Raw genomic sequence first — 47,821 nt, 5'->3', positions numbered from 1 at the left:
TCAGCAGTTCAGCCAACCCAAGCCCAAGGGTTCGCTGATAGCTAAACTTTTGAAAGGTAGCTCTGATCGATATTGCGGTACCGACCAGGCCTTTAAACTGGCTTTCAAAGTGCCGGGTGTTGTAGATCCAGTGCTCAGTGTAGATGCCGAGACGTTCGAGAATGGGCGGGATGTTGTGATCAATGCTGCCGCGTTTGTCACTTCGAATCTGGCGGCCGGTCCAGTCTACCAGTTCCAGATAGTCTTGCAGTCGAAAGGGTAGGCCAGCGGGCATGTCTTTCCTTGGGTATCCGACAAACGGAAAGAGTAGCTTTGGCTGGTTTGGTTCCGGTGACGTCAGATCTTCTTTGGCAGTCTCTACTCGTTCTTTAACGGATGTAAAATCGGAAGTCTCGGGTGTATCGGCCATCTGTGCACGGATGGGGTTCAAGTCCACGTAGGCCAGGCAGGTTACCAGGGCTTTTTCATCCAGTAATGCCTGTGATTTGAACCTGGCTTCCCAGAACCTGCCGGTGCAATTGTCTTCTGCGTTTGCTTGCCGTGCGATGTCTTCATTCAAGGCCCGCATGAACCAACTGATCGACATCAGACGTTCGCGCCATTCGGTGGCCGTTTCGGAGATGACTTTGAGTTGTTCTTCGTACAGGTCTTTCCCGGCCAAGTAGGCTTGGGTTAGGAAGTTGCCGGAATACAGCTTGTGCCATCGTTCAATGACTTCGGCTTCTGTCCAGGCGTTGGCTTTGCCAGCGTTGATGTGCAGCACGATGTGGTAATGGTTCGACATCACTGCGTAGCCACACACATCCAGCGCGTAGACCTCAGCTAACTGGAGAATACGCTGCTCTATCCACCCGCGCCGGTGTTCGTAGTCGTTGCCGGAATGCTCGTCACGGCCGCACAGGAAGGCACGGCGCACGCACCGGGAGGTGCAGTGGTAGTATGGTGTCGCCTCCAGGGCGAGCTGGCTTTTTCTTGAACGTGGCATAGTGTCTAACCCTGACGGCCCGTTTATGATGCTGTATAAACTACTGGATGGCTATTTTGGGGTCAAGTGTTAATGTGGATGTCCAGATTGCCCCTCTCGATAGCCGTTACTAATGAAATGTGGCCCTGAGCCCTTTATAAATTTCGGTTTGCTCCGGGTTCTGCCTGCTTCCAGCGCAAAGTATGCAGCTTCGATACCAGAGGTTTCACGAATTCAAGCTGGTGGTGTGCTGTAGGATGGAAGGCTACACCAACTTCTCGATTTAGATCGGCTAGTATGGGCGGGCGTCGCACAAGGACATCCTGCCTGCTGGCAGCGACACTTTCCGGTACGATGGCAACCCCCATGCCGCAGGCCACCAGTGTTAGCGCCCAGTCATCGTTGTCAGTGCTCGCGCGCAGATCAGCATTCAGCTGGTACTCTTGCTCCAGACGCTGCTGCACTCTGTCTTTGAGTTCGCAGTGCACCCGGCCAATTAGAGGCATGCCTGACAGATCATCAGCCGTCAGCTCATCATGCAGTGCCAGATGTGAGCTTTCAGGCAATGCCAGTACGTAATCCTCGCGCCATAACGACTGGAACTGCCAATCGACGGGTACATACTCCCGTATGGTAAAACACAAATCACACTCTTCTTGCGAATTGACCAGATAGATTGCTGCACCCGGTGCGGTGCAACGTATCTCGTGCACGATCTGTTCTACGCGCCGCACGGGCAAGGTAGGTAGGATGCCCAGGCGTATAGCCGGTGTCGTCGAACGTCGAAAATGCTCGCCTATCGCGTCGGCTTCTGCCAGCAGCCGCCTGACCAGCGGATACAGGTCATGTCCTTCCTGCGTGGCCCGCACGCCTTTTTTATGACGAATGAAAAGACGGGTACCCAGGCTCTCCTCAAGTTGCAGGATGGCATTAGAGATCGATGGTTGAGCGATAAAGCAGCGCTTTGCAGCGGCGGTAATTGAGCCTTCTTCGTAGGTGGCAACGAAGTATCGCATATTTCGCATATCAAGCATGGATAATCCATAGTCTAATTATTGCATAAGGAGAGTTATAACATATTTTAACTAATCTATGATCTGCTTTACATTGAGCACTCCCTACATATGAATGGAGCAGCATCATGCAGCAAGAGTCCTCAATTGAAACCATCGAAAACCTCCTGCAGGCGTTTGCAGGCGGAGATGGCGAAGCGTTACTTTCCCGCGTTGATGACACAATCGATTTCCGCATTGATCACTATCAGGACGAGACCGATGTCGGTTGGCAATGCGCGCACAACAAAACTGAATTGATGTCTGTCTTGCAACGTCTTGAGCACGAGGTCTTTCCCCGTGGCACACAAATTGAAACGATACAGAGTCACGATCTTGGCGATGGTTGGGTGCTGACTGAATTCAGTCAGAAATTTTATTATGCGGTGCGCCAACAAATGGTTCGAACTCGTAACATGCTTCTTTCTCACAGCAACGCAGGTCGAATGGACTATTTTCGGGAGACGGTCGCATCAATAGACAACCAGTGAAGGCAAGTTGCTTTGAAGCCGAAGATGTCGCTGGTGTTCAACGTGGGCTATCGAGACACTCATACTAGGCGGCTTAGAGCGTTTGCCAGCGTTGAGTGACTTCGGTATCCGACCAGGCATTGGCTTTCTCGGCTTTGATATGCAGCACTTTGTGATAGTGGTTAGACATGACGGCGTAGGCGCAGAGTTTTAGCGCATACACCTTTGGGTAAGTTTGCTTGCCAATCAATTACAAGCGAGGCTGTGCAATTCTCAGAAGGGTGATTGACAGCGGGAGGTCATAAGTTGACCGGTTAGGGGGTGTTCAAACGTCAGAGAGGTCGCGTGGAGCATTAGCCGGGTTGCCAGCGAATAGGCTGCATCACTGGCGTACAGGTCACACCCCAATATGGGGTGACCCAGCTCGCGGCTGTGAATGCGCAGCTGGTGGGTGCGGCCGGTTCTGGGCTTGAACAACACTCGGCTACAGGTAACCTGATGCCCCGTTTCACTGGTTATCTGCACGTGCCCGATCAGCTCGTAATCAGTAGTCGCTGACTTCCCTGTATCCTCACAAATCTTTTGCAATGGAAACTCACCCCTGGCAATCGGGGCGCTGATGGTGCCGTGTTCGGGCGTCACATGCCCCAGCAACAGTGCGGTGTAAGTCTTTGCAATGGTTTTCGCCTGAAACTGCCGGGTGAGTATTCCATTAATGTGTTTGTTAAGCGCGACCAGCATGATACCCGAGGTGCCGAAATCCAGCCGGTGCAGCAGGCGGGCATCGGGAAAGTCCTGAACCAGGCGAAAGTGCACCGAGTCTTTATTCAGGGGATGCTTGCCCGACAAACTGAGCAAACCGGAGGGTTTGTTAATCAGCAGGATCGACTCGTCCTGATACAGAATCTCGATCGATTCTTTACACCTAGGGGCAATGAATGGATCAACCTGGGGTTGCATGATGTGAGCATCGCATACTTTGAATGGAGAAATGGAGTCTATCAATGCCAGAGTAATTAGGACAGATCGCATGCTAATCGGACATGCACATTAAGCGGCTATTGTGGACGCTATCATTATTGGCTTGGTTCTATCGCAGTGGTGGGTGTCTCAACAATCGGCCTTAAGAGCATAGGGCACCTATGACCACCTGGATAAAAGTGTCAATTATCTGTCATTTAGTGAAACTCACCTTACAAACCTCACACACTAAAGTGCGGATATAAATTCCATTAATTTGTGGATTGTTTAGAATACCCCGTCCTGACCAGTGCTAGGTCCCTCTAGTATTTCCCTACCTCTAACGAAGAGAACATATATGCAAATTGACAAGCTTAAGATGCTAACGGCTGCATCTCTGTCTGTTTTATTGCTGGCTGCTTGTATACCTGAAACCACCGATGATGAGGATGATGCTTCAACGGGTGGGGATACTGATACTAACACTGAAGAAAATTTCTGCAGAACAGAAACTGTTACGACCACCATCGTTCCAGAGGTGACGTTGACGGACGTTGATGATACCGAACCGAACGATACAAGTGCTCAAGCTCAGGTTATCTCAATTAATTCTACTATATCTGGCTACCTATCCGGGAACGCAGTTGGGGTACCCGGGACTGACTTTGATGATTATTACATACTGAGCGTAGTAGAAGGTCAGGTTATCGATATCCAGTTTGAGTTTAATCAGGGAACCACTAATCACATTTATTTGAAAAACGGTGATGACTTCGTGGTGGATGATACCAGCGGCGATAATGTCAAGAAGATCAATTTCACTGTTCCAGCAGGTATGACCGAATTAACTATCTTCTTGACGGCTGATTATGGCTCCGGTGACTATACGTTAACCGTTAAGACTCCCGCAGAACCAGTTGAAGTTACGAACACTCAGACGTTGGAGTGCTACGGCGACATGACTGGTCATGTGTCTGATGCCATTTCAGGTGCTCGCCTGGCGAATACCACGATTAATCTGCGCGCTGGCCTTGATGTAAAAGTGGGTGATATCGCAGAAACAGGTAGCACGAACGCCCAGGGAGAGTATGTATTCTCCAATGTCGAAGCCGGTGACTATACCGTCGAAGTCGTACTGGCAGGGTATTCAACCGCCTACAAGAATGTTTCAATTGAAGGTTTGAGTACACTGTCTCAATACCTTGCCATTGCGCCGGCGTTGCCAGAAGGCCAGATGAGACTGGTACTGACCTGGGGAGCATCGCCTCGGGACCTGGACTCTCATTTGCTGGTACCCAATGGTGCAAGCACTGAGCATCTTTACTATGCGAATAAATCCGTAGATGGCGCCTCGCTGGATCTCGATGACGCATCAGCGTACGGGCCTGAAACGATCACAATCACCAATGTAAAAACCGGTACCTACACTTATTACATTTACGCGTATTCTGGAGGCAGTAACTTCCGCTTCAGTAACTCTGATGTAGAAGTCTCGCTTTACGATGATACTGGACTGATAGCGCAAATGACTCCACCGGAAGGTGTGGGTTACCAGTGGAACGTATTGACCTATAACGGAACATTGACTGTTGTTAACACCATCGAGTAATTCAGTGGGTTAGTTTGATATAATCCCGTTGGATACTCAGAAAGGCAGCCTTTTAGTGGCTGCCTTTTTTTTGGAACCAGGGACAGGTTAGGCATGATAAGCAGGTGTTAGACTGAATCATGCACTCTAAGCTTGTGCGGAGATGGTCTTACATAGTCACTTAAGGGAATTTTTTCGGGTCTGTAGTTGGTATTTGGGCCAGTCAGTGGCTTAGATGTAGCTGGCGAGCACCCGCTTACCTGCTCAGCCGAAGACCATTTGATTTCGACCCTGGTTTTTGGCTGTGTAGAGCAACTCGTCGCCCCGCTTCCATGCGGACTCGATACTGTCACCATCGGTAACGAGCGTTGCACCTATGGATAGCGTAGTACTCACTTGCTCTCCGTTTGCCGATGTTACGGTGATTTCGGCAAAGCGTTCGAGTAACCGGGCTGTAAAGGCGTCCAGCTTGTCCAGAGGGCATCCTACCAAAAGCAGTCCAAACTCCTCTCCGCCCAGGCGCCCGACAATATCATCATTTCGGGAGCAGTCTTTCAACGTGGCACCAAACGCTCTGAGCAGTTTATCGCCGGATAGGTGGCCATGGGTATCATTGAATCGTTTGAAATGATCGATATCCATGCCCAGCCATATCAGTGACTCTGAAGGGTTATGAGCAAAGACTCGTTCCGCTGCCTCCAAAAAACCTCGTCGATTCAAAACCCCGGTCAGTTCATCGGTCAGGCTAAGCGTTTTGTAGCGGTTCTTGTCGGCACCTAGCAATTCCACCTTTCTCTTAAGGCTATTGAAGCGTAAACCCAACACCATCGACAGCAGGGCGACCTCGATCAAGGCTCCCGCAAAAAACAAAAAGATGAGCCACTCACCTGGCTGGACGAGCCCGAGCCACATCCACCCCCACAGCCCCGCAGAAATGATATAAAAGATCCAAGCCACGAAAAAATAGGTGGCTAGCGGGTGACCTTGACGTATTGAAAAGGCCACCACAGCCATAATCAGAAGCGGCCCTGCAATGCCTACGGATATTGCGAGCACATACCCATAGAGGTCAGACATAAAGGGAATCAATACCAGCAATACGGTAACAGCCGCTATTGACACACGCAGAAAGCGGTCGATTTGCGGTAAGTGCTTGCGAGTATTCAAAAGTTCACGCGCGAATACCCAGGACGCCATGACCGTCATCGTGCTGGTAAAGTTCGCCAAATAAGAACCACTACCAATAGCTGGGAAGACCAAGCGAATTAACCCGGACATGTCGAGCAGGTAAACGAGATTACCAAACACAAAGACGTTGTAGGTCAGGTAAAGGCGCTCGCGCGCTCGTAACCCAATGGCAAGGTTATAGCAGAACGCGAGAACAAACATGCCAATAACCGTACCGAAATAGAACTGGGTTTTAACGGCTTTCCATAGCAGTTCGTCCTGGGGTGTGACATTGATGCTGAATTGAAATACCTGGTCGGTCGTTAAACGAAGATACGCGGTTTTTTCTGCAACGGTGGTGTCGAAAACAAAGGTCAAATATCGGGCAGGTTGAGCGGCATCCTGGCTCGAAGAGCTGCCTGCAGCGTCAATCCACCGCCACTCATCTTGCTTGAGTTGAATTGCCTCGCCATTAAGACCGGTGTTGGGTAACAACTCCACCCACAATAGTTCGGACTTCGAGTCCACAGGAAGCTCCAGGCGCAACCACATTACACCACCCCGCAAACCACTCCAGTAATCCGGGTTCCAAACAGGAACGCCCACCCCTCTCTGTTGTACTTTTGCCCAGTTGCTTTCGGGTAGTGCTCTTAACTGGTCAAATGACAACTCACCCTGACGATCCAGGATAAACGCCGCGTCTAACTGAACGGGGTATTGTGCATAGGCTCCGGAACTGAGCAATAGAGTTGTCAGGACGAATGCCCTGATCAGGGCTAGGAGCCACGGGTATTGCATGTTGTTTGAAGCCTGTCTGGACATTGTCGAATTGCGGGCACTGCGTTTTATTTCCAAACCGGTATAGAGGCTGACCGTGGATGCAGCCAGTTCCTCTGCTCTGGATTGGTCCGCAGGTTCACCTGAGCGGTAGTCTAGCAAAGTCTGGGAAGAGTATAGGGGATTAACGTCAGTCGCGGTGAGCCAGGTCAAGTTCTGCGAGACCCTGCTGCATTTAGGGGGCTATAAGACCGTTCTGTCTCTGCTAGGGAGTGGAGTACACGACAGTGAGTGTTCGGACACAACGAGCAGCCTCTGAGTCCCGTATGCTTCGCTGTTGTTTTACGAGCAGTCGGGCGCTTGAACCCAGAGGCGGCAGCGGTGGATTAATAGCCTAAAACGGCTGACCAATTCGCTCAGTTCCCGTGAAATGCGGTTCAGGTCGTTCGCATTGACCGAGGTTGACTGCATGGCCTGGCTGGTTTCATCGACCATCATCGAAACCTGTTCAACTTTCTCGGCAATGGCCGTGCTGGCCAGGCTTTGCTCACGGGTGGCGTTGGCCACTTCCCGAACGCGCTCCAGCGCCTGGTCGGCGCCCTGCCTCAGTTGTTCAAGCAACTCGGCCGCTTCCTTCGTTGACTGTGACCCTGACTCAACCTGGGGCAGCGCCGCATCAATCGTCATGACAACGTCTTTGGTATCGGCTTGAATCCCGCTGATCATTTCATCGATTTCCGTCGTGGCTGTCTGGGTACGAGCAGCCAGGGTACGCACCTCAGATGCCACCACGGCAAATCCACGGCCCTGCCCGTCACGCAACTGAACCGCCGTGTTTAAAGTGTGGGTCACTTATTAAAATAACGCATCAGCCAGGGCATTAAATACCAGATTTACGCCCGGGTTAGTACGCAGTTCGCGGTGACACACCAGCCAGACCGGGATCTCCATCACTGGCTGGTCTTTGGGAAATAACGAGGTTAATTCCGGAATTCGACTGCCAATATCCGTCGGCAAAAAAATAAGGCCCTGGTCCAGTTTTGCCAGTTCAATGTGCAGCAATTGGAATTCAGTGATAATCGGGAAACGGTAGGTATCGCTGTCACCACCCAGGCTACGAAGATGGTCTCTTATGCTGTTGCTGAGGTCGTAACCAATAAAGTCTGCATGTCGGAGGTCATTAAGTTCCCTAACCCCGGGGAATCTCTCGGCGTATTGGGGTGAGCAGAATAAGCCTATGGGTTCATTGGCAATTTTACGAGCGATCAGATCACTCTGCTCAGGTCTGAAACTGCGAACAGCGATATCGGCTTCCCGTCTTTTTAGGTCGGCAACCTCGTTGGATACGTCGATCCGCAGTTCGATGTCGGGTGCAACCTGGCGGATCGTCCGAATAACCGGCGGTAGTCTATAAAGAGCGTCCAACTGACTGACAGAGACCGTGACCAGACCCGACAAATCAGTTCGTTGCCCGAGCGCCATTAGCGACAGTTGATTCGCCGCTTCCGCCATTTGCTTCACATAACCCACCAATTTCTGACCGCTTTGGGTCAGTACCTGGCGCTTGCCGACCTGCTCAAACAGGGTGACATTCAGTTCCTGTTCCAGGGCCGTAATCTGGCGGCCGAGAGTGGGTTGGGACATGTTCAGCGACCGGGCAGCAGCCGAAAGAGACCCTTCTTCGGCCACAATCAGAAACGCCCGTGTTCTGTTCCAGTCAAACTGTATCGAACTCCAATCCATACGTTAACGCATACCTCATAGTATTTTTTGGGTAATTTGACTGCCTTTATGTATGGGTATACTGGCTCTAAATCGTCCTTCGGTCAACGTTGTTAACCGACTACGACGTTTCCGACATTTGGACAATAGAGGCAGATGCTATGAAATTCTTTATCGCAGGAGCAACTGGAGCAACCGGACGGCATGTCGCAACGCTGTTGTTGCAGCAGGGGCATCATGTTGTCACTGTGGCGCGCAACCCCGCAGCTCTCCAGAGCGAAGTGAGCCTTTACCCGAACTTGGAAGTGACCGCCGGCAGTCTGCTGGACATGGCGGAAAGCGAGCTGGATACCCTGATTTCTGGCTGCGACGGTGCGATTTCCTGCCTGGGCCATAACCTGACGCTCAAAGGGTTGTATGGCGCGCCCAGGCTGTTGTGCCGTGAAGCCGTCGAACGGATGGTGCAGTCGATCATTCGCACCCGTCGTGAGCGGGCCGAACAACGGCCTCCAACCAGGTTCATATTGATGAACACCAATGGCAACGCCAACCGTGATCTGGATGAGAAGCTGAGTATTGGGGATCGACTGGTGATAAGTATTGTTCGTCTACTGTTGCCTCCTCACCGGGATAATGAATTGGCCGCAGAGTTGCTGAGAAAGGATATTGGTCAGAATCATCCGGACATCCATTGGGTCACGGTGAGGCCCGACGGCCTGGTGAACCAAGACCTGGTAAGCAGTTATGAGTGTTTTCCTTCGCCGGTTAGAGGGGTGGTGTTCAACTCCGGCCAGGTTAGCCGCATCAATGTGGCCCATTTTATGACTAGACTGGCCTGTGAAGCGAACGAGTGGCAGAAGTGGGTGGGCCAGATGCCCGTCGTGTATAACGCCGAATGAACTTGGCTGTTAACCCATTTCCGATAAGGAGACTTTGTGTGAAATATGCTCCGTACTCATTATTATTGCTGATGAGCGTACCTATCGGCTTGCTGGTTATGCTGCTTGTGTGGCCACCAAAAGAAACGCCATCAGTAGAGACGCCCCGTAAGTTTTACAGTCACCATGCCAGTATCGCCGATACCGTTGATGATGACATTCACGATAGTAGTTCAATGACCGTAAAGGGCGAGCCTGGCGCCAGTGGTTTGTCGCTGCCTTATCGGCTGAGCTGAAGGTTACCTGCGTCCCGGCGTTGGCACTTGTTCACGGCCAACTGACTGATCATCTTCAATATCATCCGCGAACTCTTTGTCTTCTTTGTCTGCGTCGATGCCTTCCTGATCGCCATTGTGTTGTGGTGTAAACAGCAGGCGCGTATACAGCGGGAAATGATCAGACCCTATAGTCGGAAGCCGTTCAATATGAACGATTGAGAAATGCTCACTGTGAAAAATGTGATCCAGTGGCCAGCGGAGAAAGGGCCATTTCGCATGAAAGGTGTTGAACATGCCACGGCCTATTCTAGGGTCCAGCAAGTGACTCAGTTTTCTGAAAAGGCGGGTTGTTCGGGACCACGCCACATCATTCAAGTCGCCAGTTACTATGACCGGCTGTCTGCGTTTGGCCACACTGCGTGCGACAATCACCAGTTCGGCATCACGTTCCGCGGATTCTTCATTTTCTGTGGGACTTGGTGGCGAAGGGTGTAAAAAATGCACGCGGATTCCTTCTCCAGATCGGAGCCGAACCAGCCCATGCATGGAAGGGATACTGTCTTCAACCAGATAAGATATTTCGGTATCTTCGAGTGGCAGTCTGGAGTAGACGTGCATGCCGTACAAATTATCGAGGGGACATTTAAGGGTATGAGGCATCTCTGACTCAAGGATGTCGAGCTGGTCCTGCCACCATTGATCAGATTCCAGGGTCACCAGAATGTCGGGCTTCCGTTCTTTTACCAGGTGTATAAGGCGCTCTGCTTTTCTATTGGGAGTAAGAACGTTCGACGTAATGATGCTTAAACAGCGGTCTTCCTGAATATCGCGTGCTGCTCTGACTTCAATTTTCCAGAGTCTCGTATAGGGTGCAATCCAACGGGCCTGCCATACCAGGCAAAATAGACTGCTAGCGATAAGCAGGGTACTGAATGGTGTGATGGGCAACCAGTAGAGCTCTGCTAATCCCAGCAACAAAGCCAGTATCGCGAGTTGCAGTCGTGGGAAGTCCAGTACCCGCACAACCCAGTGCGGGTGTTTCCATAATGGCAGAAGCGTCAGAGCCAAAAGGATGGCGCTGAGTACGGCAAACAAAGCAATCATACTGTTCCCGGGTTGAATGCGATTAACGCCTCATGATGCCACAGGTTGTGGCTTTGGGTCTCGTATAGCCCCAGGGCCGCTCAATAGCCAGCAAGGAAGCCAGGAAATCATGGCTGGTTGTAACTGAACAATGACAGTGTTGAATAGCCATAACCACTTAACCAGGAGTGTTTACGGTTAGGCGAGGCTGCTCTATCGGGAGACGGAACAACATGGAATGCCGTTTTCTCGGGTTCGATGGATGCATGGGTCGCTTGGGTCATAATAGTCGCCCACTGAACATATGCCCGCTTTACCCAATGGCCGAAGCTATCGAATTCAAAGACATGCGTAGCGCCCAGATAGGTTTCCGGGAGAGTGGGCGAGTGATCGTCTTCAGCCAGGGTCAGTGTGCGACCGCCATGACTTAGATGAGCAATAAAGCCCAGGCTCTCGGCAGTACTGGACGGTCGACGCAGTACGCTGATGAGTTGGTCACCCACATGTACCGAGTTGGAATCGATGGAGCCGTCGTAGTGAGAGGCTCGCAGTATGTACCTCGCATTGAGGCGGCTGTGTAACGGGATTGTCCAGGTCAAGCCACGCGTTCCGGGTTTTTTGGGTCGACCAATGGGTTGATACCCTGAGAAGTCGTCTGTTTTTTCCAACAGTTGATATTGGTATGCGCCAACAACACCTGTCCACTCAAATTCCAGGTTTCGTGCAGAGCTGAATTTGAGCCGCAGTGTCGGTATTTTGGCCATTGGCTGACTTGCTTTGCGGCTTGAAAGCGCACGAGGCTTTCTGACCGTGAGCTTGAGCGTAACCAATAATACAATGAATAGCCCTGCGCATTTAGCGGACAGGACGATAAAGCTAAGGAAATCCATAAACATATCTCTCTACAAAAAAACATAAAAGGGTTTGGCGTTTATCGAAAGTAAGTGCCAGCCTAGTAAGCAGCACTCAGTTGGTTTCTCATGAAGTGTGTTGCCGATGGGTAGTCAGTCATTTTAACCACCGGCCAGCTTCGTTACCGCACGAGACGAACCAAACCTATGTTTTGGATGCAGAGATTACACGGTATTCTCGGTCCTGTTTTCTAGGTTCAGTCAACTTTTCGAACGGAACTGTATGGCGCTATCGTTTGTAAAATCGTTTGAAAGTGAAAAATGATTGCTGCGGTTTTGGAATGACTGTTGTTTTTGTTCGCTGCCGTGGAAGGCTCATGCTTCGGGTTGAGTGATTTTATTGCGTACAGACGATGGGATGCACCATCTCGGTGCGTGCGAACGGAAATGTAAGCCCTTGGCGTCAAGAAGAGTAGGGAACCACAAGCAATTGATGTTTGTGTGGGTGATCTGCCAGCACCACACAGGAAGCGGAAGAAACCTGTCAGATTTTTGTATTCAGTGTCAAATCGATGTCTGAGTATTGTAAATCGACCAGGTAAGTTAGTCCGTATTTTCTGAGTATCCGATATCAATCGCTTTACCTAGAAAATTCTGGTTATTTTCTTTGCCCACAGAAAGCCTTGTTTCACGGGCGTATAGCGTTCTATTCAATCAGTGGATGCATTCTGGAATGCATTTCGTAAGTATGTACGCGCCTGACAATCGCTGTTGACGGTTTTGACCTGTCGATGGGCTTCGACTAGGGTGGTTTTCATAGAAAATTACGTTGTCTGAATGCTTGTAAGAGTACGTAGCTTGCAAGCTAATGTTGTTAACGAAAAGGAGCGTATTATGCTGTCTTGGGCGGTTACATTTTTTGTCATTGCGATTGTAGCGGCTGTGCTGGGGTTTGGTGGTATTGCTGGCACGGCTGCTGGCATTGCAAAAATTCTGTTTATGGTCTTTTTAGTGTTCTTTGTTATCTCAATGATCATGCACGTGTCCAAAGGGCGGGGGCCATAACATCACTTGCGGAGTATTGTGCAATACCTGGCAGAGAGGTTGAATAGCTTAGTGGTGCCTCTCTGGTTTAAGGGGCTGTTTTCCTGTGTCCACTCGTGTGCAATAACCGACTCTGGGGTGGAAAGGGGCTCATGGCATGTGCAAGACGGAATATCTGTTGTTAAGCGAAGGTTATAGCTCAGGGTTATGGTAATATGCCGGTCTATTCCGGAACCCTACCTATGATCTTTGTGTTCCCAAACTCAGGAACTGTATTGTGACCAATAATGATATTCTAAGACGCGTACGTTATACCTTCGATCTGAAAGACCGAACAATGATCGATATCTTCGCCCTGGCCGACTTCGAGGTGACCGCGGAGCAGGTGGTTGGCTGGCTGAGAAAGGAAGAAGACAGTGAGTTTCTTAAAATGACGGACAGAGAACTGGCTGTGTTTCTTAATGGTTTCATCAATTTCAAGCGGGGCAAACGTGATGGTCAGCAGCCAGAGCCAGAAAGCCAGCTTAACAATAATAAGGTATTCCAGAAACTCCGAATTGCGTTGAACCTGAAAGCTGACGACATCCTGGACATTCTAAAGTTGGTCGATCTCGACCTTAGCCAGCATGAACTTAGCGCTTTTTTCCGTAAACCAGAAAGCTCGAATTACCGGGAATGCAAAGATCAGGTGCTGCGTAATTTTTTGCTCGGAGTACAGCTGCAGCTAAGGCCAGGGGATGCCAGTTCGGAACCGATTGCCAGGTGAGGTGTCTAGGTGCACAATTGATTATGGTTTCAGTAAGTGTAGGCGCAAGCGGCTGTTTGTTATCACAGGTGCAAGGCCTACTCTCATGAATTACTGAACGTTGCTGCGTTCCTGGCTGGCATCGGTTGGTACGAGGGCGCGTACCAGTCGTTTCATACTGAGCATGCCGACCGGCTCGCCACCCTGCATGACCCGATAGGTAAAAGAGGTGTCGCCTTCCGACCGTGCGATAACCGATTCAAGGTTGTCGTCAGCGTCTACCTCCCCGGCGCAGTCACCGGAAGCGGTTTGCGTGGTGTCCATGACCGAACGAACACGAAGCACTCGAGCCCGGTTGATGTCGCTGATGAAATCCATAATGTACGGGTCGTTCGGCTGCATCAGGATCTCCTGGGGTTCACCCTGCTGGACAACATAGCCTTCTTTCAGGATCACCAGGTGATCAGCAAGTTTCAGCGCTTCGTCCAGGTCGTGCGTAATGAACACGATGGTTTTCTTCAATTCGCGCTGCAGTTCAATAAGCAGATCTTGCATATCAGTCCGGATCAGCGGGTCAAGCGCTGAAAAGGCCTCGTCCATCAGCATAATGGGCGCATTGGAGGTCAGTGCCCGGGCGATTCCCACGCGCTGTTGCATACCGCCGGATAACTCGTGCGGGTATTGGTTTTCATTGCCCTCCAGCCCCACACGGGCGAGCCACTTCGTTGCTTCTTCTTCGTAATCACCGCGTTCGAAACCTCGGGTGGCGAGTGCCATACCGGCGTTGTCGAGTACGGTCCAGTGCGGTAACAGCGCAAAATTCTGAAAGACCATGGTCATGTGCTGGCGTCGCAATTCACGCAGTTGCTGGTCGCTATAGTGAAGCACGTCTTCGCCATCGACATCGATACGGCCGGCGGTCGGCTCAATCAACCGGTTAAGGTGCCTGATCAGGGTTGACTTGCCGGACCCCGAGAGTCCCATGATGACGGTTATCTCGCCTTCGCGCATGTCGACATTGATGTCTTGTAAGCCGAGCACATGACCATGCTCCTCCAACAGCTCGGCCTTACTCATCCCAGCTTTCACATGGTCCAACGCCTTCTGAGGGTCATCGCCGAATATCTTGTAGAGTTCGCGAATCGAAATTCTGATTGGATGATCATTCATGCGGTTACCCTCAGTCCTTTCTCGATGAATCGATGCGTGCCAGTGATGCCTTGGTGACCCGGTCGAGAATGACCGCAAGCACGACAATCCCCAATCCCGCCACGAGACCGACGCCGAGCTCCAGGTTACGAATGCCACGCAACACAAGCACGCCGAGCCCCGGCGCACTGACCAGTGAGGCGATCACCACCATGGCCAGGCTCATCATGATGGTCTGGTTCACCCCGGCCATGATGTTGGGCAGGGCGAGTGGAATCTGTACTTTGTAGAGCTTTTGCCGGTCTGTCATGCCAAACGCATTTGCCGCCTCGATGATGTCTTTGTCGACCAGGCGTATGCCTAGGTTGGTCAGACGAATCACTGGAACGATCGCATACAGGATAATCGCGATGCCGTAGAGCTTGGATTCTGTCACGCTGAACAGGAAGATCAGCGGTATCAGATACACAAAGGGAGGCAGTGTCTGCAGCATGTCGAGCACTGGGACGGTTAGGCGTTGCATGGTGTCGCTTCGGGACATGGCGATGCCAATGGGCACCCCAAGCAGGACGCAAATAAAGGCGCACACGAAGATGATAGACAAGGTTTGCATCGCGTATTCGTAGTGATCTATAAACGCCAGGCCGCCCAGGCAGACGCCAACAAAGGCGACCAGTTTCCAGGACTGAGTCACCAGTTTCACCACAAACAGGAGCAATGGAATTACAATCCACCAGGGTGTAGACAGCATCGTGTAAAGCGTCCCGTCGAGCATCCAGCTCAGCGGTTGCGTTAACGGGTCGAGCACTATGCTCATTGAATCTTTCGCGCCCAGAAAGCCCTCTTCGAGCCCCTGCGTCAAATCTCTGGATTGTGGAAAAGACCCACAGGCGTCGTTGAGTGCGTCCATTGAGGGGAAGGGGAAATCCCAGGCGGAGACAGGTGCATCGTCTTCTGCGCCCGCGTTCTGATTCATCAAATCAGCCATGGACATGGGGCCATCTTGCCCGCTGCTGTCGCACCAGTCTTTCAGGCCCAGGCTGGAAAATACAGAGTCGTATACTGCCATAGTGTTGATCGATCCATTGAGTGTCTGGCAGGCAGACCTGTCTGAAAACCGAAAAGGCAGGGTGCCTGCTATCGGTTTTCAGTCAGCCCCGCTTGCCATTGATAAGAAAAGGGGCGACGCCTGGTCGCCCCGTAAATAAGAGGCAGGTACCTGAACGATCAGTTGATCAGGTTAGCCAGATTCGACCGTGCATCGTCATTCAACCACTGTGACCAGTCGTCGGAGTAGTTTTGCAGGTAATAAACGGTCGCTTCCTCACCAGAGGCGTTGTTTTCATCCATCCAGGCGAGGATGGAGCTCATCACGCTGGTGTCGAAGCTCAGGTGGCTGAGCATGTCGGCCACTTCAGGTTCGCGTTCCTGAAAGTCTGTTGTGATGGCGGTTAGAATGGGTGCGGCCGGGAAGTCTGATACGCCTGGGTTGTCCGCATTCTGGTTCTGGTTACGAGCGTGAATGTCTTCGTCTATCTCACCGAGTTCAACGCGGGTCATGTCGTATTTGCCAAGCGGTACAGTCGGGCCCCAATAGTAGCCAAACCAGGGTTCACCGTCTTCTACGGCTGATGCCATAGATGAGGCCAGGGTTTGGCCAGAACCGTGGTTGAACACCTCAATACCGCTGCTTTCCAGTTCCAGTGCGCGTACGAGGTTGTCACTCACGACCCGGCAGCCCCAGCCGTCCGGGCAGTTATTGAACATGCCACCGACGAGTTCCGGGTTGTTCATTACCCCTTCAATGGTGGTCAGCTCAGGGTGTTCTTCGGCCAGATAGGTGGGAATCCACCAGCCTTCCACACCGCCGGGCTCCAGCACCCGCCCAAGACGTTGAATACGGCCTTCTTCTTCCAGGCGGTTGTAGACTTCGCCGGTCGAGTTAAGCCATAACTCGGTGACAATGTCGGGCTCGCCGTTTTCCGCGACCGACGTTACGGCGGGGACTGTGTCGGAAGGAACAACGGTGACGTCACATCCGTATCCATTTTCCATCAGGAATGTTGCGACACCGGTAACCACTTCGTTGGAAGCCCAGCCCATTTCAGTAATCGACACTTCGCCACAATCGGCAAATGCCGCAGATGACATTGACAGCGCGCTCGCCGCCATTACCAGGGTTGTTTTACGCATACAGAGTACTCCAGTGTTGCAGAAAAATTTGAATCAGCGTTTGAGTAACGCTGTTGCTCAGTGACCGCTCACCGGCGGCGCCAGGAATCGGGCGATACTGCGACCGTCGCGAATACCCGCGCGGATACTGGGGGCAGGGTGCCGCGTGCTGAGCGGAAAGAGAGAGGGGTGGCCGGTGGCCGATTGCAGTCGGATACTGAGGGGGCGTATGCGTGCCAAAGTGAGAGTACAGAGCGCTCCAGCAATCACAGGCGCAGTGGCAGCGAGTGACAGGGTGCTTCTGATTGTCGATTTCGTGGCAGCTCGCAAACGGTAAACCTCTTCAGCGTCGAGGCGGCGTACCCTAGTGCATTTGTGACGTGATTCCAAATTTCTAACGCACTTTTTGGTTTTCAGAATGTAATGACAACACTCAGCAAGCCTGTTGAAAAACCGCTTGTCGCGCAGCATCAGCGCCTAAGAGAGATGTGTAGAATTATTTTACGAAATGGAACCATATTTATGTCAACGCTAAGTGGGCACTGTTTAGTCCGGTGGTAATTGACTCGGGTGATAGCATTGTTCTGGGCATTGCGGCGATTCCGTCGATCCATGTTGTGGTGAGAACCGGATTATCCCCGGCACATCAAACGGTCAGTCGTCGTGTCGATATGCGCACGATGCGCACGGCCCTAATGCTCGACAGTGCATCCGAGACGGCCCTCTCTGGCCTTTCGATGATGAACCTCCCACGTCTGACGATCGTTTTCTAGACGGTTCGCAACCCAGTAGAGTGCGATTTTTCACCCCCTTTCAGCATCCAGTATCAGGTTTGAGGAGTACCCATGGGTTAGATCGTCAATCCGTTGCACAAGAGATACGCTATGAGACTTCAAGCCCCCAGAGCCATAATCGACTTTTCCACGAAAGATGTTTTCGGTGAGCCCATTCAGCTGAGCGCCTTTAAAGGCAAAAAGGTGATGCTGTGCTTCTTTCGGGACGCTGCCTGTCCGTTCTGTAATTTCCGGGTGTATGAATTGACCCATCGTTATAAAGAGTGGCAAAAGGACAATGTTGAGGTTATCGCGGTTTTCAGTTCTACGAACGATGAAGTTCGCAACTACGTAGCCCGGCACCCAAGGCCTTTCCGGCTGGTGGCAGACCCAGATCTTGAGATCTACAACCGTTACGGGGTTGAGCATTCCAGTTTTGCCTTGTTCAAGGCGCTGCTGTTTAAATTGCCGCGCATCTTCATGGGCATGAAAAAGGGCGGCTACCCCTCCAAGAACCCGAATGTGAAGCTGGTACCCGCCGACTTTCTGATCAACGAAAAGGGCCACATCGTAGACTGCTGGTATGGCCGCGATACCAGTGATCACATGCCCATGAAACAGGTTCAACGCTTTATTCAGGCTCCGGGGGCGAAAAACCATACCGTGAAACGCGTGGCTTGAGCCCGCTTTCACTACCCTCGCTCGGCGATTTTCAGAGCGACTAACGGTATACAGGCACTAGGCGGGTAAGGGTTCCCGCCACCGGATTCAGAGATGCCACCGGCAAACCGAGGCACATTCACCCAAAACAGGCAGCCAGGTCACATAGACTGCTGCAGAGCCCCTTCGACCGTCAGGTTGACATTGGTCACTCGGTCCTCCCAGTCATAATTCTCAACGTTCAGCAGGGTTGCTTCGCCATTGTCGGTGCTGCGCCGAATACGGTCGGATGGTTGATCCTGTTTCGAGATTGAATCGAGCGGCACCGCTGGCCCAGCGGTGATGTTGTATTGGCTGGCATCAATGGCTGTGAATTTTCCGTTCATCGGTGCACCGTACGCCCGCTTGGTGATGTTGCCCAGGGCCCATTGAATGGAGCCCGCCCCGTATTCATTGATCATCCAGTTCCAATCCCATTGGCTGTAACCGTTGATCTGCCGGTGCAGGTACTGATCGAGCACATCCTCGGCTGCGCTGTATCCGTTGCGATCACCAAAGGTATAAACCTCCCAGGGCCGGTTGGTCGGATGATCTGTCCGGGCGTTGCCACCCCAACGCAGGAAGTTCTCGTAGGTCAGGTCGTAGTCCATGTACATCTGCGAGGTGTACGGGATGTCTGCAGTTTGCTTGAAGAACGTAATGGTGATTTCGCGTTTGGTGCGCGGTGGCATCTCAGCCCGATACTGCGCACTTTGAGATACGGTGTTGGTTTCACCATTGGTTTCGCTCCACCCCTGAGTGGCGCTGAATTCAGCGCTGATCTCTGTTGAGTTACCCATTACACCCAAATCGAATTCATAGGTGTTGGTGATGCCGATGGTCTCGGAGAACGAGAAGTTTTCTTCTTTGGACCAGCTCTCTGTTTCATCGTAGGTCAGTGTCGCGACTTTGGTGTCTGTTGTATTGCCTTCGTTGCGTATTTCATAGGTGACGGTTTTGATCGGCACCCGGTTGTACACCTGTGGTTCACCCAATTCGAGGTCGGATGGGTTGGTGACGAAGCGGATGTTTTTAAGCTGCATCTTCAGGCGCTCACTGGCGCGATACCCTCCCGAGTAGGGGTCGTTGCTGTTGTAGCGGGCCTGCAGAGTGTACTGGCTGCTGTTATCCTGGTAGATGCTGAGGTCTTCGCCAACGTATTGTGAACCGGTACCGCCTGTCCAGGCATAACCCAGATAGTGGGCCAGGTAGGCAAGTGGCCTGTGGAACTCGGTATCGGAAATGATGGTGTATTTTAAGCTGGCGGCATCCTGCTGGCCATACAGCTTATCCGGGTAATTCGGTATGTCGTCGTTGATTTCAGCCTGTACAGCTAGAGGAAAAGACAGCGCGCCGGTCAGCGCGACGGCCAGGGTGGCCTTAGAGCTGGGTAGAGTCATGTTGTTATCCTTTGTTTTTGTGTTCGGCAGTCGTTCGCAGCGCTGCCTTCAAGTCAGTTTGGCGGCAACGCCCCATCGACCGGCTGCTGCCAGCCGGTCGACGTACTGCGGCAACTCCAGCTCCTTTTGGAATTGTCTTACAACGTAAACATTGTTACGGAAGATTCGTTCAGTGTGCAAAGACGAAGTCGTGTTTTGTGCGATGGTCGTCGTTTTGATGGGTGCGGTGCTAACGACAAACTCACACCGTGCATCTATCGGGGAAGCTCATCTAATAGGTATGGTCTATGACCTTCTGGTGGGTATTCTCGCAATTCCATAGCACCGCACTAGCTCGAATGGCTAGTGGACGCGCTGGCTAATAGAGCACGCATCATCGCTTAGACCTATCAGCTGGAGTGTCGGCTGATTAAAATGCAATTGTGGTGCATCGGCGACATGACACTATTAAAAGCTTATGCTCATCACACGCCTATCTAATCAAGGAGTTGCTTTTATGAGTCTGGCTATCGCGCTGCATGTTCTTTCTGCCGTGATCTGGGTTGGCGGCATGTTCTTCGCCTATATGGCCATGAGACCGGCCGTGGTCGAGGTGGTTAATGAGTCGCAGAGGGGTATGCTCTGGTGTCACACCCTGTCCCGCTTTTTCCGGTGGGTATGGGTAGCCGTGATTCTGTTGCTGGTAACAGGCTATTGGATGCTCTTTAGCGTGTTCGGTGGCATGGCTGGTGCCGGCTGGCATATCCATGTCATGCAGGGGCTGGGGATTGTCATGATGCTGCTTTATTTGCACGTCTATTTTGCCCCCTTCCGCAGGCTAAAGCTGGCCGTTGCCAATCAGGACCCAAAGGAGGCCGGACGGCAGGTCGGACAGATTCGCAAGCTCGTGGGCACCAATCTGATTCTTGGGATTATCGTAGTGGTAATCGGGGCCGGAGGTGGTTATCTGTAGGACCGTTTATGCGTATATTAATTCGGTGTATGTCGACGTGTGCAGTTGGGAATTACAGTTGAGATTGGTATTGACCACCCACTAAAATATGGAGTTTTTACAATGAGCGCATTTCTAATCGTAGATACCAAGATAAAAGATCACACGGCTTATGAGGAATACAAGACACTGGCTAAGCCGATCGCCGAAAAGTTCGGAGGTGTTTATCGGGCAAGAGGGGGTTTGATGGATGTCAGAGAAACTGAGCTCTGGTCTCCCTCCCGGATTGTCATCATCGAATTCCCGGACATGAAAAGCGCGCAGGCATTTGTGGATTCAGAAGAATACGCTCCGGTGAAACCCAAACGTACCGATAACGCAGAATGTACGTTGTTCATTGTAGAGGGAAGCTAGGGCTATATGTATCGATTAATATATGATCAAAGTCAAAGACCGTCGTTAAAGGTTGTACAGTGAACGGCCGAAAAAAGTGAGTCGTCCGAGAGGCCATTGACTGATGTGACCTACCCAGTCATAAAACGTGTTCCGGAGCTTAAAAGTATGCATCAGAAACAACTCACACACGCCCAGTTATGTGTTCAGGCCGCTACTCTGTTAGAGACCGGTTACCGATAGCAGGATTGGCAGGAGTTACAAGATGAATAAGCTTTCTTTTTTTACAGCAGTACTTATAGCAGTGACTTTAGGGCTGGGGTTAGCATCCTGTGCGAAATCCGATGATGATGTCGTCACGGCGCAAGATGTCGAACAAGAGACCAGGGAGCTGATAAACACGCTGAGTCAATACACCGCCAACCAGCGTGACGAGGCCGTGGAAAAAGCTGGTCAGGCACTGGAAAGACTCGATGGTAAGATCAACGAGCTCGAAGCCCGTATCGACAATAACTGGGAGTCAATGAGCCAGCAAGCTCGCCAGGATGCCAGGGCCAACCTGAATCGACTGCGCGAGCAGAGAAGCGAATTGGCAGGCTGGTACGACAACTTCAGAAACAGCTCGGCCGGTGCCTGGGATGAAATGAAAAAGGGCTTCACGGACGCCTACCAGGTAATGAGTGACTCCTGGGTAAATGCCAGGCGTGAATTCGAAGACGACGAGTAAACGATAAATGCAATGGTTTACCGATGATCAACTTCGGTTGCTTCGCGATAGCTTCTAGGGGAGCGCCCCGTCTTGGCTTTAAAAAAACGGGAAAAGGCGGAGTGCGAAGAAAAAGCCAACCAGTCGCTAACTTCCTGTATCGTTAACCTTTCTTCGGTCAGTAATTTTATTGACACCTGAAGCTTGACTTCAGAAAGTAGCAAGCTGAAGTGCGTATCTTCAGAACTCAGCCTTCTGTTTAATGTCCAGCGACTTACTTGCAGCGCATTGCATAGAATTTTCAAAACCTCATTCTGCTCTGATATTCTCTTTGAATAGATGGAATTAAAGATTATTTCGGCGACAGAGCTGGATAGATTTCCTGCTGAGAAAAGGTTCCTTTTGATCCTATTTATTTGTTCTTTTTGCAATATATGGAGGGTTTTGTTAAATGAACTTTGAGATTTTTCCAGGTCGCTATTATTAATGATAATTGCGTTTTCATTCTGGTCTAGCACGCAACTGGTCTCAAACTTTTCATCAAAATGTCGCTTTTTGATCAGGTTCTTGGCGGTCAAACTAATAGCCAATGGTGCCTTGGGTGAATAAAGGTGGATAATATCCGACAGTAATGCAATATTCCCCAGGGCATTAATAGGATGTGCTGTTCCGGAATTGGATGTTAAGTAGGATATTTTGGTTCTATCACTGTTTTGGCTGATAGTGAAGTAATCGCAGTTGCCAATGATGCACGCGTTTTTGATAAAGGTGCTAATGGCTTGTTCTGTACTCTCTTGATTGACGCAGTAGCTGATCAGCTCTGGAAATAGACAGTGATAGGTTGGTATGGTGTTCTCAAGCAGCGTGGTTATAACATAATGTTCACTCTCCTGGTCATGGCATAGCTGATTTAACAGGTAATTGTGCTTCTTTTGTACTATTCGCCCATAGGGCCTTTCCATTTCATATGGCGTGATGTCACATGTGTCAAATACCGCTTTCAGCTTTTTGCTGCTCTTGGATTTTTCATAAGTGCCTTGATAGATAATATTGGAAACACTTTTATTGTTCATTTAACGTGCCTTGACCAATAGTGCTATTGCTGGCAGCTATTTCTAACATAAAGTTGTTAGCTGATAAGGCGGTTTTCTGTATCATAGAGTAACAATTGTTACCGTCTGTGACTGCTCCTGTCCCAAGCCCTATTGGTCTTCTATTGGCTATGCTCAGAAGGCAAAAGCGTTGATCATTGGCGGAAAACTTCGCCTAGAACTCACCCTTGCTCCAAAGTGGTAACTATCTGCTCTGTATTGGATAGTTTGCTTTAGTTCCCCGCATATAATGTGGGTGCGTTCATGCATCTACAATAATAAATACGGGAATTCGTTAATGAACAAAATTACGTTGATGGCTACGGCTATCGGATCTGTGTTCGTTCTTGCTGGCTGTGAAACAGGAACAACGTCTGGTGACACGTCCCCCCTTTCGGGTGCCGGTAGTGAGACATTCAGGGAAAAGGCAGAGTCGCTGGTCGCCCGCATGTCAGCCTATGAGCAGATGAATATGCTGGTTGGGCCAGGTTACGCACTTCAACCAGATTTTTCGTTTGGAACCAATTATGAAGCGCTCACTAATGTCAAAAACGACATACCGGGTACAGTCGGGTATATCAATGGTGTCTATAATGAGAGTACCGGCCTCGATATTGCCGCTGTAAAGCTAGCAGATGGTGCCGCAGGAGTTCGAATAGACTCTGTTCGAGACGGCGATAGTAATACCTACTATGGAACAGCATTTCCAGTCAGTACGTTGCTTGCATCAACCTGGAACCTCGATATACAAGCAGCCGTCGGTAGGGCAATAGGTGCTGAGATTAAAGAGTATGGTCTGGATTTCTGGTTGGCCCCCGGCCTTAACATTCAACGTAACCCTCTGAATGGGCGGAACTTTGAGTATTACTCTGAAGACCCATTGCTTTCTGGGATGATGGCCGCGTCTGCCGTCAATGGTGCTCAGTCGGTTGGTGTAGGTGCCACCATTAAGCATTTTGTTGCCAATAATGCAGAGACCTCGCGTAACTTCGTGAACAATATAATTTCACCAAGAGCGTTGCGTGAAATATATATGCGTGGGTTTGAGTACGCAGTTGCTGAGTCCAACCCGTGGGCAGTGATGACAGCGATGAATCAGGTTAATGGCCATTATTCGGGTCAATGGAGAGATCTTAATACAACAGTATTGAGAGATGAGTGGGGTTTTGACGGGCTCGTTATGAGTGACTGGTGGGCCGGAGATGGGAACTACCCCGAGATGATTCGTTCAGGTAATGATCTGATTGAGTCAGGCGGGGTAGCGCTGGCCTATCGGTACGGCGAAGTGGACGCGCTTCAGCAACTTGAAAATGCTTATGAGTCTGGTGAGCTGGATGAAGAGACGATTAAATCCAGTGCAGTTCGGGTGCTGACGCAGTCGTTGAAAACACCGTCTAATCAGGGCTACGAGTTTTCAAGTCGCCCTGATCTGGTCGCCCATGCCGCGTTGTCGAGAACATCGGCCAGTGAAGGTATTATCCTGCTGAAGAATGATTCGGATGTATTGCCAATTGACCGTTCTTCCCGCATCGCTTCTTTTGGAATTAATCAGGTTAATACGCTAAAAGGAGGGTATGGCAGTGGGGATGTTAACGCAGCCTATACGGTTAATATCCTGGACGGACTGGCCGCTCAGTTTACCGTAGATTCTGAGCTTAGCGCGCTTTACCAGGATCACTTTTCTGCCAATAAGTCAGAAACGGATTTTAATGGCTTGTCTACCATTATAGAGTGCAGCGAGCCTCCGCTTACCCCGTTGGAAATTGAAGACTATGTTACTGGCAATGACGTGGCTGTTATCAGCATCGGTCGATACTCAATGCAAGGCAGGGATCGAGCGAATGCGGAAGGGGATTTCCTGCTGTCTGCTGATGAATCCAACCTGATTGAAGATGTGGCTACTGCGGCGCATGCACAGGGTAAAAAAGTCATCGTTGTATTAAACGTGGCAAGCATTATTGAAATGGAATCTTGGCAAGATAACGTTGATGCAATCGTGTTGGCCTACTTGCCCGGGCAAGAAGCCGGGAATGTGATTGCCGATGTTCTGTCTGGTGAGGTTAACCCTAGCGGAAAGCTCACACAATCGATCCCGGTTGCTTACGCAGACATCCCTTCAGCCAGCAGTTTTCCAGGGGTGGATACCGATGCAGATGGAAAGGTAGATACCCATTATTACAATGAGGGCATCTACGTTGGATACCGTTACTACGATACCTTTGATCAACCGGTGAGCTACCCGTTTGGGTTCGGCCTTTCCTATACAGACTTCGAGTACGGTTCTCCCCTTTTGGTAGATAATACCCTTAATTCTGAAGGGGCTCAGGGCAAGGTTTCGTTCTCGGTTGATGTGACCAACATTGGTGATGTTGCCGGTAAAGACATCGTTCAAGTATACATAGCGGCTCCTTCCGGTCGCCTGGATAAGCCGGCGGCCGAGCTTAAGGCTTTCGCCAAGACAGCCTTGTTGGCACCGGCCGAGGACCAGACTTTGGTCTTTGATGTTACCGCAAAATGGTTGTCCAGTTTCGACCCTGCTAGAAACCAATGGGTGGTTGAGCCTGGGTTGTATAGAGCCTACATCAGCAAGTCATCAGAGACGGACGGTGTCTATCCGGTGACCTTTTCGGTCACTAGTGAGATCGTTGTGGATGAAACCACTCCGGGTGCTTTGTCACTGCCGGATACGGTAGGTGATTTCGAGACCGTTCATAATGACTGATGTGATATAGGCGCACCTGCCAAGGCGCCAAGCCGGTAAGTTCAGGAGATGCTGTAAAACCCGGGGTAGCTCTGCTATCCCGAGTTGAACCATTCTGCCATGGGCTTGCCGACCAGTCTTGGGTCTGCGATTAGGCTATCAAGTTCATGCCTGCGTACGGCTCTGGTATCCAGTGCCCGGAGCGTTACGGGTTTTGCCCTGGGTGCCAGGTGTTGTTCAATGCAGAGTCTCTCTAGTGCTACGGGGTAGCGCAGCCACTGTCCAGAATGGCATTGGATTGTTAACGAATGGGACAAGGTGAATGCACTGCTGCCCGGTGTGTTCTGAAGTGTCATGCCTTAGACTGTATAGGTAGGATCATCAGGCACTGACCATTAGACCCATGCAGCTGTTTAACGACATTCGGTTCGATAACTTAAAAGGTGACATTTTCGGTGGCCTGACGGCTGCGGTGGTGTCTTTGCCCATGGCGCTGGCGTTCGGCGTCGCGTCCGGTGCCGGTGCCGAGGCCGGGCTCTACGGGGCAGTGCTGGTTGGGTTGTTTGCGGCCCTGTTTGGTGGCACGTCCACGCTCATTTCCGAGCCCACCGGCCCGATGACGGTCGTGATGACGGCCGTACTCACCACCCTGATTGCCGATAACCCGGAAAACGGCAGGGCCATGGCGTTTACCGTGGTCATGATGGCCGGGTTGTTTCAGATCGCGCTGGGGGCACTCAAGCTCGGCAAATACATTACGTTAATGCCCTACAGTGTGGTCTCCGGCTTTATGTCCGGTATTGGTATTATTCTGATCATTCTGCAGCTGGCTCCTTTCCTCGGTCACCCGAGCCCGCCGGGCGGTGTGACGGGCACTCTGGCGGCCTTGCCTGGGCTGTTAACCTCGACCAGGCCGGTCGAATTCATATTGGGTGCTTTCACCATTGGCATTCTGTTTTTCGCGCCCAAGCAGTGGACCCGCTACGTTCCCGCCCAACTGATCGCCCTGGTCGCAGGCACACTGTTCTCCCTGACGATTCTTGGTTTTTTTGAGGTGCGCCGCATCGGCGAGATCGATTTGGGTCTGCCCTCCATGGTTGTGCCCACTTTCAGTTGGGGCCAATGGAGCGAGATGATCGTAGACGCCCTGGTGCTGGGCACGTTGGGTTGTATTGATGCGCTCTTGACCGCGGTCATCGCCGACAGCCTTACCCGTCAGGAGCATAAATCCGATAAAGAACTGGTCGGGCAGGGCATAGGTAATTTCGTCTCGGGCCTGTTTGGTGGTTTGCCCGGTGCCGGTGCCACTATGGGCACGGTGGTGAACATTCAAACCGGGGCGCGGTCGGCGTTGTCGGGCATTGTGCGGGCAGTCGTGTTAATGGTCGTCATCCTGTGGGCCGCGAAACTGACCGAGAGCATTCCACTGGCGGTATTGGCTGGTATTGCCGTGCGGGTGGGCATCAACATTCTGGACTGGAGTTTCGTGAAGCGTGCACACCGCGTTTCCTGGAACGCCACCTTCATCATGTATGGCGTGATGTTTTTAACCGTTTTCTTCGACCTCATCGTGGCGGTGGGGTTGGGGGTTTTCATCGCCAATATCATCACCATTGAACGGCTCAGCCGCGAACAAACCCGAAACATCAAAACCATTACCGATTCTGACGACGCCATTGCGCTGAACAATGAAGAAAAGCAGTTGCTCGATGAAGCCCAGGGCAAGCTGCTCTTGCTGTACCTGAGCGGGCCGATGATTTTTGGGGTGTCCAAGGCTATTGCACGGGAGCACAATGCCGTCATGAGTTGCACCGCCATGGTGGTGGATATCAGCGACGTGCCACTGGTCGATGCCACCGTCTCCCTGGCTATTGAAAACGCGCTCAAGGATGCTCTGGACGCCGGCAAGGAGGTGTTTATAGTTCGCCCTGCTCAGGAGACATCGCGGTTTCTGGAGGGCGTTGGGCTGTTTGATATGGTCCCGGCCCATCACGTCTGTTCATCGCGGTTAGAGGCCTTGCGCCTGGCGGGCGAGGCCATTCGTTCACATCCGCAGTAACCTGCTCCGGGGCTGCAGCCAGCCCCTCCCCATTCTGTCAGCCCCCTAAAACCCTCTCAAAGCTGAATCTCCGTTCGTGCGTGCAACGAACGAGTCGCGCCAGTCCGAGCTGTTTGACTTTTTTAACGGCCAATCACCCTCTGTTCCGGGAAACAACCCCTAACCCCGAATGGTGATCGATTTAACTCGACACTCGAAAATATTTTGACAGTATCAGCGTCCTGTGTTTAATTTAGTTTGAGAGGTGAAATTAAAGGCCGCCCTGACTCATTCAGGGGAAAAACAAAAAACCATCACAACCAGAGGAAGGCCCCATGCTCAAGCTCAAACACTTAGTCGTATCTACCTGCGTCGGCACCTTGCTGGCCGTGTGCAGTACGCAACTGGTCGCTGAAGAAACAGTGACTGTCCTGCATAACCAGCAGGATCAGTTCATCCGCGATACCTGGGATGAAATCCGTGTCGATTTCGAAGCCCAAAACCCGAACATCACCGTGCAACTGGATTTTATGGACGACGATGCCATGAAGGCTCGCTTGCCCACGCTGCTGCAATCGAACGCCAAACCCGATCTCTACTGGAGCTTCGGTGGCGGCAATTACCGGGTACGCGCTGAAGCGGGCCTGCTTGCAGACATCACTGACAAGGCGGACCGCCTGAGAGCCAATATTGGCTCGGGCGCCATGTCAGCGTTTGAGGTCAACGGCCGGCTCTATGGGGCACCCTACCGATTGGCACAGGTCGGCTTCTGGTACAACAAGTCGTTGTTCGAACAGGCCGGTGTCAATGCAGATACCATTGAAACCTGGGATGACTTTCTGGATGCAGTCAGTACGCTCAAGGAGGCCGGTATCACCCCCATCGCCGCTGGCGGTGCTGAACGCTGGCCGCTGCATTTTTACTGGACCTACCTGGCCATGCGCATTGGCGGGCAGGATCTGTTCCAGTCGATACTGGCCGATGAAGCCAGCTTCGATAACGAGCATTACGTACGCGCAGGTGAAGAGCTGCGCCGCCTGGCAGAGCTCGACCCTTTTCAGCCCGGTTATCGGGGCATGGCCTATAACGAAGCCGCCGGTGTGTTCGGGAACGGGCAGGCCGCTATCCACCTGATGGGTGAATGGGATATCGGTGTGCAAACCTCCGAATCCGAGAGCGGCGAGGGTGTCTCTGGTGACAACCTGGGCTACTTCAATTTCCCCATGGTGGACGGTGGCATGGGTGACCCTTCCGCGACGCTGGGCGGTGTCGATGGCTGGGCCTTTACCTCGGGCAATGGCAGTGATGCAGCCGTGCGCTGGCTGGAGTTCTTCCTGGCGCCAGAACAACAACGCAAACTCGCTGCAGCGGGCATCATCATTCCGGTGGCCAATGGTGCGGCTGAAGCCGTTGAAGACCCGCACATGAAGCAAATTGCTGAGAATATTGCCAACTCCTCCTGGCATCAGGTGTTTTGGGATCAGGCGCTGGGCGCCGATGTGGGCGGTGTGATCAATGATGTGTCGGCTGAGCTGTTTGCCGGTGAAATTTCACCGGAAGAAGCGGTCGATCGGGTACAGCAGGCCTGGGATTTCCGATAATTCTGCCGAAGCGTTCCCTGGGCTCATTGCTGCACAGTCAATGAGCCTTTCTTCGATCAACGCCGTTCGAGACTGTCATGAAATCTGTTGATATTGCGCTCGAAGCGCAGCGTACCAGCCGGTTGTCGGCTGTGAAAGATTGGCTGTACCGCCATAACACCGGCGGGCGGCTATCCACTCTGTTATTGTTTATTCCTCCGGCGCTGATGGTGTTCACCCTGCTGGTGATTCTGCCGATTGCTGAATCCGGTGTGTACAGTTTCTATCGCTGGAATGGTTTTACCGCACTGTCTGACAGCGGGCGCTGGGTTGGCTGGCGCAATTTTCAGTTTATTCTGCAGGATCCGGTTTTCCATCAGGCTGTTTGGAATACGGCGAAGATTGTGCTGATTTCCCTGCTGATCCAATTGCCGCTGGCCATGATGCTGGCGCTGAGCATTGCCAGCAAAGGCAGCCTCAATACCCTGTTCCGGCTGGTGTACTTTCTGCCTTTTATTCTGGCCGATGTCGTCGCCGGTTTGATATGGCGGTTTATTTATGACGGTAACTTTGGCCTGGTTGCGGCCTTTACCCAGTTGTTTGGCATGGAGTCTTTTTACCCGCTGGCAGACCGGGACTGGGCCTTCAATGCCATTCTGGTTGTGGTGGTCTGGAAGTATTTTGGCTACCACATGATGATCTACATCGCCGGCCTGCAAAGTGTGCCAAATGATCTGGTAGAAGCCGCCAGGCTCGACGGCGCCAGTCGGCTGCAAATCATCTTCCGCATCAAGCTGCCGCTGATTATGCCCGCCATCCGGTTGTCGATATTCTTCAGTGTGATTGGCGCGTTGCAGTTTTTTGAAATGGCGATGCCATTGGTCACCTCAGGTGGCCCCAGCGGCTCGGCGCATACCATTGTGACCTACCTTTACGAGTTCGGCATTGTGCGTTCGCGCATCGGCTTTGGCAGCGCCGTGGCCGTATTGCTCTTTGTGATGTGTGCGATCTTTGCCTTTATCTATCAACGGTTTGTGATGGCGAGGAATACCGCATGAAGGAGATGACCGATCGACGCAGTGTTTCTGCCAGCGTGGCGCGCTGGGGTTTACTGCTGCTAGCAGCCCTGTTTGTTTTATTGCCGTTCTGGATGACGACACTCGGTGGGTTTAAGAGCCTCGGGGAATTGAGGGTTAGCCCACTGGGCTTGCCCCGTCAGTGGGATGCCACTGCTTATCTCGATATTCTGACCAGTAGCATGACCTGGCAGATGATGCTCAATTCCGTTGTCATTACCGGGTTTACCGTTGCCCTGGTGCTGATCATTGCTTCCATGCTGGCGTTTACCTTTTCACACATTCGGTTTGCCGGTAAACAGTACCTGTATTCGTATGTGATTCTGGGCATGATGTTTCCCGGCGCTACCGCGATTCTGCCGCTGTTCATTAAAATTCGGGACATCGGTTTGCTCGATACCTATGCGGGCGTCATTCTGCCTCAGGTTGCTTTTGGCCTGGCCATGAGCGTGCTGTTGTTCCGAACCTTCTTTGAGCAATTGCCGAAGGAACTGTTCGAGGCAGCCCTGGTCGATGGCTGTAGCTATGGCCGGTTTTTCTGGACCATCGTGATGCCGCTGTCGAAACCCATTCTGGCCACCGTGGGTGTGTTCATTCTGGTGGGTAGCTGGAACAATTACATTTTCCCGCTAATCATGCTGAACGACCAAAGCGTTTACCCCTGGCCCCTGGGGCTGATGGAATTTCGTGGCCAGTACGGGTCGGAGTGGAACCGCATTCTGGCCTACATTACCGTCACCATTTTGCCGGCTGTGGCCTTCTTTCTGTATGCACAAAAGTACATTGTCGCCGGGCTGACCGGCGGTGCGGTTAAAGGGTAATTCTTCATGAGTGCAACCATTAAAAACCCGATTCTTCCCGGCTTTAATCCGGACCCGTCGATCTGCCGGGTAGGGGACGATTATTACATCGCTACGTCCACCTTTGAGTGGTACCCGGGCGTGCAGATACATCACTCGACCGATCTGATTAACTGGCAGTTGGTTAGTCGGCCCCTGAATCGCCCCGACCTGCTGGATATGCGTGGCAACCCGGATTCCTGTGGTGTCTGGGCGCCTTGTCTGACATACAGCGAGGGCGTTTTTTATCTGGTCTATACCGATGTTAAACGCCACAGTGGCGATGCCAAGGATGCCCACAATTATATCACCCGCTGCGCCACGATCGATGGTGACTGGCAGGCGCCGGTATACGTCAACAGTAGCGGTTTCGACCCGTCGCTGTTTCACGACGACGATGGCCGCCGCTGGTTTCTGAACATGCTCTGGGATTACCGGCCAGACAAACCCTCTTTTGGTGGCATTGTGCTGCAAGAGCTCGACCGGGATGAGCTGTCCCCGATTGGTCCGGTGCACAATATCTTTGCCGGCAGTGACCTTGGCATGGTGGAAGGGCCGCACCTCTATAAACGCAATGGTTACTATTACCTGCTGACCGCAGAAGGGGGAACCGAATACGACCACGCCTGCACACTGGCCCGTTCTCGCCAATTAACCGGCCCCTATGAGTTGCACCCGAAGCACCACCTGATCACCGCGCGGTTTGACCCGCGATGCCCCTTGCAACGAGCCGGCCATGGCGACCTGGTTGAAACCCCGGAAGGGGAAACCTATCTGGTGCATCTGTGCAGCCGTCCACTGGCTAACCGGGGGCGTAGTCCCCTGGGTCGGGAAACCGCTATTCAGAAGGTGACCTGGGGGGATGACGATTGGCTATGGCCAGAGGCAGACTCCCTGTCGCCCCAGGTTCAGGTACCGGGGCCAGAGACTCGAAACCACACACCAACGGCGGCCCGGGAGACCGACATTGACTACCGGTTCACGGCCAGACAATTGCCGGGGGATTTTCAGTGGTTGCGTACGCCATACCCGGAGACCCTGTTCAGTCTGAGCGAGCGCCCGGGCTATTTGCGCTTGTACGGAAGGGAGTCGCTTGGGAGTTTGTTCAATAGTTCACTGGTGGCCAGGCGTCAGCAAAACCATCGGTTTACGGCCTCGACTATTGTGGATTTTCAGCCCAGTCATTTTCAACAGATGGCAGGGTTGGTGTGTTACTACAACAGTCGAAAATACCATTACTTGTTCATCAGTCATGATGAAACCATTGGCCGCTGTCTGGATGTCATGAGCTGTCTCGCGGACGCCAGCGGCCATGGCCACTACCCGTTGAAGGGCCAGCGCATTCCACTGCCAGCGGAGGGGCCAGTCCGGTTACGGGCCGAGGTGGACTTTGAGTATGTGTATTTTTCCTGGGCGAGCCAGGGGGAAAACTGGCAGCGGCTGCCAGTGAAGCTGGATTACTCCGTGCTCAGTGACGAAGCCGGTACCGGCGCGGGCAATAATTTTACGGGGGCGTTTGTCGGCATGGCGGCTCAGGATCTTTCCGGGACAGGAATGCCAGCGGATTTCTCCGGGTTCGAATACCGGGAAGAGGGCTGATTCGGGGTGATCTTCCCTGCAGGCTGCTGCCTTATCTCTGCGACTGGAAACACGCGATCTCCAAGAGCAGGGTGATTAGTGACGACCGCACCCAAGTTAAACGCCCGATAGTATGAGTGACAGTGTCGCTAGGCTTGTGCTTGCCTGGTTTGCGTTTACGAAAAGCCGGCAGGGTCTATAGAAAACTGGTGAGCACCAGCATGATGGTCGCCGCTGTAGTGACAAAGGCGATCAGGGCGAGCAGACCGTCCCGGGCGATCAATGCCAGGCCGAACGCGGTTAACGCTATGCCTGCACCATTGGCACTGAAGGGTACGACTTCCATCAATGGCATGGCCACAGCGATGATCAGACAGACGATGGCAATGGCATAATTGGCCGGGCCTCTGGCAAAGGCGACGAGTCGCTGGCGCAGTAAGCGGTCGACAAACCGGGCGGGCTTTCGACACCAGTTCGTGACGTTGCTTAGCGTTTCGTTCGATATCGACCGTCTGAGCAACCAGTTGGGAAACCAGAAATAGTCGCGCCTCAGCAATAATTGTACGGCCGTTAGCAAGACGATGATGGCCATCAGCGTCGGCACACCCGGTATGTCGCCTACCAGCGGTGCCATGGTAATCAGCCCCACCAACAACAAAACAGGCCCGAAAGAACGACGCCCTATTTGAGACAGAACGTCTTCCAGGGAAACCTGATGCCCACTTTGCTGCTCAGCGTCGGCAATTTGGTCTATCAGCTGTTCAAGATTCATCCTGTAACCGCCTGTAGGGTTGCTCAAGTCGAGAGTGGCTGTAAGTGGCCAGAGTAAACGCACGGAAGCCTGACCATCAAGCCAGTTGGTCAGTCGACTGAGGCTTCTGCGAAAGCCGTCACAGGGCTGGTCTTGAAGTTACGGGGTTATGTCACGCTTCGATAACCAGCAAGGAAATCACGTGGGTGGAATCTTTGCCGGTCCCTGTCGATTTCGGAGGCTCTGGCACGACACCTTCTTAAAGAATGCCGGACTGCCGTGGAACTGTCGTAAGAAAGCGTTACCATAGCTGGCTTTCAGCTCTCCATCTTTTTTAAATCAACACCCAAGGAATCTTCCGTGAACACCGAAATGATTAAAATGGCCCTGGTACTTGGCCTGCTCAGTTGGATTGGCCCTTTCGCCATCGATATGTATCTGCCGGCCATGCCGGCCATCAGCGACGACCTGGGGGCCTCGGTATCGGCTGCCCAATGGACACTGATGTCTTTTTTTATGGCATTTGGTATCTGTCAGCTGTTTTACGGGCCGGCCTCCGACGTGTTCGGCCGCAAGCCACCGCTGTACTTTGGGCTGGGCATTTTTGGCGTCGCGTCGATTGGCTGTGCACTAGCGCCCACCATTGAGTGGCTGATCGCACTGCGCTTCTTCCAGGGCGTCGGGGCCGCGGCGGTGATGTCCATTCCACGCGCTGTGATTCGCGATCGCTATACAGGTACCGAAGCGACCCGGCTGATGTCGACCATCATGCTGGTTATCGCCATTTCGCCGATGCTGGCCCCCTTGATGGGTACCGCCATCATCGTGCCGTTCGGTTGGCGCGCAGTCTTCCTGGCCGTTGCCGTTGCGTCGGTGTTGGGGCTGTTGCTGACGGTGTTATCGTTGAAGGAAACGCTGGCACCAGCAGACCGGGCACCGTTCCGGTTCAACGCCATGATGAAGGCCTTTGGCGTGTTGTTCCGTGACCCGGGCTATATGGGGCTGACGTTGATCGGTGGTATGGGTATGGCCAGCTTCTTCGCCTTTTTGGCGACGGCCTCATTTTTGTATACCGGTTATTACGGCCTCACTCCATTCCAGTTCAGCCTCGCCTTTGCGTTGAACGCTCTGGGCTTTTTCACCACCAGCCAGGTGGCTGCCAACCTCGGCGTCCGCTTCGGCTCCATTACCGTGGTTAAATGGGCCGTGGCCGGGTACGCCCTGTCGGCCTGCCTGATGTTTGTGCTGGTTGCCCTGGGTAATGACAGCTTTCCATTACTGGTCACCTTGCTGATTATTACCTACGCCTTTCTGGGGTTGGTGGTCCCCACTTCCATGGTGTTGTCGCTGGAAGAGCACGGTCCCATTGCGGGCACGGCCGCTGCCCTGGGCGGCACCTTGCAAATGATGCTCGGTGCGCTGGCCATCGCTGTGGTCAGTCTGGTGTTCGACGGCACTCCGCTGATGCTGACAGCGGCCATTGCCCTGTGCTCAGTGGTAGCAGCGGGTTTGTCACTGCTGACTTTGCGCGCTGCGCCACAGGGTGTGGCCGTCTGAAGGCACAGGGAGTGTCGGGTTTAAAAGGTCAGGGTGAAGCAGTTGCTTCATCCTGTGCTTCACGCTCGGCTTCTGCATGCTCAGCTGCCCAAACCCCGGCGGCCTCTACCGCTACGGGTGAGGCGGTAGGCACAACACCGAGGTAGTGCTCGGTTGCCTCAACGGGCGTCACCGCGCGCTGGGTCATGCGGTAGAGCGCATAGAGCGTAATACAGGTGAAGGTAGCGCCGAGCACGGGCCAGAAGGCGTAAGGCCCCAACCCTTCCATCGCCCAACCCGTAACCAATGGGCCGGTAATGGCGCCAAGTCCGAAAGTGAACACCAGCCCGCCAGAGGCCGACGCCATATCTTCGGCAGACAAAGAATCGTTGGTATAGGCCAGAAACAGCGCATAAAGTGGCGTCGTGACGCCACCGGCGAAAAAAGCCGCCATCATTAACGGCCAGAGGCTGCCACCGGTGACCCAGCCAACAACACTGGACACAGCGCCGAGCGTGGCGGCACCGAAGATCAGCTTGCGCCGGTCCATTCTGTCTGACAACCAGCCAATCGGGTACTGCAACAGCAAAGCACCGGCAAACAGCATCGCCACGAACAGGGCGATCTGGCTTGGCGTCAGCCCGATCTGGCTACCATAGACGGCGCCCATGCCAGTTTGAGTTGCGTAGACGCTGCCGAGCAGAAAAATTCCGACGGTACCAAGCGGCGAGCCGGAGAAAAGGCCACGCAGAGACATTGGCCTCGCCACTTCAACCGCTGGCACGTGCGTCACGGTTAACAGAATGGGGGCAAAGGAAATGGAAACCAGAATCGAGGCGCCGATGAACAATGCGGAGGTGCCCGCATCGCCCAGCGTCAGCAGCCCCTGAGCGCCAATGATGCCGAGCGTCTGCGCGATCATGTAGGCTGAGAGCACCTTGCCGCGGGTTTCATTGGTGGCGGCATCGTTCAGCCAGCTTTCGGCGGTGACGTAGATGCCCGACATGCAAAAGCCGACTAGCAGTCTCAGCGGTGCCCAGGCCCAGGGCTCGGTCAGCAACGGAAAGGCAATAAGCCCCGCCGACATGAAGCTGCCCAGTGCCGCGAAGACGCGAACGTGGCCCACCCGGCGGATCAATTGGGGGCTGTAGCGGGCACCGGACAAAAAACCCAGGAAATAACTCGAGGTAACGATGGCCAGTTCAGCGGCCGAAAACCCTTCAATACCGCCGCGCAGGCCGATCAGGGTGAAATGCATGCCATTGCCCAGCATAATGAGCACAATGCCCAGCAAAAGCGGCCAAACACCGGACAACACCCTGATCATAAACTGCCCTCTTACGCTTGGGTCTTTGCAAACTGGCAGATCGTTACACGGCTGAGTCAACGCCGTGGTCATCACAACGTCCAATTCATGTCTGTTTGCGACAGGGCTTGGTAATATGTGCAGACCAACGGTCTTTTGTGGCTACTGCCTCTGGTATAGAGGGCCGACCCAATAAGACGCTGTGTCTTGTCGGAAGCATTACAACGGCATGGGTTATCGTAAGTGGCGACAGCACAATAGTGACCGGTTAACAGGGGAAGGCCTGCATCGTGAAAACAACTTCATGGTTATTGGTTCCGTTTATGGTGGTGTTGGCAGGGTGCCAGGAATCCGCTTCGTCGGTGGCCGACCTTAACAGTCCGTTGCCGGTGAATGTGGCACCGGTTACCGGCGAGAGCTGGTACCAACCGTCAGTGGGCGTTACCTGGCAGTGGCAACTGCTGGTGCCAGATGGCTCCTCACTGAACGACAGCTATGACGTTGCGATCTACGACGTCGATCTGTTCGATACCTCTGAAGCAACCATTCAAAAACTGAACGTTTCTGATGGTCGCAAAGTCATCTGCTATTTCTCTGCCGGCTCCTATGAGAACTGGCGCGATGACGAAGCCAGCTTCAGCGGCAATGAACTGGGCAATACCCTTGATGGCTGGCCCGATGAGCGCTGGCTGGATATCCGCTCATCCAATGTGCACCGCATTATGCAGGAACGGCTCGATCTGGCCCGTGACAAAGGCTGTGATGGCGTCGAGCCAGACAATATGGATGGTTATCTCAATGACCCCGGGTTCAACTTCACCGCCGGTGATCAGCTGGCATACAACCGCTTTATTGCCAATGAGGCACACAAGCGCGGCCTGTCAGTTGGTCTGAAAAATGATCTCGATCACGTCGAGGCACTGGTCGACTATTTCGATTTTGCCGTGAATGAGCAGTGCTTTGAGTACGATGAATGTGGCCTGCTAGAACCCTTTATCGAAGCCGGAAAACCAGTGCTGAACGCCGAGTACCCGGCAGACGACTGGCTGGATGATGCAAATGAGATCGATCAGTTGTGCAACCAGGCCGGCACGCTGCAATTCAGTACCCTGGTACTGCCGCTGGATCTGGACGACAGTTCGCGTCATAGCTGCCTGAGTGAGGGGTAGTCCGGCTTACTGAGATCTCTGGGGCAGGGGGCCTATCGAAACGTGCCGCACTGGCTACTGTGTTGCATGCGAAACTCAGTGGGGCTGATGCCGGCCTCTGCACGAAAGCGGTTGCTGAAGTGACTGCTTGATCCAAATCCACAACGCAGTGCAATCTCGGTCATCGTCAGCGATGTCCGGGCGAGCAGGTGACGGGCCTGGCTAAGGCGACGGTGCAACAGGTAGCGGTGAGGCGGGTAGCCTGTGGCCTGTTTGAACATGCGCGCAAAGTGAAAGTCACTCAGCCCGGTTACCCCGGCCATGTCAGCCAGGGTGATGGGCTGTTTCAGGTGCTGTTCGATGTATTCCACGACACGCTTCAACTGCCAGGGCGGTAACCCGCCGGTTGGGCGCAGGGTTGGCAGGCGGCGCTGACTGTAGTGGCGTAGGGTGTGTATCAGCGCCGTTTGTGTGGCGGAATCCAGCGCCAGCTGGTCCAATGGGTCTTGCCAGTTACTCTGGCTGAGGGTGGTGCAGAACAGTTGGGTGAGCAGGGCATCCTGGGCGAAGTCGATTTCATCGAGCTGCACACTTCGGCCATCCTTATCCCATACCTGCTCGATCAACTGGCTCAGATGAGCGTCGCTGAAATAAAAGTGCAGTAGTGAAATAGGCCCGAGCACGTCCCAGTTGGTGGTCAGGCTGGCAGGCATCAGGCACACACTGTTGCTGCTCTGGCTGCTTACCGTGCGCGACCCTTGCCGGCGCAGTGAATTCTCTGCGCCGTTCAGGTAAACGCTCAATGTGTGGTGATTGGACTGAATGTTCTCTATTCGGTCGTCCTGATTGCTCCAGCGCGCCAGAGCCATGCCGTTTTTCAGCTGGGTACTGCCCACCAGACAGGCTTGCGTCTGTTTCATTCTGGGGTAATGGGTCAGTGTATCGGCAGACATGGCGTGGCTCCTCGGAACTGGGCTAACAGTACTCAGGCCCAGTGGGAATTTCAATCTGACAACTCACATAACCGCAAGAACAGGCAAAGTAGCGCAAGTGCGTGCAAGCCAACGATTACCGCTGCGGTGATACTGTGGCTAACGCTTATTACTGTGAGAACGGCCCACCATGAATAGCCTTTTGTACATCTCGACGGTTCTGATCTGGGGGTCGACCTGGCTGGCCATCGCCTGGCAAGTGGGCGATGTGGCTGTGCCGGTCTCCGTCTTCTACCGCTTCCTTATTGCCGCGCTGGTGTTGTTGACCGGGCTTACGGTGTTTCGCCGCCGCCAGGCGCTGGGTGGCAGTGACCATCTGTATTGTCTGCTGCAGGGTGGCTGCGTTTTTGGGTTGAATTTCTATTGTTTCTACACTGCTGCGGCCTATCTGCCCAGCGGGCTGATCGCCATTCTGTTTTCGATGTCGACCCTGTTTAATGCGATTAACGGTTACCTGTTTTTTCGCACTCCGGTACCCCGGGTGTTCTATTGGGCGCTGGCGCTGGGTCTGCCGGGCATGGTGTTGATTTTCTGGCAGGACCTGATTGCCGTTGAGGCCACCTGGACCTTGCTGGGTGCTGTTGGGCTCTCTTTGCTGGGTACCTTCGGGTTTTCACTCGGCAACATGGTATCGGTTCGGCATCAGCGGCGCGGGCTGCAAATCAACACGACCAATGCCTTTGCCATGTTATACGGGGCCTTGTTCATGGGGTTGATCGCCGTGGTGCAGGGGGCGAGTTTTAGCCTGCCAGAGGAACCCAGGTACCTGGGTGCACTGGTCTACCTGGCTGTTATCGGGTCTATCGGGGGGTTTGGTGCCTACTTTATGCTGGTTGGGCGCATTGGAGCCGGTAAAGCGGCTTATGCCACCGTGTTGTTTCCCCTGGTGGCGCTGGTGTTGTCAACGATATACGAAGGCTACCAGTGGCATGCCAGTGCACTGGTTGGGCTGGCGATGATTGTGAGCGGTAATCTGCTGATGTTTAACGCGCATCGTTCGCTCTGGCGGTGGCTGAAGCCAGCGTTAACGGCGAACGCGCGATGATTCAACAGCGCAGGCCATCGGAACAACGGTCGTTTGGGGTGTACACACTGAAGCTATAACAGCATGATCTCGATCGATGCTCGGTTTGCAACATGATGTGCAGTACTGCAATTGGCACACAAAGTGTGCGCTACCCTGTCACTCGAATGTCGTCTATTCTAACAGCCTGAACCGGATCGTATGTTGGCCCATGATAGTTTGGCGTTGAGGTTGTATGGGTGGTAGTGGCGTGTGGAAGTTGAGAACCTTCGCTAAGGCTCTGATGGCGTTTACTGTTACCAGTGTGTCATTGGTGGCCAGTGCATCTGATCATCAGGTTATCTCAGTGACGGTGAATGCACCGGGGTCTTTCCCTTACCTGTACTTTGACCGCACTCGTCAAACCTATGAGGGTCTGGTACCCGATTTTCTTACACACGTTAGCGAACAGGCCGGTTACTCAATAGTGTATCTTGATGCTAGCCAGTTTCGCAGTGAAGAAAACATAGTGTCGGGTAGGGCCGATTTGTATCTGGCCAATCCTGAATGGTTGCAGAACCCCTCCCGGTTTATTGCGTCATCCCCTCTTATTGCTCACCCAACCTATCTCTATAGTACGCAGCCTTTTGGCACTGGATTCACCGCCGACCGCCTGTCAGGTGTTACCATTTGCGCGCACAGAAACTATGTATATACCGGATTGGAGTCTGGTTTCGAAGAGGGACGATTGACTCGAGTGGATTCACCCGACCACACATCAATGGCTCATATGCTTGCCCGGGGGCGTTGTGATTTTGCTGTGTATAACCCCTATAATGCTATGGATGCATTTTATCAGAAATCGTTGTGCCACCTTGATGTCTTTCAGTCTCCAGTTCCGACCAGTGTCGTCGAGTTGCCATTTGTCATGCGGGCGGACGCCGTGGCGTTGAAGGCACTGATTGATCGACACATCGAGGGCTTTGCGGTCAGTGGTGAATTGGAGGCCTCCCTCGCTCATCATCTGACTGGGCGCGACTTTCCAAAGCGAGGCAAATGCGAGTGAGCGACGTCTAATGAAGGTATTGTTTGCAGCCCCGGAAGATGCGTGGGGAGGAATATTGCACCGGTTTCGAACCGTACTTCCTGATATTACATTCACGGCGGGAGGCCTGAACCCGTTGAGTTTGGCAGGCTATGATGTGGTTATCCCGACCATGAGCCGGATCGATGAACCGCTGTTGCAAACGGCCGATCGACTGCGACTGATTCAACAGATTGGTGCTGGTCTGGAAGGAGTGGATGTGGAAGCTGCCCGGCAGAAAGGTATTGCCGTGGCTAATGTACCGACCGACGTCTCTGGAAATGCAGATTCCGTAGCGGAAATGGTGATCTATTTCATTCTGGCACTGATGCGCCGTACGGCTGAGCATTCCGAGCAACGCCGGACAAAACAACTGGGCTTGCCGGTTGGGCGCAGCCTGACAGGGGCGACGGTGGGTATCGTTGGGTTTGGTGCCATCGGTAAAGCCGTCAGTCGCCGGCTTGGGGGGTTTGGGGTTAGGCAGGTGGCGATTAAAAGCGATGTGGACCTCGCCCTCGTGCCTGAATATGGATTGGCCTGGTTGGGTGGCCTGGCAGAATTGCCACGCCTGCTGGAGGAGGCCGATGTTGTTGTACTGACTCTGCCAGACACGGACCAGACACACCATCTATTTGATGACAGGCGATTCAGCCAAATGAAACCGGGTAGCTATCTGGTCAATGTCGGTCGTGGCGGTCTGGTTTCACACGACGCTTTACAGACCGCCTTGAGCCAGGGGCGGTTGGCCGGTGCGGCTCTGGATGTGTTCTGGCAGGAACCCCCGGATCCCACTGACCCGATTTTCGACTTGAATATTCTGACGTCTCCCCACGTTGCCGGTTTGAGTGACCGGTCTGTATCCGGGATTATGCAAGGGGCTGCAGATAACATTGATCGCTTGATGAAAGGCGCACCCTTGCAGTACAGGCGAGTCTAGCAGGCACGAGACAAACGTAGAGTTTGGGCGGCCTGCTGCCTTGTTTGAAAAGCATCCAGTGGGCCATACGGATAGGTCTGTGACTGTTCGCTATGCCAGCAAGCCCTGAAGTGTGTTTTTTAAATGAAGTGGCGTTGACCAGCCGGCATTGGGGTTGGCGCATCTGGAGTAAGCCTTCGCGTGTAACGCCTGTGTCATTGTGAATAGGTTCGCTACACTGAAGCGGTGTTTTGTGGGAGATCCCCAATGTCAACAATGTTAGATCGGTGATCAGATGGCTCCGACATTCAAACAAGTAGCCAGCAGTCGCGGGGTTATAATCGCCGCCGGGATTGCCGCTTTCGTGGTTTATCTCACAGCAGTGGTTACCTGGCTTTCATCCTCTGTGCATCAAGAACAGTCTGAGGTTCTGGCCCGGGCACTTGGTCAGTTGGATGACATCATCGTTGAAGGGCGGTCAATATTGGTTGAGTTGAACGCGTTTGACGATGAGTCCTGCACCCCGGCATTGATCAGGCGTATGCGACAGACTGAGTTCTTGTCGCTGGCGATTCGCGACATCGGGTTTATTCAGGATGGCTCCCTGGTGTGTACCACCGGCGTTGGGGTACTTGCCGAGCCCCGGCCATTAGAGCGGTGGGATTACATCGCTGAAGACGGTTCATATTTTGTGGCCAATGCGGATATTCTGTTATTTGATGGCACCGTCAATGCCCCAGCCGTTTGGCGTGGTCGGTACTCACTTGTGTTCGAAGAAAGACTGCTGGGCTTTGTGATTCCCGATCATTACCAGTTCGAAATCGTTCAGCGCGTTGACGGAGTGGCGCGCCATACTCTCGGTCTGCGGGGGTTGTACAGAGGTCTTGATCAGTCTGAGCTGAGGACCTTGACTGACCATTTCTACGAAGGGTGCAGTTTGCAAACCCCTCAATGCATTGCTCTGAGAATCAGCAACTGGGAATTCCTGTCCCGGAACGTCGCTTTGTTGAGGCTGTTGCTCGTGTTCGGTGTACTGTTTAGCCTGCTGGCAGCCGGGTTAACCTGGCTGATCATGCAACGGCAGTTGTCGGTGCAACACCGACTGCAACGCGGGCTCCGTACAGGCGCGTTTTATCCGGTATTTCAGCCTATCGTCGACTTAAACTCAGGCGAAGTGATTGGGTGCGAAATTCTGGCCAGATTCAAGGATCGATTTGGACCTTTGTCGCCGGCTGAGTTCATCCCCATGATTGGGATAATGCAGCGCACGCTAGATTTCACCAATGCTATTTACAACAGAGCAATGACTGAACTGGTAAGGGCAGATGTGCGTGCGACCGAGTTCAAGGTCGCCCTGAATATTTTTGCGGCCGACATGGTACTGGACTCGCTGGATGAGCTGGACGTGTTTACAAAAAGCGTAGACAGTCGTTTCGTCGTGGGTATCGAACTGACTGAACACGAAGATATGGACAGCGATCTGATCGGTGAGTTTGTCCGGGCCGTCAGGTCCAGGGGCATTGAAATATCCATTGATGACTTTGGCACGGGTTACTCTAACCTGAACCGCATTCAGGATTTCAAGAGTGACGTGATAAAAATTGATCGCAGCTTCGTTCAGGGGCTGGACGAGATCAGCCGGGATGAATCGCTGATACCCTTTATCATCCGGTTGGCACAGCATCATGGGATGAAGGTTTTGGCAGAGGGAATCGAGACGGAGCAACAACACTCAATATTGAAAAACTTCGGCATTGCCTATGGACAGGGTTATTTGCTGGGCCGCCCAATGTCTGCCAACGGGCTGAGTAAACAGGTGGATGACTCAAACATAGAGACTATACCAGCGAGTCACGGAACCTGATTAAACCGGATGGTGAATCAGGCATAGTGATTCTTGTGGTCGTGCTCCGCTTCCCGCATCGCAATGACAACACAACCAACGCGTTGTTCTGTTTCCACTCGCAGATGAGCTTGTGGTGCCTGGTTCATCGGGTAGATACGATCGATGAGTGGGCAGATGGAGCCCGCTTCAATCATCGTCGCCAGCGTTTCCAGCTCCGACTGTTTTTCGCCCGCAAACGCCGTAACGACCCGTTTGTTAGTAAAGTGGTTGGTTAAGGGGGCTCTGAGTAAATCCAGGAGTCTGGGGTTACCCAGCAGATAACGTCCCTTTGGCTTGAGCTGGCGAAGACTGGCAGTGAAGCCGTTCCTGGCGACCATGTTTAAAATGACATCATAAATCGGGCCACCTTGGGCGACGTTGTCTCGGGTGTAGTCTATAAAATGATCTGCCCCAATCTCTCGAAGACGAGCTTCCTTGTGCCCCGCATCAATAGCGGTGACCTCTGCCCCCATGGCCTTAGCGATTTGCACGGCAAAGCTGCCAATGCTACCGCCCGCGCCATTAATGAGTACCGTTTCACCCGGCGTAATGCCGGCGCTGTTCATAAAGTGTAAGGCGTTCAATCCACCCAGGGGCACTGCGGCGGCTTCTTCTGATGTCAGGGTGTCCGGTATACGAACCAGGGTGTAGTGTTCAGGAAGACAGACATACTCACCGTAGGCTCCCAGCCGGAACTGTGTGGAACCAAACAGGCGATCGCCGGGTGCAAATCGGGTAACGCCGGCACCGGCCGCAGTCACTTCGCCTGCGAAATAGCCACCCAGTATCGGTTTTCTGGGTTTGAACATACCCATCGCCAGGCGTAAGGGTAACCAGAACCAGCTCACCGGAAAACGAAAGCTGCGCAGCTCACAATCACTCTTGGTGGCTTCAGCAGCGTGAATCTTAATGCACACCTCATCGTCTTTGGGTGTCGGGGTTGGAACTTCCTCGACCTGCAGCACATCGGGCGTACCGTAGCGGCGGTAAGTTATGGCTTTCATCGCTATCCTTGCATGGGGCCTGGTCCAGGGCGGGCCAGTTCAGGGGCTGAGTGGAGCATTGGCCGTTTTCTCCGCCTTCACCATCGGATTCCACGTACCAGAATAGCACTAAAAGTTGAGCGTTAGAGAACGGTTTGGTCGCCAGGCAGGGTCAGCCCGGTGTTCAGGGTTGAACGGGTCTTGTTCGATGTTCGGCTGGCTGGCTTTGTAGCTGGGTTCACTATAAAGCGCTGGTTTGGTTCATACAGGTTGAATGGGTCTGCGGGTGTATTTGAGCACGTCAATTGAATGCTGTATAAAATACTGGTTGACAGGGTAGGGTGTCCGTGATTTTCTAGCGCACAGATCCTGTTGCAGAGAACCGGGGAGCGACCATGAACCAGAATGGAAAGATCAACTACGTCGAAATACCCTCACGCGATATAGCAGCAACCAAACGCTTTTTTGAAGCGGCCTTTGAGTGGTCTTTTGTGGATTATGGCCCCGATTATGTCGCCCTGGAAAACGCCGGGCTCGATGGCGGTTTTTTCAAGTCTGACCAGGTAGCGACGCCGGCGAACGGCAGTGTTTTGGTGGTGCTGTACAGTGCCGAGTTGACGGACACACTGGCGCGAGTTGAAGCGGCCGGTGGCACCATAGTGCAGGATATTTTCGAGTTCCCCGGTGGTCGGCGCTTTCATTTCACCGACCCCAGTGGCAATGAATTTGCGGTGTGGTCAGAGCCCCTTTAAGCCATCAATGACCGCAGGCCCCTTTCCTGCGTGAATAGGCCGGAAAAGGGGCCGGGCGGAATCAGATCGCGCTGTAGGGAATGGATTCGGATGTCAGCTCGACCCCCTGATCATCAACAGCCTCGATAAGAATGAAGAACAAATCATCCTCAATAGCCATTAGTTCGCTGATTAAAGTGCCGCTTGTAATGCCTGGCTCCAATTCCGCGAGCAGAGTGGGCTGCTGTGCATTGAGCATGTCTTCCCAACTGATATAGGACATCTGCAGTTGAACGTTGTCTGCATCGCCAGTGAATGCCACGTTAACCCTAAAGCTGTAGCTTTCCCCGCCTACCAGAGGCAGGTCTGCAACCGGGCTAACGTCGCTCAGTTGAAGGTCGCCCTCGTCGCCATCCGTCCAGCGCGGGAAGGTGCCTGCCTGGTTGATGATGCGGATTTCATCAACCAGCCAACCACGAAAGCCATTGTAGAGTTCATCGACTGTATCGAATTCCAGCCTGAGTCGTATCTGTTCACCAGCGAACTCACTGATGTCGATGGGCTCCTGCCATAACCAGGCCGGGGCTTTGTTGTAACCGCGATTACTGTAGGGCAGGGGTGCGCGGTCGGCCTGGCCGATTGGGTCGGACAGCGGGTTGAGTCTGGCCAGGGTGGTCCAGGTATCGCCATTGTCAGTGCTGATCTGAACGGACATCAGATCAAACCCTTCGTTGTTGGGGTTAACCGATTCTATCTCCCACCAGTTACGGAAGGTCACTGACAATGGACCGCTGGCTGAGGTCAGATCAATCCGGGGTGAAACGATGGCTCCTGCATTGGGTTCGTCTGAAGTACCGCCATCGAGGGTGACTCCGCCTCCGGTTTCTTCGGCGGTTCCGATGAAATTGCCTTGCCCGGTCGCCGGGGCATTGCCCGGCTGACCATACCAGCAAGCCCGGTTCGACCCAGGGTTGGGAATCGCGCCCAGGCTCTGATCGTCGGGTGCCAGCTTGACCAGATTATCGTCCAGAGCCTGGTTGCGAAGGCCTTGGTTTGCGGCATGGTTGTGCCACAAATTAAGCGCCCCGCCGTTAACCGCATCGCTGGTCCAGGCGCCACATGTGGCACTGGATGCAGTTTGGCTAAACGTTTCCCGGTAGAGAACGTTGGCCGAGGCATTGCCCTGAACCAGTCCGTGGTTGAAGCCGGTGACTGCGCCGGTTCCTAGGACATCCAGGTTGGTAATGACCAGCGGTGAGAAGTCATCGTGCGTCACGCGCCAGACGGCGTTGTTGAGTGATGGCATGATGGCTGAGCCAACGTTTACGATCAGGCTGTAATGGCCATCTTCGTCACTGATGGCCGTTGCGATGGCTCCATTGGACGCAGCGCCTGCAGAGAGTTCTATCTGGGCACCTTCAACCGGGCCTGTGCGGTCGTAAATGATGCCGTTGAAGGAGGCGAAAAACCCCTTGCCTTCGACCGACGTGAGGGTGTTGTCTGCTCCCAGCAATACAGGCATCGCGATGGTCACCACCGAGCTGGTGTTTTGAACGCCTACGTTCATCTTGAGCGCCGCTTCCGCCCCCTCAATGTCGATCGAAAGGTCATAGTTGCCAGCGCTCATGCCAGGAACGGTCGCCTGCCCGGCACCGTCGGTAGTAAAGAAACCACTCGGTGCGGTCGCATTGCTGCGTTCCAACGTACCTGATTCGATTGAAAACACGACGTTTGTCAGTGGCTGTCCAGTGACGTCCAGCAACTTTACGCGTTCAAGTGCAACGATTTCCGGCTCGAACGAATCTTGAGGGGTATTACCGGAGGAATTTGAGCTGCTGTTACAGCCAAACAGGGCCAGGCTAAGAATTAGCAGAGGGACGAGTCTTTTCACGTTACGAGCTCCATGTACGTCAGGCGATCCTTGACAGGTGCGCGATTCTATAAATCAGACAACTATAAAGGGAAGGTATTTAGTGTGTTTATATGATGGAGTTCACGGTATTACGGGCGACTGATAGAAGCGATGTAGACATACAGTCTGGTGTTCTGGCCAGGCTGGTATGTAGCGGCTGGTCTCCCGATTGGTGGAATTCCAGGGAAGCTCAATGACCAATGGATCCCTCGCCAACGATATAAGTGCACTACACCCGGCTATCGTTGCGCTGTTAATGTGGGGTGTCGCGTTTATGATGCAGGCGCGCTCATGGCGCTAGAGCCCTGTAAAATATCGGTGCCACTGAAATTATTCAGTCTGCCTTTCTGGTCGACTCGCGAAGTTCCCAATGACACGAGAGTTGACAGCAATGATAATGCGCTTTATCTTAACTTTGACTTGAAGCACCAATATCCTAAAACAACACTGAAATGGGCTGCTGTCTGCCATGAGTAACGGTCGCAAACGCACCACACAATCGGATGTCGCACGCCTGGCCGGGGTTTCTCCGGCAGTAGTGTCGGCCGTGATTCGTGGCAAGGGCAGTCACAACATTCGTGTGGGCGATGACACTCGCTTACGGGTGTTGGAAGCGATGAAACAGTTGAACTATGTTCCGGACGTAGTCGCTCAGACGCTCGCCGGTGGCAAGCGCCGCATCATTGGCCTGTTCAGCTTCGAGCCGGTGTTTCCCAAAGAGCAGAACGACTTTTTCCGCCCCTTTCTGTTAGGCGTCGAGAAAGCTGCCGAAGCTAATGGCTACGACCTGATGTTGTTCACCTCCGTTCCCGTCAGTGGGGGCCGCAAACGTATTTATCAGCAAGGCATCAACCGCCTCGGTCTGGCCG

The 47,821-nt window shown here is 53.0% G+C and carries 42 protein-coding genes (1 of these 42 only partly in view); 24 read left to right on the top strand and 18 right to left on the bottom strand.

Annotation, left to right across the window (positions count from 1 at the left end):
- Together ABJT94_RS12865 and ABJT94_RS12860 are read right to left on the bottom strand one after the other, a co-directional pair.
- On the bottom strand, positions 1-985 hold a 985-nt coding region (locus ABJT94_RS12865), incomplete at its 3' end, for a hypothetical protein (protein WP_348476305.1).
- Positions 986-1,119: 134 nt separating this feature from the next.
- A complete protein-coding gene (locus ABJT94_RS12860; protein ID WP_348476304.1) occupies positions 1,120-1,998 on the bottom strand; it encodes a LysR family transcriptional regulator in 879 nt (292 codons plus the stop codon).
- A 107-nt stretch (positions 1,999-2,105) separates the two neighbouring features.
- Here ABJT94_RS12860 and ABJT94_RS12855 point away from each other — a divergent pair, with 107 nt between their 5' ends.
- The gene (locus ABJT94_RS12855) at positions 2,106-2,507 is read left to right on the top strand and encodes a hypothetical protein (RefSeq protein ID WP_348476303.1); all 402 of its coding nucleotides are present in this window, start codon (positions 2,106-2,108) and stop codon (positions 2,505-2,507) included.
- Between the two features lie 252 nt (positions 2,508-2,759).
- Here the strand turns inward: ABJT94_RS12855 and ABJT94_RS12850 are convergent, their stop codons facing one another.
- Positions 2,760-3,518, bottom strand: coding sequence for a pseudouridine synthase (locus ABJT94_RS12850; RefSeq protein ID WP_348476301.1), 759 nt, complete (start codon positions 3,516-3,518; stop codon positions 2,760-2,762).
- A gap of 286 nt (positions 3,519-3,804) precedes the next feature.
- Here ABJT94_RS12850 and ABJT94_RS12845 point away from each other — a divergent pair, with 286 nt between their 5' ends.
- Positions 3,805-5,055, top strand: a complete 1,251-nt coding sequence (locus ABJT94_RS12845; protein WP_348476299.1) for a carboxypeptidase regulatory-like domain-containing protein — start codon at positions 3,805-3,807, stop codon at positions 5,053-5,055.
- Between the two features lie 243 nt (positions 5,056-5,298).
- On the opposite strand, the gene ABJT94_RS12840 is transcribed toward ABJT94_RS12845, so the two are convergent.
- From ABJT94_RS12840 to ABJT94_RS12830, 3 genes are all read right to left on the bottom strand, one after another.
- Entirely contained in the window at positions 5,299-7,191 is a 1,893-nt protein-coding gene (locus ABJT94_RS12840; protein WP_348476298.1) for a diguanylate cyclase, read from the bottom strand.
- Between the two features lie 129 nt (positions 7,192-7,320).
- Positions 7,321-7,830 carry a methyl-accepting chemotaxis protein gene (locus ABJT94_RS12835; protein WP_348476297.1) on the bottom strand — a complete coding sequence of 170 codons (510 nt, stop codon included), beginning with the start codon at positions 7,828-7,830 and terminating at the stop codon, positions 7,321-7,323.
- Positions 7,831-7,833: 3 nt separating this feature from the next.
- Positions 7,834-8,721 (bottom strand): LysR family transcriptional regulator, encoded by an 888-nt coding sequence (locus ABJT94_RS12830; protein ID WP_348476296.1) that lies wholly within the window; start codon positions 8,719-8,721, stop codon positions 7,834-7,836.
- A gap of 140 nt (positions 8,722-8,861) precedes the next feature.
- Between ABJT94_RS12830 and ABJT94_RS12825 the strand changes: the two genes are divergently transcribed.
- The gene (locus ABJT94_RS12825) at positions 8,862-9,599 is read left to right on the top strand and encodes an NAD(P)-binding oxidoreductase (RefSeq protein WP_348476295.1); all 738 of its coding nucleotides are present in this window, start codon (positions 8,862-8,864) and stop codon (positions 9,597-9,599) included.
- A 38-nt stretch (positions 9,600-9,637) separates the two neighbouring features.
- Positions 9,638-9,874, top strand: a complete 237-nt coding sequence (locus ABJT94_RS12820) for a hypothetical protein (protein ID WP_348476294.1) — start codon at positions 9,638-9,640, stop codon at positions 9,872-9,874.
- A gap of 3 nt (positions 9,875-9,877) precedes the next feature.
- Here ABJT94_RS12820 and ABJT94_RS12815 read toward each other — a convergent pair whose 3' ends face one another.
- Both ABJT94_RS12815 and ABJT94_RS12810 read right to left on the bottom strand, forming a co-directional pair.
- Positions 9,878-10,960 (bottom strand): endonuclease/exonuclease/phosphatase family protein, encoded by a 1,083-nt coding sequence (locus ABJT94_RS12815; RefSeq protein ID WP_348476293.1) that lies wholly within the window; start codon positions 10,958-10,960, stop codon positions 9,878-9,880.
- Positions 10,961-11,067: 107 nt separating this feature from the next.
- Complete coding sequence (locus ABJT94_RS12810) at positions 11,068-11,538, bottom strand: hypothetical protein (RefSeq protein ID WP_348476292.1); 471 nt, start codon at positions 11,536-11,538, stop codon at positions 11,068-11,070.
- Between the two features lie 1,146 nt (positions 11,539-12,684).
- On the opposite strand from ABJT94_RS12810, the gene ABJT94_RS12805 reads away from it, so the two are divergent.
- Together ABJT94_RS12805 and ABJT94_RS12800 are read left to right on the top strand one after the other, a co-directional pair.
- The gene (locus tag ABJT94_RS12805; protein ID WP_348476306.1) at positions 12,685-12,855 is read left to right on the top strand and encodes a DUF1328 domain-containing protein; all 171 of its coding nucleotides are present in this window, start codon (positions 12,685-12,687) and stop codon (positions 12,853-12,855) included.
- Between the two features lie 256 nt (positions 12,856-13,111).
- Positions 13,112-13,600, top strand: a complete 489-nt coding sequence (locus tag ABJT94_RS12800) for a DUF1456 family protein (protein ID WP_348476291.1) — start codon at positions 13,112-13,114, stop codon at positions 13,598-13,600.
- A gap of 90 nt (positions 13,601-13,690) precedes the next feature.
- Here ABJT94_RS12800 and ABJT94_RS12795 read toward each other — a convergent pair whose 3' ends face one another.
- The 3 genes from ABJT94_RS12795 to ABJT94_RS12785 all read right to left on the bottom strand — a co-directional run bounded on the left by ABJT94_RS12795 (position 13,691) and on the right by ABJT94_RS12785 (position 16,921).
- Positions 13,691-14,749: a betaine/proline/choline family ABC transporter ATP-binding protein gene (locus ABJT94_RS12795; RefSeq protein ID WP_348476290.1), complete on the bottom strand. Its 1,059-nt coding sequence runs from the start codon at positions 14,747-14,749 to the stop codon at positions 13,691-13,693.
- 10 nt (positions 14,750-14,759) lie between these two features.
- Positions 14,760-15,797 carry an ABC transporter permease subunit gene (locus ABJT94_RS12790; protein WP_348476289.1) on the bottom strand — a complete coding sequence of 346 codons (1,038 nt, stop codon included), beginning with the start codon at positions 15,795-15,797 and terminating at the stop codon, positions 14,760-14,762.
- Positions 15,798-15,955: 158 nt separating this feature from the next.
- Entirely contained in the window at positions 15,956-16,921 is a 966-nt protein-coding gene (locus ABJT94_RS12785) for an ABC transporter substrate-binding protein (protein WP_348476287.1), read from the bottom strand.
- A gap of 863 nt (positions 16,922-17,784) precedes the next feature.
- Between ABJT94_RS12785 and ABJT94_RS12780 the strand changes: the two genes are divergently transcribed.
- On the top strand, positions 17,785-18,354 hold the full coding sequence (locus tag ABJT94_RS12780) for a redoxin domain-containing protein (protein WP_348476285.1): 570 nt from the start codon (positions 17,785-17,787) through the stop codon (positions 18,352-18,354).
- 140 nt (positions 18,355-18,494) lie between these two features.
- Here the strand turns inward: ABJT94_RS12780 and ABJT94_RS12775 are convergent, their stop codons facing one another.
- The gene (locus ABJT94_RS12775) at positions 18,495-19,772 is read right to left on the bottom strand and encodes an aerolysin family beta-barrel pore-forming toxin (RefSeq protein ID WP_348476283.1); all 1,278 of its coding nucleotides are present in this window, start codon (positions 19,770-19,772) and stop codon (positions 18,495-18,497) included.
- 496 nt (positions 19,773-20,268) lie between these two features.
- Between ABJT94_RS12775 and ABJT94_RS12770 the strand changes: the two genes are divergently transcribed.
- The 3 genes from ABJT94_RS12770 (at position 20,269) to ABJT94_RS12760 (ending at position 21,823) form a co-directional block, all read left to right on the top strand.
- On the top strand, positions 20,269-20,724 hold the full coding sequence (locus ABJT94_RS12770; RefSeq protein ID WP_348476282.1) for a CopD family protein: 456 nt from the start codon (positions 20,269-20,271) through the stop codon (positions 20,722-20,724).
- Between the two features lie 102 nt (positions 20,725-20,826).
- Positions 20,827-21,117, top strand: a complete 291-nt coding sequence (locus tag ABJT94_RS12765) for a DUF1330 domain-containing protein (protein WP_348476280.1) — start codon at positions 20,827-20,829, stop codon at positions 21,115-21,117.
- A 244-nt stretch (positions 21,118-21,361) separates the two neighbouring features.
- Positions 21,362-21,823, top strand: coding sequence for a hypothetical protein (locus tag ABJT94_RS12760; RefSeq protein WP_348476279.1), 462 nt, complete (start codon positions 21,362-21,364; stop codon positions 21,821-21,823).
- 17 nt (positions 21,824-21,840) lie between these two features.
- Here ABJT94_RS12760 and ABJT94_RS12755 read toward each other — a convergent pair whose 3' ends face one another.
- Positions 21,841-22,875 (bottom strand): helix-turn-helix domain-containing protein, encoded by a 1,035-nt coding sequence (locus ABJT94_RS12755; protein ID WP_348476278.1) that lies wholly within the window; start codon positions 22,873-22,875, stop codon positions 21,841-21,843.
- A gap of 316 nt (positions 22,876-23,191) precedes the next feature.
- On the opposite strand from ABJT94_RS12755, the gene ABJT94_RS12750 reads away from it, so the two are divergent.
- From ABJT94_RS12750 to ABJT94_RS12725, 6 genes are all read left to right on the top strand, one after another.
- A complete protein-coding gene (locus ABJT94_RS12750; protein WP_348476276.1) occupies positions 23,192-25,615 on the top strand; it encodes a glycoside hydrolase family 3 C-terminal domain-containing protein in 2,424 nt (807 codons plus the stop codon).
- A gap of 382 nt (positions 25,616-25,997) precedes the next feature.
- Complete coding sequence (locus ABJT94_RS12745) at positions 25,998-27,653, top strand: SulP family inorganic anion transporter (RefSeq protein WP_348476275.1); 1,656 nt, start codon at positions 25,998-26,000, stop codon at positions 27,651-27,653.
- A gap of 314 nt (positions 27,654-27,967) precedes the next feature.
- On the top strand, positions 27,968-29,233 hold the full coding sequence (locus tag ABJT94_RS12740) for an extracellular solute-binding protein (RefSeq protein WP_348476273.1): 1,266 nt from the start codon (positions 27,968-27,970) through the stop codon (positions 29,231-29,233).
- A 77-nt stretch (positions 29,234-29,310) separates the two neighbouring features.
- Positions 29,311-30,270, top strand: a complete 960-nt coding sequence (locus ABJT94_RS12735; RefSeq protein WP_348476271.1) for a sugar ABC transporter permease — start codon at positions 29,311-29,313, stop codon at positions 30,268-30,270.
- Positions 30,267-31,109 carry a carbohydrate ABC transporter permease gene (locus ABJT94_RS12730; RefSeq protein ID WP_348476269.1) on the top strand — a complete coding sequence of 281 codons (843 nt, stop codon included), beginning with the start codon at positions 30,267-30,269 and terminating at the stop codon, positions 31,107-31,109. The genes ABJT94_RS12735 and ABJT94_RS12730 overlap by 4 nt, the downstream gene beginning before the upstream one ends.
- Before the next feature lie 6 nt (positions 31,110-31,115).
- On the top strand, positions 31,116-32,726 hold the full coding sequence (locus tag ABJT94_RS12725; protein ID WP_348476268.1) for a glycoside hydrolase family 43 protein: 1,611 nt from the start codon (positions 31,116-31,118) through the stop codon (positions 32,724-32,726).
- Positions 32,727-32,901: 175 nt separating this feature from the next.
- On the opposite strand, the gene ABJT94_RS12720 is transcribed toward ABJT94_RS12725, so the two are convergent.
- Positions 32,902-33,477: an exopolysaccharide biosynthesis protein gene (locus tag ABJT94_RS12720; RefSeq protein WP_348476267.1), complete on the bottom strand. Its 576-nt coding sequence runs from the start codon at positions 33,475-33,477 to the stop codon at positions 32,902-32,904.
- Positions 33,478-33,816: 339 nt separating this feature from the next.
- On the opposite strand from ABJT94_RS12720, the gene ABJT94_RS12715 reads away from it, so the two are divergent.
- The gene (locus tag ABJT94_RS12715; protein ID WP_348476266.1) at positions 33,817-35,013 is read left to right on the top strand and encodes a multidrug effflux MFS transporter; all 1,197 of its coding nucleotides are present in this window, start codon (positions 33,817-33,819) and stop codon (positions 35,011-35,013) included.
- Between the two features lie 28 nt (positions 35,014-35,041).
- On the opposite strand, the gene ABJT94_RS12710 is transcribed toward ABJT94_RS12715, so the two are convergent.
- Entirely contained in the window at positions 35,042-36,319 is a 1,278-nt protein-coding gene (locus tag ABJT94_RS12710; protein WP_348476265.1) for an MFS transporter, read from the bottom strand.
- Between the two features lie 269 nt (positions 36,320-36,588).
- On the opposite strand from ABJT94_RS12710, the gene ABJT94_RS12705 reads away from it, so the two are divergent.
- Positions 36,589-37,467 (top strand): endo alpha-1,4 polygalactosaminidase, encoded by an 879-nt coding sequence (locus ABJT94_RS12705; protein ID WP_348476263.1) that lies wholly within the window; start codon positions 36,589-36,591, stop codon positions 37,465-37,467.
- Positions 37,468-37,499: 32 nt separating this feature from the next.
- Here the strand turns inward: ABJT94_RS12705 and ABJT94_RS12700 are convergent, their stop codons facing one another.
- Positions 37,500-38,399 (bottom strand): AraC family transcriptional regulator, encoded by a 900-nt coding sequence (locus ABJT94_RS12700; protein WP_348476261.1) that lies wholly within the window; start codon positions 38,397-38,399, stop codon positions 37,500-37,502.
- A gap of 169 nt (positions 38,400-38,568) precedes the next feature.
- On the opposite strand from ABJT94_RS12700, the gene ABJT94_RS12695 reads away from it, so the two are divergent.
- The 4 genes from ABJT94_RS12695 to ABJT94_RS12680 all read left to right on the top strand — a co-directional run bounded on the left by ABJT94_RS12695 (position 38,569) and on the right by ABJT94_RS12680 (position 43,305).
- On the top strand, positions 38,569-39,483 hold the full coding sequence (locus ABJT94_RS12695; RefSeq protein ID WP_348476260.1) for a DMT family transporter: 915 nt from the start codon (positions 38,569-38,571) through the stop codon (positions 39,481-39,483).
- Positions 39,484-39,697: 214 nt separating this feature from the next.
- Positions 39,698-40,507 carry a transporter substrate-binding domain-containing protein gene (locus tag ABJT94_RS12690; protein ID WP_348476259.1) on the top strand — a complete coding sequence of 270 codons (810 nt, stop codon included), beginning with the start codon at positions 39,698-39,700 and terminating at the stop codon, positions 40,505-40,507.
- 10 nt (positions 40,508-40,517) lie between these two features.
- The gene (locus ABJT94_RS12685) at positions 40,518-41,462 is read left to right on the top strand and encodes a 2-hydroxyacid dehydrogenase (protein WP_348476258.1); all 945 of its coding nucleotides are present in this window, start codon (positions 40,518-40,520) and stop codon (positions 41,460-41,462) included.
- Between the two features lie 274 nt (positions 41,463-41,736).
- A complete protein-coding gene (locus ABJT94_RS12680) occupies positions 41,737-43,305 on the top strand; it encodes an EAL domain-containing protein (protein ID WP_348476256.1) in 1,569 nt (522 codons plus the stop codon).
- A 17-nt stretch (positions 43,306-43,322) separates the two neighbouring features.
- Here ABJT94_RS12680 and ABJT94_RS12675 read toward each other — a convergent pair whose 3' ends face one another.
- A complete protein-coding gene (locus ABJT94_RS12675) occupies positions 43,323-44,330 on the bottom strand; it encodes an NAD(P)-dependent alcohol dehydrogenase (RefSeq protein WP_348476255.1) in 1,008 nt (335 codons plus the stop codon).
- Positions 44,331-44,704: 374 nt separating this feature from the next.
- Here ABJT94_RS12675 and ABJT94_RS12670 point away from each other — a divergent pair, with 374 nt between their 5' ends.
- Positions 44,705-45,061 carry a VOC family protein gene (locus tag ABJT94_RS12670; RefSeq protein ID WP_348476254.1) on the top strand — a complete coding sequence of 119 codons (357 nt, stop codon included), beginning with the start codon at positions 44,705-44,707 and terminating at the stop codon, positions 45,059-45,061.
- 61 nt (positions 45,062-45,122) lie between these two features.
- Here the strand turns inward: ABJT94_RS12670 and ABJT94_RS12665 are convergent, their stop codons facing one another.
- Positions 45,123-46,931 (bottom strand): hypothetical protein, encoded by a 1,809-nt coding sequence (locus ABJT94_RS12665; RefSeq protein ID WP_348476253.1) that lies wholly within the window; start codon positions 46,929-46,931, stop codon positions 45,123-45,125.
- Between the two features lie 490 nt (positions 46,932-47,421).
- On the opposite strand from ABJT94_RS12665, the gene ABJT94_RS12660 reads away from it, so the two are divergent.
- Positions 47,422-47,821, top strand: partial view of a LacI family DNA-binding transcriptional regulator gene (locus ABJT94_RS12660; RefSeq protein ID WP_348476251.1) — the start only. The gene runs 683 nt beyond the window's last position; 400 of the gene's 1,083 nt are visible here — the first part of the coding sequence; the start codon lies at positions 47,422-47,424; its stop codon lies off the right edge, out of view.

This window comes from Saccharospirillum sp. (assembly GCF_039982735.1).
Lineage (GTDB): Bacteria > Pseudomonadota > Gammaproteobacteria > Pseudomonadales > Natronospirillaceae > Saccharospirillum.
The sequence above is the reverse complement of the archived record's forward strand: the minus strand, read 5'-3'. Positions and strand labels throughout refer to the sequence as shown.

Excerpts from the sequence above, each read along its gene's own strand:
- ABJT94_RS12850 (WP_348476301.1), bottom strand. The coding sequence starts at position 3,518 with ATGCGATCTGTCCTAATTACTCTGGCATTGATAGACTCCATTTCTCCA.
- ABJT94_RS12775 (WP_348476283.1), bottom strand. The coding sequence starts at position 19,772 with ATGACTCTACCCAGCTCTAAGGCCACCCTGGCCGTCGCGCTGACCGGC.
- ABJT94_RS12680 (WP_348476256.1), top strand. The coding sequence starts at position 41,737 with ATGGCTCCGACATTCAAACAAGTAGCCAGCAGTCGCGGGGTTATAATC.
- ABJT94_RS12740 (WP_348476273.1), top strand. The coding sequence starts at position 27,968 with ATGCTCAAGCTCAAACACTTAGTCGTATCTACCTGCGTCGGCACCTTG.
- ABJT94_RS12780 (WP_348476285.1), top strand. The coding sequence starts at position 17,785 with ATGAGACTTCAAGCCCCCAGAGCCATAATCGACTTTTCCACGAAAGAT.
- ABJT94_RS12860 (WP_348476304.1), bottom strand. The coding sequence starts at position 1,998 with ATGCTTGATATGCGAAATATGCGATACTTCGTTGCCACCTACGAAGAA.
- ABJT94_RS12815 (WP_348476293.1), bottom strand. The coding sequence starts at position 10,960 with ATGATTGCTTTGTTTGCCGTACTCAGCGCCATCCTTTTGGCTCTGACG.
- ABJT94_RS12845 (WP_348476299.1), top strand. The coding sequence starts at position 3,805 with ATGCAAATTGACAAGCTTAAGATGCTAACGGCTGCATCTCTGTCTGTT.
- ABJT94_RS12745 (WP_348476275.1), top strand. The coding sequence starts at position 25,998 with ATGCAGCTGTTTAACGACATTCGGTTCGATAACTTAAAAGGTGACATT.
- ABJT94_RS12825 (WP_348476295.1), top strand. The coding sequence starts at position 8,862 with ATGAAATTCTTTATCGCAGGAGCAACTGGAGCAACCGGACGGCATGTC.
- ABJT94_RS12730 (WP_348476269.1), top strand. The coding sequence starts at position 30,267 with ATGAAGGAGATGACCGATCGACGCAGTGTTTCTGCCAGCGTGGCGCGC.
- ABJT94_RS12695 (WP_348476260.1), top strand. The coding sequence starts at position 38,569 with ATGAATAGCCTTTTGTACATCTCGACGGTTCTGATCTGGGGGTCGACC.
- ABJT94_RS12675 (WP_348476255.1), bottom strand. The coding sequence starts at position 44,330 with ATGAAAGCCATAACTTACCGCCGCTACGGTACGCCCGATGTGCTGCAG.
- ABJT94_RS12735 (WP_348476271.1), top strand. The coding sequence starts at position 29,311 with ATGAAATCTGTTGATATTGCGCTCGAAGCGCAGCGTACCAGCCGGTTG.
- ABJT94_RS12795 (WP_348476290.1), bottom strand. The coding sequence starts at position 14,749 with ATGAATGATCATCCAATCAGAATTTCGATTCGCGAACTCTACAAGATA.
- ABJT94_RS12710 (WP_348476265.1), bottom strand. The coding sequence starts at position 36,319 with ATGATCAGGGTGTTGTCCGGTGTTTGGCCGCTTTTGCTGGGCATTGTG.
- ABJT94_RS12765 (WP_348476280.1), top strand. The coding sequence starts at position 20,827 with ATGAGCGCATTTCTAATCGTAGATACCAAGATAAAAGATCACACGGCT.
- ABJT94_RS12785 (WP_348476287.1), bottom strand. The coding sequence starts at position 16,921 with ATGCGTAAAACAACCCTGGTAATGGCGGCGAGCGCGCTGTCAATGTCA.
- ABJT94_RS12720 (WP_348476267.1), bottom strand. The coding sequence starts at position 33,477 with ATGAATCTTGAACAGCTGATAGACCAAATTGCCGACGCTGAGCAGCAA.
- ABJT94_RS12755 (WP_348476278.1), bottom strand. The coding sequence starts at position 22,875 with ATGAACAATAAAAGTGTTTCCAATATTATCTATCAAGGCACTTATGAA.
- ABJT94_RS12750 (WP_348476276.1), top strand. The coding sequence starts at position 23,192 with ATGAACAAAATTACGTTGATGGCTACGGCTATCGGATCTGTGTTCGTT.
- ABJT94_RS12670 (WP_348476254.1), top strand. The coding sequence starts at position 44,705 with ATGAACCAGAATGGAAAGATCAACTACGTCGAAATACCCTCACGCGAT.
- ABJT94_RS12770 (WP_348476282.1), top strand. The coding sequence starts at position 20,269 with ATGAGTCTGGCTATCGCGCTGCATGTTCTTTCTGCCGTGATCTGGGTT.
- ABJT94_RS12725 (WP_348476268.1), top strand. The coding sequence starts at position 31,116 with ATGAGTGCAACCATTAAAAACCCGATTCTTCCCGGCTTTAATCCGGAC.
- ABJT94_RS12855 (WP_348476303.1), top strand. The coding sequence starts at position 2,106 with ATGCAGCAAGAGTCCTCAATTGAAACCATCGAAAACCTCCTGCAGGCG.
- ABJT94_RS12700 (WP_348476261.1), bottom strand. The coding sequence starts at position 38,399 with ATGTCTGCCGATACACTGACCCATTACCCCAGAATGAAACAGACGCAA.
- ABJT94_RS12685 (WP_348476258.1), top strand. The coding sequence starts at position 40,518 with ATGAAGGTATTGTTTGCAGCCCCGGAAGATGCGTGGGGAGGAATATTG.
- ABJT94_RS12790 (WP_348476289.1), bottom strand. The coding sequence starts at position 15,797 with ATGGCAGTATACGACTCTGTATTTTCCAGCCTGGGCCTGAAAGACTGG.
- ABJT94_RS12690 (WP_348476259.1), top strand. The coding sequence starts at position 39,698 with ATGGGTGGTAGTGGCGTGTGGAAGTTGAGAACCTTCGCTAAGGCTCTG.
- ABJT94_RS12805 (WP_348476306.1), top strand. The coding sequence starts at position 12,685 with ATGCTGTCTTGGGCGGTTACATTTTTTGTCATTGCGATTGTAGCGGCT.
- ABJT94_RS12760 (WP_348476279.1), top strand. The coding sequence starts at position 21,362 with ATGAATAAGCTTTCTTTTTTTACAGCAGTACTTATAGCAGTGACTTTA.
- ABJT94_RS12830 (WP_348476296.1), bottom strand. The coding sequence starts at position 8,721 with ATGGATTGGAGTTCGATACAGTTTGACTGGAACAGAACACGGGCGTTT.